Here is a 57671-nt window from a genome sequence, read left to right as displayed (position 1 = left end):
TTTTCCGTTTGTAATAATCGTCATTAGGAACCGTCAATAAGATGGCGCAATCAGGATTTACGCGTTGAATCATCCTTATAAACGCTTCGTAATAGTTTCGAAATTGCTCGGCATCAAATTCGCTTTTTGGCATATAACCATCGTTGGTACCAATGGAGATGATAAACAAGTCAGGTGTGTAAAGTTGCAGTTGTTTTTCAAAGTACGCAGCACGGTTAAAATAGGCAAAACTCCCACCGTTAACCCCAATGCTCGTATATTCTATGCCGTCGTCATCATTCATAAACTCCATGCCCATCAATGCAAATTCAGGATCTGTTATAGTGGAATCTTTTAATTGCAAACAAAAAGTAACTTCGTCTATTAATTTATTAAAACGAAACTCCCGATACATGTTATCGAGATTTAAAGTATCAGAGATGACGAGGTCAGGATTTAGGACCGTCAAGTTATAATCTGATTTCCAGGTATTATAGAATACTCTTAGTTTATTAAATTCGTAAGGCTGGTTGGTATAGTTCCTGTAGTTGGATTTTACATAAATAGTATCTGACTGCTCTCTGAAGGCTGCGGTAATACCAGATAATCCCCAAGCAATGCTGTCTTTTCTTACTGAAGAGCGGTAGCCTTGCCATTTTGATTTAGTGGCCTTTATTTGATAATTGGTCGGATTGTTGGTGTGTGCCAGATGATACGGAAACACAAAACCACGTTGGCCTTGAGAAACGGTATTAGTGTTTTGAAGATAGGTTCTAATTTTGTTGGAATAAATATCCGCTTGGATATGGGAGCCGCCGATATGAAAAATATGTAGCTTTTGTTTTTTACCTGTGTAAATGGAATCCATTTTAGCGAAAAACTGATGGAATGTTGGAGCGTTTTCCGCCATCTTAAACGTATTCTCTTCAAAATTAATCAGATGTCCAAATTTAGGTGTAAGACTGTCCAATACATAATGCTGTCCGAAAAACGTCGTGGTACATGCTATAAAAAGTGCTACTACTGTATATTTCATTTATGATCATTTAAATCTAAGTACAAAGCCAGAAAGAACAATTCTGATATAATTTTAGTGCCGGAAGGTGAAAAATGGGTGTAGTCATTTGCGGCCAAACCCTCATCAACCCAATGTTGCATGGCGTTTTTTCCTCCCATGGCATCGTACATACTCCAAAACGCGATGCCGTTTGTTGTACATATCTCTTTTAAGGTCTGGTTGAGATAAGGTAGTAAAGGATAGGTTTTCATCTGCCCATTTTCAGTAGTGGTCATGTCTGACGGCCCAATAAAAATAACATTGGCATTAGGGGTTTTACGTTTTACCCAGTTGATGTGGTTTTTTAAATATCCTGCGTATTCATTTACTTGTAACGAATCTTTAAGATAAGGTACGGAGTTGCCCCCATATTGAAAGATCAATACTTTTGGTTGTAACTGTTGTGCCATGCTTTGAAAATTGCCGCTATCAGTACCCGCGAAAACAGTTCCTGAAGACCCTCTCATAGCCACGTTATCTAATGATATTCCGCTTTTCCCATCTAAGGTAAGTCCGTAAAAATCTGGACTCATCTTACTCTCCAATTCTATTTTGAGATTGGAAGGCGTCGAGGAAAGCTCTATGCTGAACTTATGATAAGCCCCATCAACAATTAAATTCTCAGAGGAGATTAATGCACCGTCATTGTAAACCTTTACAGATGTAGGTGCCACAGTGTTGCCATAATGTAATCCAATACTGGTAAAGGTTCTTAAAAGACTATAGGATTTTGTTGGAATCCCAATGGTGATTGTGGCTTTTCTTGTTTTAAGTGAATCTAGGAGCAGACTATCCGCAAGGCTATATGCTTCTGTAAAGCGTGATAAAGAGGCATAAACGCCGTATTTTTTATGTGAAAACTTTTCTTGTGTGGGATCAAAATAAGCGTGTCGGATCCAGTTGTCAGAATGGGTAACATTGGCACTGATTTGCTCATATACTTGAACAATGGGAACAAATCCAGGTCCACTGCCACCGTAGAGGCTTTGCAACCGATTTCTCAGATATCCTGAAATTCTGTCGCCCTCCAATTGCGAATCGCCATAATGGATAATGCGGGAACGCCCGTTCGTTAAATTTTCCCTCAATTGGGTAATAAAATTCAATCGGTTGTCAGGATATAAAATGCGATGCACCTTTGAGGTGTCAATTTTTTTGAAATTGGGAATACTGGATTTTGTTTCGGTAGTGTTGTTGTCAAGGTCTTTTACCAGACCTTCAATATTGGTTACAATACTATCCAAACTCTTAATATTAGAGCGATCCTGCCCTTGGTTTTGAAGAAAACTCGTGTGTGTGGGGTACTTAATATTGATATTACCAATAAAAAAGCCCTCTTGAGTTTTACCATTATCGAGTATTTTGGAAGAACTTAGATACGTCACTCCAAATAATACCAATAAAGTAGCAACAATATATACTACTATTTTAAAAGGCGAATAGCTCATGAACTATAGTTAGGTAAACCTTGTTTTTTTTAAGCTTGAAATATAATATAAAAATAGTTACCAACTCATAGAACAACGGCATACACATTCAGCAAATAGTATTAAAAATAGCAGTTGCACTATTAACAATCCGAAAGATGTACGCCTACTGCTAACCCTCCTGTTGAGGTCTCTTTATACTTGGTATTCATATCCTTGGCAGTCTCCCACATGGTCTGAACAACTTTATCTAAAGGAACCTTAACGTTTTTCGGATCTGTATTTAATGCCAATTCTGCGGCATTGATAGCCTTTAAAGCCCCCATGGCGTTGCGTTCTATACACGGTATTTGGACCAGACCGCCAATAGGGTCGCAAGTCATTCCCAAATGATGCTCCATCGCAATCTCCGCAGCAATTAAAACCTGATCAGGAGACCCTCCTAAAAGTTCGCAAAGGGCGGCGGCGGCCATTGCAGAAGACACGCCAATTTCTGCCTGACAGCCACCCATAGCTGCTGAAATAGTGGCATTTTTTTTAAAAATACTGCCAATTTCTCCAGCCACTAAAAGAAATTTTTTGATGTGTTCAAAATCAGCCTCATGGTTTTCTATTACTAAATAGTACATTAATACAGATGGGATAACACCCGCACTTCCATTGGTAGGTGCTGTAACTACACGGCCTAAGGCAGCGTTGACTTCATTAACGCCAAGTGCAAAACAGCTGACCCACTTTAAAATTTGCCTAAATTTAACCTCTGTTTGTCTGATGGTTTCCAGCCATTCCTGCGGATTGCTATAAGGGAGATCACCTTTTAAGTTTTGGTGCATGTCATAGGCGCGACGTCTGACATTTAATCCACCAGGCAGATTACCTTCGGTATGACAGCCTGTGTACATACATTCCAACATCGTATCCCAAATCCGTTTGAGTTCAAAATCGATCGTCTCCATATCCCTGATCGATTTCTCATTTTCCAAAACCACACTTGAAATAGGTAAGTCTAATGCCTTGCAATAAGCGAGTAGTTCCGTTCCTAATCGAATAGGGTAAGGGAAGGTGTTTTCGAAAATTTTAACATTCTTTTTGGACACCTTTCGTTCTTCTTTAACCACAAATCCGCCGCCAATAGAATAAAAGGTCGAACTGGATTTCCTGCCGTCAATCATTGCTGTAAATTTCATACCATTGGCGTGAAAGGGCAAGAATTTTCTATTAAAGACAATGTCTGTTTTAGGATCAAATGCAATAGACATTTCATTGTTAAACAACAAAGTATGTGTGCTTTTAACGGTAGCAATGATGGCTTCAAGAGAGTCAATAGGAATTCTTTCAGGATCTGCACCATAAAGCCCTAATATAATGGCATAATCAGTAGCATGGCCTTTCCCGGTTAGCGATAAGGAACCATACAGATCTACGGTGATACTTTCAACCTTATCAAATTTATTGCTGTCCTTTAATTCTTTAATCCAGCGTTCAGCGGCACGCCAAGGCCCTAGGGTATGGGAACTTGATGGGCCAACGCCAATCTTTAACATATCAAATACAGAAATACACTCCATTGACGAAAACGATTTAGAGGTGCAAATATAGCCTCTTTTTATGTCAAAATAGAATTGATAAGAAGGAGAAATGAATTGTCAATTTATCTTATTGAGACTGTATAAATTAGGTGGATTTATTGTCAAAAAATGTTGAGATGAAGTGTTTGAAGAAACTACTATAAAGCATGAAAGAGAAGCAGTCCTACTTTATAACATGGAGGGTCATCTGAATTAAGGGTTTAGGCCTATGGTAAATTGACGGCAAACACAAGAAGTAAAAGGGATGTCATAAACATCTCTGAGAAAAATTATAGACGCTTCTCGAATCTATTTGAGTTCAAAATGTTCAATATTGTTAGCCTTCATGACGAGGTTGAGATCGGAAATGTCAACACCATCTACATTATCTGCAGGAATGACAACTACTCTAAAGGCTTTTTGTGTCCATTTAGCATCTAATGTATTCAAATTGGTGGTGCCTTCTAAAAAGAAACGCACATCAGTTTGGGTAAAAGCGAAGTTGTACACCAAAGTGCCGTCATCAAAATTTGCGCTTTGCGGTAATAAACGCCACACATCTGTTCCGTTATCAATTTCCCATAAAATATAAACTAGGGTAACGTCAGAAGGAAAAACTTCAAAGCCATAATCTTCTTTATGCGAAAAATTATTGGCAGCATTAAAATTGATATCAATTTCAAAGGCAGATGAGGTAATGATGCCGCCATCAGCCCCGTCAAGTCCTGGAGGTCCTGCTGGGCCTTGGTCGCCGGTGCAAGCAGTTAAGGTAAGTGCCAATACAAATAATAAGGTTGCGATCTTTTTCATGCGATTTCGTTTTAGGTTATTTGTAAAATTACAAATCGTATCGCTATATAGTGGTATAACGATGTCAAAATATTTTATATAAATGACACCTTGTCATATTTTATGTCATGGCACAATGATTGACATATACAAAGAGAAATAAAAAATTAATAATTCAACACAAAACATATATTATGAGTAAAATAATTGGAATCGATTTAGGTACAACCAACTCTTGCGTTTCGGTAATGGAAGGTAACGAGCCAGTTGTAATTCCTAATGCAGAAGGTAAAAGAACTACACCATCTGTCATTGCTTTCGTAGAAGGTGGTGAAATTAAAGTTGGTGATCCAGCAAAACGTCAAGCGGTAACAAACCCTACAAAAACGGTTTCTTCCATCAAACGTTTTATGGGTAACAAGTATTCTGAGTCTAAAAAAGAAGCAGAACGCGTACCGTATAAAGTGGTAAAAGGAGACAATGACACGCCAAGAGTAGATATTGACGGTCGTTTATACACACCACAAGAATTATCAGCAATGATTCTTCAAAAAATGAAGAAAACTGCTGAAGATTATTTAGGTCAAACAGTAACGGAAGCTGTTATTACAGTACCGGCTTACTTTAATGACTCACAACGTCAAGCTACAAAAGAAGCAGGAGAAATTGCCGGTTTAAAGGTGCGTCGTATCATTAACGAACCAACTGCAGCAGCTTTAGCTTACGGGTTGGATAAAAAAGGAGTAGACCAAAAAATTGTAGTTTTTGATTTTGGTGGTGGAACGCATGATGTCTCAATCCTTGAATTAGGTGATGGCGTTTTTGAAGTATTGTCAACAGAAGGAGATACCCATTTAGGTGGTGATGACGTAGATGAGAAAATCATCGATTGGTTGGCTGACGAATTTAAAAAGGAAGAAGATATTGATTTACGTCAAGATCCTATGGCGCTTCAACGTTTAAAAGAAGCCTCAGAGAAAGCAAAAATAGAATTGTCTTCTTCAGCACAAACTGAAATCAATTTACCTTATGTTACAGCTACAGCTAGCGGACCAAAACACTTGGTAAGAACGTTGAGTAGAGCTAAATTTGAGCAATTGATTGACGATTTGGTAAAACGTACCATTGAGCCATGTCAAAATGCAATGAAAGCTGCAGGTCTTTCAAAAGAAGATATTAATGAAGTTATCTTGGTTGGTGGATCAACGCGTATCCCAGCAGTACAGGAAGCCGTTGAGAAATTCTTTGGTAAAAAACCTAGCAAAGGTGTAAACGCTGATGAAGTTGTTGCAGTAGGTGCTGCAATCCAAGGTGGTGTGTTAACAGGAGATGTAAAAGATGTATTACTTCTTGATGTCACACCGTTATCTCTTGGTATTGAAACAATGGGGAATGTGATGACGAAGTTGATTGAGGCCAATACTACGATTCCTACTAAGAAATCTCAAGTATTCTCAACAGCGGCAGATAATCAGCCATCAGTAGAAATTCACGTATTACAAGGTGAGCGTGCTATGGCAGCCGATAACAAAACTATTGGACGTTTCCATTTAGATGGTATTCCACCAGCACAACGTGGAACACCTCAAATTGAAGTAACGTTTGATATTGATGCCAATGGTATCATTCACGTAACGGCTGGAGATAAAGCAACAGGAAAAACACAAGACATTCGTATCGAAGCGTCTTCTGGATTAACTGAAGAAGAAATCAAAAGAATGAGAGCTGATGCTGAAGCAAATGCTGAAGCTGATAAACTAGCGAAAGAAAAAGCAGACAAATTAAATGCTGCTGATGCAATGATTTTCCAAACAGAAAGTCAGTTGAAAGAATTTGGTGAAAAATTATCTGATGATAAGAAAAAGCCAATTGAAGATGCGCTTGAAGAATTAAAAACAGCTTTTGAATCTAAAGATATCGCTGTAATTGATCCAGCTCTTGAGAAAATCAATGAAGCATGGAAAGTTGCAAGTGAAGAAATGTACAAAGCGCAAGCAGATGCTCAGGGTGGTGCACAACCAGGTCCTGACGCGGGAGCTAACCAAAACGGACAGCCTAATGAAGGCAGTGATGTTGAGGACGTAGATTTTGAAGAAGTAAAATAAGCTAACAATTCATCCCGATAGATCATCGGAATGTGTTAATAGCTAATGCCAAGCTTAGCTTGGGATATCAATTAAAGAACGCAATCATGTATATGGTTGCGTTTTTTTGTTTTGTACGTCTATAAATTATAATCATTATTGTCCGATAAAGAATAAAGATCGCTGCGCTTATAGTCCCGATAGCTATCGGGAAAAGAACAGAGATTTGATTATAACTGACTGATAAACAATCGTTATTCTAAATCAAATTTGCCAAATCACTCTAAGTGAAATTGGTTTCAAAAAGCAAGGAACCATTTTTAATATCTCTTACCAGGTCTTACTTTAATGGGCTTTGTAAACTTTTTACTTGTTTTACCGGACGCTCATGAATTATAATGCAGCGTAATCACTTGATTTTAAAATATGACCTTCGCAAGTCACTTTTAAATTCAATTTTTCTTTACCTTTTTTAATTTGTAAATGATACGCTCTGTCAACACCTTTATTGTTGGCATACTTTACTCGGAACACCGTTTGGTCAAGTCTCCAACCCGGATATTTGCTTGAAAGTGATACTCTCACTTTTTCCGGCAATCGAACATTTTTAAATTTCTCTACAGATTTTAGGAGTACACCATCTTTGTCATAAATAGTAATGATTTTACCAATATTATTGGAGAACATAACGGTATAAGAGTTAAATTTTTTCCCAGATATTTCAGATACGGAGATGTCGTATTTGGCAACTACGGTTTCTAAATCTCTTACTTCTTTTGCTGCATATGGATCATAAACAGCATCATAATAACTGGTATTCTTAATTGGAGAGATGAGGACCTCTTTCAATTTTACGCGCGATATAGAAGTTTCAGTACTCTGAGACTGAACTAGGTTGGTAAGACCTAAAATAACTACACCGATTAACATTTTTTTCATGATTTCTATGTATTTAATTGTTGATATTATCTAGGATGCAAACCACAAACACTCCGTGAATTAAGCTTATTTTTAGGGGAAGATGGGTGGGTGATAATTTTGGAGTGCCAGTAATAAAACACCTCTAAAATTAATGGAAAATCAAAACTGACCGTGCTACTTTTGTAGCATTAAATGCATATTTAACACTAAATTTTAAAGGTATTTGTTCTTATAAGAGGGGATTAAAGTTGAGAGCATTTAGTTGAAATAGAATACGTTTGGCTTTTAGTTGCCTCACACTGCGTGAATGGCGTGTACATCTATTTAATTGGGGACCACTAGCGCTAAAGGGCAACAATAAAACGCAACCTTTTAATAAGATTACGTTTTTTTTTAAAGATTAATTATGAACTTTAATTCTCAGCTGTCTTATGAATTTAAAACAAAACTTTCGTATTTAATTTTTAAATTAGTGAAACTCAATTTTTAAAAGTTGCGAAGCAATGAATTAAAAATTGTTAGTTGAACTAATCCCGCTTTTTAGCGGGATCCTTGGGTTTTATTCCCCGACGCTCTGCGTCGAAATAAAAAAGGAACTTCTACTTGATACCTCGTGCCCTTGGGTCGAGGTTGTTCATTTTTACTACTGATTTTAGTAGTTCATCATTTTTATCATATCTAGTAATAATTTTACCCACATGATTAAGAACATAAATATATAAGAGTCAAATCTCCCGTACAATTCAGAGGTAGAGATGTCATATTTGGTATCAATAGTGTCCCAGTTTCTTATTCCTTTTGCTGCGTATGAATGATGAACAGCATCATAATAACTTATGTGTTTAATTGGAGACACTATGACTTCTTTTAAATTTACGTGTGCTATATAAGGCGCAAGGCTCTGAGAATTCACTAGGATGGTAAGGCCTAAAAGAGCTATACCTATTAATAGTGTTTTCATAATTTCCAGGTTTTGAAAGTGACGTATGGCCTTTGGTATTTAGCCTTTTTTTGGATTTAAAATAACCCCTTTACAATCAATTTTCAAGTTCATTTTTTTGTTGTCTTTTATTAACTGCACTTCGTACACCCTTTTGACATCCTTGTTCATATTGTATTTTACACGGTATTCAGTAGTGTTAAGTTTCCAATCTGGGTAGCTGTCTCGAAGCGCAATTCTTACCGTTTCAGGTAATCGAATGCCTTCAAATTTTTCATAAGAATTTAACAACTCTCCGTCAGCGTTAAATGACGCCAAAATATTTCCATAAGCACATTCAAATAACACATCATAATTCATATGGTTTTTTGAATATACGGTTGCACTTGTAATGTCGTATTTACCAACTTCTGATTCTAACATTTTGGCTTGAGTGGGTGCATTTGGTTCATATACTGCATCCATGTAACTAGGGTTTTTAAAAGGAGATACTACTACCTCGTTTAATGCCACTTGGTCTACCTGTGAGGTAAAACTTTGGGAGTTCATTAGGCTGGTCAGACCTAGAAAAAGACCAATCATAATTGCTTTCATAATATATTTATTTAAAAGCAGGTAGTTTAAAATGAGAAAGAATCTCAGCGCAACTCATAGATTAACGCTCATTAGTCAACAGTTCAATGCAAAATTGGGGCATTATAATGTTGGAGCCTTGACACATAAAATGCGACGTAGCTTACTAAATTTAAAATTGGCTATGATGATTCTTAATAGGGAATATATTATAATTTGGAATGCGTGGGGAAGAATATTGGGGTAAAGGTAAGGGAATCTTGAAGAGAGTTTTGCTACTAGAATAGCATTCCGTTTTTTTTAACTTTTTTTTAACCCTAGGTATAGGGATCTTTTGTATGACTTTGTTTTTGCAACAATGGAAGATTGAGTATTTCAATATGTTTACGACTAACGTCTATAATGCCCTGTTTTTTTAATCGTTGGATGTGCCGATTAAATACTGCCCTTGATGTGCCAATCAATTGTGCCAATTCATCGTGAGTCAAATTATCAATATCTTCAATTTTACAGGTTTTTACATTATAGTATTTCAATAATAAATTTGCCAATCGTGCAGTAATCGTATTTGTGCCGATATCCAAAATTTGGGATTCGAGTAATTTAAATTTTTGGATGGTATATTTAAAAAAGGCACTTAAGGTATCCGGATTGTTTTTTAGCCATGTTCTCATAATATCCGTGGAGATTACCAAAAGTTCCAAATCTTCCAATATTTCATAACACACATCATGTTGTACGGTATTAATGAGTGTAAAAACGTCGAAGACGTCATTTTCAGAAAGTATAAATAATGTAAAATGCTTATCCGATTGGTTGAGATTATAGACTTTAATTTTGCCTTTAATGATAAAGTGAAATTTGTAGAAATTATTTTCTTTATCAATAGTATGCTCGCCTTTCAGAAGATGTTTCAAAGTGCAATCAGCTACCAACCTTGAAATGGACTGTTTGGTAGTAGTTTCAAAAATTGAATTGCTTCTTAAGAGGTGCGTATAGAAATCAGAATTATTTTGGTCTGCCGCCATCTTAAATAGTTGTGTAAGCGGCCCATAGTATGAGGGGTGGTTTTTTTTAAACGCTATTAAAATTACGTTTTTAATGTGAATAAAAAGCATGTTTATAGTTTAATTTGAAATACTATGCATGCATAATAATTCTTATATTTGTAAAAACTGATCGTATTACAATGCCAAAACTCAACCAACTTCTCAACCTCAAATATCCTATCATTCAAGCACCAATGTTTCTGGTTTCCAATACCGCCATGGTTATTGAAGCTATGAAAGGCGGTATTGCGGGATGTATTCCTGCATTAAATTATAGAACCTTGCCAGAGCTAAAAACGGCTATTCATGAGTTGCAATCGGCAAAGGTAGAAGCCCGACTGCCGGACGGGCAGGGCGGTGCTTTTGGGTTCAATTTGATTGTGAATAAATCGAACATCAAATACAGAGAGCAGTTGCGGGTGCTGTGTGAAGAAGGGTGTGATTTTATAATTACGTCTTTAGGAAGTCCTGAAGACACCATTAATGAAGCGCACAAAGTAGGCATTAAAGTGTTTTGCGACGTGACTGATCTAAAATTCGCCCAAAAAGTGGAAGCCTTAGGGGCTGACGCTATTATTGCGGTCAATAATGAAGCAGGTGGACATCGTGGTGAAATTTCTCCAAAGGATTTGATTGAACTCTTAAAAAGCAATTGTAACATTCCGGTTATTTCGGCAGGAGGTGTGGGTACTAAAGAAGATTTAGACAACATGTTGCGTTATGGTGCTGATGGGGTTTCCATAGGCAGTCCGTTTATCGCATCAGTGGAAGCGGGTGTAACAGACGCGTATAAACAGGCCTGCGTAGACTATGGTGCAAAAGATATTGTGATGACGCAACGTATTTCGGGTACACCCTGTACGGTCATCAATACGCCCTATGTTCAGAGAATAGGAACCAAAGAATCTTGGATAGAATCTATGCTCAACAAAAATAAAAAGCTCAAAAAATGGATAAAAATGATGCGGTTCTCAATTGGTATGAAAGCTACGGAAAAAGCTGCTACAGAAGCCACATATAAAACCGTTTGGGTTGCAGGGCCAAGTATTGAACATACAACAGGAATTCTTCCCGTTAAAGAAATTATTCAAAATTTGACAGTTTAAACAATTGGGATTGGGTTAATGTTTTAAGCAAATGATGGCGTAAAATCGTCTAATTTTGGCTTTTTCTAAATATGATCTTATGCGCTTAACTTCTTCTGAACCTTTTTGGCTGGTTAAAAATGGTATCATTCATTCTTACCCTTCGTTAGATCGAAATATTGAAACGGATATTGTCATTATAGGTGCTGGCATAACTGGCAGTTTAATTGCACACCAATGTATAGCCGATGGTTATAAAACCGTCATTATAGATAAACGTGAAGTATGCCACGGCAGTACATCCGCAACAACTTCAATGTTGCAATACGAGATTGATAAACCCTTATATGAGCTGATTAATTTAATTGGTGAAGAAGGCGCAGTACTTAGCTATAAGGCCTGTTTTGATTCTATAGATCAACTTCAATCCCTTTCAAAATCTATAAAATCGACTTGCGGATTTACAAAAAAAGAATCCCTATACTTTGCGTCTCGAAAAAAAGATGTTGCTTGGTTGAAAAAAGAGTTCGAAGCACGCCAAAAACACGGCTTTCCTGTAAAGTGGTTAGACGGGGCTGCCATTAAGAACGCGTATCAGCTTGAAAGCGCCCACGGAGGCATTCTTTCAGACCAAGGCGGGAGCATAGATGCATTTCAAATGGCACATGATTTGTTGCACTATAACCATAAAAAAGGTTTACAAATTTTCGATAAAACCGATGTGGTTGATATAAAGTATCGCAGTAAAGATGTGGTCATCCACACTGAATTTGACAATACTATAAAAGCGAAAAAGGTGATTTTTTGTAATGGTTTTGAAAGCACTGAAATTATTCCAGAAAAAATTGTTAACCTCTTATCTACTTATGCCGTTGTGGGCGAACAAAATGAAGATGATCAATCCCACATTGAAAACACCTTGTTCTGGAATACGGCCGATCCCTACAATTATATGAGAACTACTGATGATAAGCGCTTGTTGATTGGTGGAGAAGATGAAGATTTTGTAAATGCTGATAAACGAGATGCGCTCCTTAAAAAGAAGTCGGCCAAGTTGGAAAAAGTTGTAGAAAAAATCCTTCCAAAATATAATTTTAGAGTCGATTTTGGCTGGGCCGGAACGTTTGGAGAAACCAAAGATGGGCTGCCGTATATTGGCAAACACCCTGAGTTTAAAAACGCCTATTTTGTATTAGGGTTTGGTGGCAACGGCATTACTTTTTCGGCTATAGGGATGGATATGGTGTCTGCAATGCTTAAAGACCAACCTCATGAACTTTCAGAATATTTTAAATTTGGAAGGTAATGTGTGTCTTAATAATGTGCGGAGTATAGAAATTTAAAGGCGTTTGTTGACTAATCAATAATTAAATCCAACAACAATTCCTTTTTTACTTCATGTCCGCCTACAAAGGGAATGATGCGCAGATTGCAATGTCCAAACAATTCAAAAGCTCTATTTTTTTCTGAGACCAGACGGTCTTCATCGAGATACTCATCAGAGTTTCCATAAATCAAGGAAACTTTTGTGTTGGGATTAAGAAATTGAAAATCGCCAGCCACCAATTCTTTGGGGATGCCTCCTGACATCATCACAATTTGAGCGCATACCAGCTGTCTTTTGGCAATGTATCGTAAGGCAACAGATACGCCTTGTGAATATCCTAAAACAATTAAATTTACATTGTTGGGAATCTCTTCCGCTTCAAAGACAGCATCAAAATACCGCAAGACATTTTCTGTTTCTTTAAGCGTATTCTCTTTGGTTAACCAACTTGCTCCCACATGTCTGAATTTTGGAGGTGTGTAATATTTACTTTGTGCCTGTGGGGCAACAATGTAGTTTTCCTCCGGATTTAAATCGCTAAAATACTTTAAAAAATACCGACTCAAGTAGCCCATACCGTGGCACACAAACCAAATGGTCTTGGTGTTCTCAGACAATTGATTTAAAGTGGAGTAGGTGTTTGTGGTTTGATAGGAGATGTCTTTTTCGTTCGAATTCATCATACTTATGGATATAGAGGGTAAAGGTAATGAGATATTAATGACATCTCCATAATTCTGGATTCCAAAAAAGACAGTGAGCCAGCCCTCAAAAACTGTTCTCATCAGATATTGTTTTGTACCTTTACTTTTGGTTTAAAAAACACAGCACATCTATGCAATTAACTAAAGAAGACCTATTGGCCAAGGCAAATGCGGCCAGTAAAAACACCCTAATGGAAACGCTTAATATTGAAATGATTGACTATGGTCCCGATTTTTTAGTCGCTAAAATGCCAGTCAATACGCGCGTTTATCAACCAGATGGAGTGCTCCATGGTGGTGCCACAGCTGCTCTAGCGGAAAGCGTTGGAAGTTTTGCATCCCATATTTTCTTAGATACGGAACATCTGTTTGTGCGCGGACTTGAAATTACGGCCAACCATTTAAAATCTGTAAAAGACGGCCATGTGTATGCCAAAGCAACCTTTCTTCATAAAGGCCGTACCACACAACTTTTGGATATCAGAATTACGGACGACCATGATAATTTAGTGTCCATCTGTAGGTTATCTACCATCACCTTACCTAAAAACAAGTAGCATGCTATCGGATTATTTTTTTGAGCAACTCCAAGTACAATTTGACCATCAATTGCCTTTTGTTGCCTTTAAAAAACCAGATACAACAGTAATAAAAGGACTACTTCAAGAGGATGATCAATTGCATTATAGCTTGGACTTTACCGAAAGTGGATTTGTCTTTGCACCTTTTGATTCTGAAAACGACACCTTTTTACTGCCATTTGAAAACGCTTCCATAATTACGCATGATTTTGTAAAAGGCAACAGCAATGGGCCCTCCAATCATATAGATCATTCTAAGAATGAACAAAAGGAATTTCATATCGATCTCGTTCAAAAAGGTATAGAGGCCATTAACCAAGGCAGTTTTAAAAAGGTGGTGCTTTCCCGATGTGAAGCCGTAGAAACTTCTGATACCAACCCTATCAATTTATTTAAAAGGTTGTTGGACACCTACCCAACAGCTTTTGTATATTGTTGGTACCATCCAAAAGTGGGATTGTGGTTGGGGGCGACTCCGGAAACCTTATTAAGCATTCGTGGGAATCGTCTTAAAACCATGGCTCTTGCAGGTACACAAGCTTTTGAAGGTGCGACCGATGTGGTTTGGAAAGAAAAAGAGCGAGAAGAACAGCAAATTGTTACTGATTTTATTATAGAAAATCTGCGTGAGTCAGTGGGCAGGTCTCAGTATTCAGTTGGCAGTCTTCAGTCTTCAGTTGCAAGCGTTCATTCTAGTGATTTAAAGATAGAAGTGTCAGAACAACATACCGTAAGGGCTGGGAATTTGTTGCACTTAAAAACTGACATCGAACTCCAATTAACATCAGGAACTAAAGCTTTAAAGCCCATTTTGGACGCTTTACATCCAACACCTGCGGTTTGTGGATTTCCAAAACACAGGGCCAAAAATTTCATTATAGAACATGAGGGCTATCCGCGAGAATTTTATGCTGGATTTTTAGGCGAATTAAATCTGAAGGAATCCCGGACCAGAAATACCAACAGGCGCAACGTTGAAAACAATGCATACGGGGTGTCAAAAACGGTTTCTAATCTCTATGTCAATTTACGCTGTATGCAAATCAAAAACGACACCGTTCAAATTTACGTTGGTGGTGGCATTACTAAAGATTCTGATGCTGAATTGGAATGGGAAGAAACGGTTCATAAATCTCAAATTATAAAGCGGGTGCTTATTTAGTCACAATTATAGTTTTGAGCAATTCAGACCGCAATAATACTTTACGGCATTCTGTCATGAAACACCCTACTAGTACTTGTTTTCACTTCAAATCATTATTTTTTCAGTCCAAATAACGGTATTTAGCTGACCTAATTTTGTATTTTTGTTACAAGATTAGCTATGAATGAAATATCCTAAAATTCCCCTTGCACAAACCGTTATTCAGCTTTGTAAAGCAAAAAATATCAAACATATTGTTATTTCCCCTGGAAGTAGAAACGCACCGCTGACCATCGGCTTTACCAATGATCCGTTTTTTAAATGCTACAGTATTGTAGATGAGCGTTGTGCCGCTTTTTTTGCTTTAGGAATTGCCCAACAAATTAAATTGCCCGTGTTGGTAGCCTGTACCTCCGGGAGTGCATTGCTCAACTATTATCCGGCGGTGGCTGAAGCGTTTTACAGTGAGATTCCGTTAATTGTTTTATCGGCAGACCGACCTAAACATCTGCAAAATATTGGGGACGGACAGACCATTAATCAGAAACATGTGTTTGAGAACCATATTCTGCATTCGGCCAATTTAAAGTTGGACCTAAAAGACGAACTCAACATTCCTGTTACAGAAGACATTCCTATTTTTAAGAATATTGAGGACAAGTTGGAACGCTTATTAGGGTTGCAAAAAGATATTCAGAAACATAACGAGCAAGAGTTAAACGATGCCCTCAACAAAGCGGTCATTAAAAAAGGACCAGTACACATTAACGTGCCTTTTGATGAACCTTTATATGACATGGTTGATGCTTTAAAGGTGGCACCAAAAAACATTCCGATAGAGGTTGAGGAGCCAAAAATGGATACTTATATCTTGGATCAATGTTTAAACGATTGGCGAAAAGCGAAGCGAAAAATGATATTGGTAGGAGAATTTGCCCCTAACAAAATAGAGCAAAAGTGGTTAAATTTATTGGCTAAAGATGAGAGTGTGATTGTGCTGACAGAAACCACTTCTAATTTAGATCATGGCTCATTTATCACGAGTATTGATAAGTTGATTGCCCCATTGAAAAAAGATGATTTCTTAAAATTACAACCTGAAATTCTCATCACATTTGGCGGGATGATCGTTTCTAAAAAGATCAAAGCATTTTTAAGGGAATACCAACCTAAAGAACATTGGCATATCAGTGAAACCAGAGCCTACGATACCTTTTTCTGCCTGACCCAACATATTAAGGAAACACCCAATTACTTTTTTAGTGAGTTTTTGCCAAAAGCAAAACAAGTAAAAACTTCCTATAAGAATTATTGGACAGGAATTAAATTGGACCGCGCTAAAAAGCATTTGAGTTATGTAGAAAATCTTCCATTTTCTGATTTTAAAGCCTTCGACATCCTCATTAAAAATTTACCAAATGATACCATATTGCAGGTGGGCAACAGTTCAGCCATCAGGTATGCGCAATTGTTCGACATTCATAAATCTATAGAAGTTTTTTGTAACAGAGGCACCAGTGGTATTGACGGTAGCACGGCTACCGCCATAGGTTGTGCAGTGGCGCATAAACGTCAGACCAATTTTATAACCGGCGATTTAAGCTTCTTCTATGACAGTAATGCCCTTTGGAACAATTATATTCCTGCGTCTTTTAGAATTATTATTATTAATAATGGCGGCGGCGGTATTTTTAGAATTCTGCCAGGGCATAAGGACACTGAAAATTTTGATACGTTCTTTGAAACCAAACACGCCTTGACCGCACAGCATTTGGCAGAAATGTACAATTTCAAATATAAAAGGGTGTCTAGTCAAACTGATTTAACCAATGCGCTGAATTCGTTTTTCAAAGAAAGCAACCAACCAAAGATTTTGGAAATTAATACTGTGGGTCAGCCTAATGACGATATATTGCTTAATTACTTCAAACATGTGAAGTAGCGAATTATTTTAATATTCCTGTGGAAGTATCTCAAATTTTGTTATCTTGAAGCTTGATAAATAATTAACTATAAAATATGAGAAATGAGCAAAAGAGATGAATTAATCACAAAATACGCGGCAGATTTAAAAGAAAAATGCGGTGTAAATGCTGATATGGATTTATTGACCAAAGTAGTTATTGGTTGTGGTCCTTCAATTTACAATGCAGATGCTGCAACCGTTTCCGGTTCTGACGCTGCTGAATTGGCAACGGTAAAAAACAACTTTTTGATCAAAAAACTAGGATTGAAAGATGGAGAAGAGTTAGATAAAGGCATCGATTCAGTTATTGAAACCTATGGTAAATCCAATAGAAATAAATACAGAGCAGTAGTGTATTATTTATTGACAAAGCACTTTAAAAAGGAAGCGGTATACAAATAAGACTATAACACATAAATTCAAGAAGCGATACCTCTGTAACCCCAGAACTGTATCGCTTTTTTTTATTGGATAAACACTAATATTCTTACCTTTGCACCATGATACATATTGGAGAGTTCAACACCCTAGAAATACTACGCGAAGCCGAGCAAGGCCTATATATTGCAGACAATGAAGGCAATGAAGTCTTGCTGCCCAATAGATATGTTCCTGAAACCTTTCAAATTTGGGAAAAAATTGAAGTATTTGTGTATTTAGACAATGAGGAACGTCTTGTTGCCGTAACAGATCGTCCATATATAATACGTGGCGAATTTGCCATGTTGCGCTGTAATCAAGTTACCAATCATGGTGCGTTTTTAGATTGGGGCATGGTTAAGGAGTTATTTTGTCCGTTTAAAGAACAAGCTTTTAAAATGAAAGCTGGTGGTTGGTATTTGGTGCATTGTTATTTGGATGAAAAAACGGGCCGTTTGGCAGCATCCAGTAAAACCAATCATTTTCTTGATAATAAAGAACTGACTGTAACCCAATTTGAAGAGGTTGATGTTATTATTTCTCATCCTTCAGAAATTGGTATGAACGTTATTGTCAATAATAAACATGCAGGATTGATCTTTCAAGATGATATTTATAAGGAATTGAGTGTTGGCGACCGTATGAAAGGTGTCGTTAAGAAAATAAGACCTGACAATAAATTGGATATCACCCTAGAGCAGATTGGTTATAGAAAAATAGAACCAAATGCAGATGCAATTATGTATGAGTTGGAAGACAATGGGGGGTATCTCAACTTAACAGATAAATCAAACCCTGAGGATATTAAAACGGTTTTACAAATGAGTAAAAAAACCTTTAAAAAAGCCATCGGTACTTTATATAAACAACGGTTAATAGAAATTAAGGAAGACGGGATCTATCTTATTTAATCCGTATAAAAACACACTATATGAGTCAAATTAAGTGGGAAACTGTAAAGGAATACCAAGATATCACCTATAAAAAATGTAACGGCGTTGCCCGAATAGCGTTTAACCGACCTGAGGTTAGAAATGCATTTAGACCAAAAACCACTAGCGAATTATACGATGCGCTTTACAATGCCAATGAAGATGTAAATATTGGCGTGGTACTATTATCTGCTGAAGGTCCCTCATCTAAAGACGGTGTGTATTCATTTTGCAGTGGTGGCGATCAAAAAGCCAGAGGCCACCAAGGTTATGTAGGCGAAGATGGCTACCACAGATTAAATATCTTGGAAGTCCAACGTTTGATCAGATTTATGCCAAAAGCAGTAATCGCGGTAGTTCCGGGATGGGCAGTTGGCGGTGGACACAGTTTGCATGTAGTGTGCGATTTGACCTTGGCAAGTAAAGAACATGCTATTTTTAAACAAACCGATGCTGATGTAACCAGTTTTGACGGTGGCTACGGGTCTGCATATTTGGCGAAAATGGTGGGTCAGAAAAAAGCACGGGAAATCTTTTTCTTAGGAAGAAATTATTCCGCACAAGACGCTTTTGAAATGGGGATGGTGAACGCAGTCATTCCACATGCTGAGTTAGAAGATACCGCTTATGAGTGGGCCCAGGAAATATTGGCAAAATCACCTACCTCCATAAAAATGTTAAAATTTGCTATGAACATGACCGATGATGGCATGGTTGGGCAGCAGGTTTTTGCAGGAGAAGCAACGCGTTTGGCCTATATGACCGATGAAGCCACTGAAGGACGTAATGCCTTTTTGGAAAAACGGAAACCTAACTTCGAGAAAAAATGGATTCCTTAATCCAATCAGAACTTTAGAATGAACAACATTAAACCTTGGTTATCGGCGTTCAGGTTACGGACGCTGCCATTATCTGTTTCTGGAATTATCTTAGGAGGATGTTTTGCGGCCTACAATGGTTTTTTCGATGCTCTTGTATTCGCCCTAGCGTTATTGGTTACGGTTGCTTTACAAGTTCTATCCAATTTAGCCAATGATTATGGCGATGGCGTGAAAGGAACAGATAATGAAAATCGGGTCGGGCCAATGCGCGCTATTCAAAGTGGCAAAATCACCCCAACGCAAATGTTTAAAGGGCTAAAAGTCAATGTTCTCATTGTAATTTTATTGACCGTATTGCTCATTTATTTCGCTTTTGGTCAGGGTTATTTTTTTTATTCTTTGTTCTTTTTTGTGTTGGGAGGCCTTTCAGTTTATGCGGCACTTAAATATACCATGGGCGAATCGGCTTATGGTTACCGCGGCTTAGGCGATATTTTTGTATTTGTGTTCTTCGGACTCGTCAGTGTTGTGGGCAGTTATTTCCTTTTTGCGAAACAATTGGATCATATTGTAGCACTACCATCTATAGCAGTAGGCTTGTTGAGTGTTGGTGTTCTTAACCTGAATAATATTAGAGATATTGAATCTGATACCCTCTCTAATAAAATCACAATGGCGGTAAAATTAGGGAAAGAAAAAACAAAACAATATCATTTGTTTTTAGTGATATCTGCTATGGTCCTAGGGATCGTCTTTGCGATGTTATACTATACCTCACTTTGGAATTTGATCTTTTTGTTATCTTATATCCCACTAACCATTCATATTATCAAAATCAGTAAAGCAGAACAGTCTTCTGATTTTGATTCCCAATTGAAAGTGCTGGCTTTGTCAACGTTCCTCTTTTCCTTATTGTTGGGTGTGGGCTATCTTTTATGACCATCAAAATAATTAAACGTACATTTTGTAGTAATTCTTCCCATTTTAGTGGTGTTCAAATAGGGTACACCAAAATATTTTGAATATATTTAAGTCGTTCAAAAATTAATACGTCAAAATTTCCAATCACATGAAAATCACATATTACGGTCACGCAAGCTTAGGTATAGAAGTTAATGAGGTTAACATCTTGGTTGATCCTTTTATTTCTGCTAACGAAAAAGCCTCAGATATTGATATCAATACCTTAAAAGCAGATTATATTCTGCTGACACATGCACATCAAGATCATATTTTAGATGTGGAAGCCATTGCCAAACGTACAAATGCAATGATTGTATCTAATTTTGAAATCGCCAGTCATTTTGAAGAACTGGGTTTTGAAGTGCACCCGATGAATCATGGAGGATCCTGGGATTTTGAATTTGGCAATGTCAAATACGTGAACGCTATCCATACGTCGTCTTTTCCTGATGGTAAATACGGCGGACAACCGGGCGGTTTCGTAATTGAAGGTGAACATAAAAATATCTATATTGCTGGAGATACCGCGTTGACTATGGATATGAAACTGATCCCTATGTACGTGAAGCTTGACTTGGCAATTTTACCAATTGGCGATAATTTCACCATGGGTATTGAGGATGCCATTATTGCCAGTGATTTTATTCAATGCGACAAAATTATGGGCTATCATTATGACACTTTTGGGTATATAGAAATTGACCACGAAGAAGCGAAGCGCAAGTTTTTTGACAAGAACAAAGATTTGATGTTGCTGGAAATTGGTGAGAATATTGAATTGTGATATTATACTTTTGGATCAATCAACTAACGGTGCTATCTATGTAAACCCTAGTATAGCGTTGCTTTAATCATTGAAAGACTGAAAACGTCTCACACTGAAATGGTCAAAATAAAGACATATCATACGATTATTACAGGTGTTTTCTCAGTCTTTATTTAATCGTAAAAGATTCCTCGAGGCTCTGCCTCGGGGTTTCCGTTGATCCCGATAATTATCGGGAGTCATTCCCGTGAAAACGGGAATCTAAATACAGAATTTTGGTTTTTGACCTTTTTCAGGTCTAAATGAAACCGGCGAAATACCTCTATGGCTCTGCCTCGAGGATAGTTGGTTTCAAAAAATTCTTTATTAGCGTTAATCTCATTTTTTCTGTGGTGCGCCATCCAATATATTCCGAAAACATGGTCTTCGTGACCGAACGTTTAGTCCGATTTTTAAACCGAAAAACCAGATAATAATCAATTTGCGACGTAAGAGCCAATTAAAAGACCTTTATCCTTAAAAAAACTGAACTAGTATTAAACAATTAGCTAAAAAAACCGCCAACGCCGAAAGAAATAAGAAAGCTGTTCTTTTTCCGCCCAAAATTTCGGATAATACTGAAATTGAGACCTTTAAATGCATCGCAGATATATTACAATAATTTTATTATCCAACTACCACAATAATTCTTTACTTTTGCGTTTTAGTGTTATATTAGTATTATAGAAGAACAATGGAGTACAAAAAACAGATTGGTAAAAATATAGTAGCATTGTTGCTCTTTGTAGCTTTAATGCTTCCTACTGCCATTCAGTTTCTTCATATTTTTGAAGGGCACGAACATATTTCTTGCACAGATCAGGTCACCCACCTTCATAACTCCGATGTTAAATGTGAGATAGGCCATTATTACTTGGTATCTTTCAACTACGATATCGCTGAATACCCTGAATTATTTCTATCAGCAATTCCTTTAAAGGTTGAAGCCGACTTTGCTTCCTTACAATTCCATTCCTTTAAAATAACCAATACCCAGTTACGCGCACCCCCTGTATTTTCTTAATAAACAACAAATATTTATTTAAATGTTAATTAAGAATTTCTATGCGGAACTATGCGTTTTTGATACTGCTATTCAGTAGTATTTCATCTATTTCACAAAATTGTGACAACACACTTTCTGGCACGGTAACAGACCTTCACGACGGCTCATTGCTTATAGGGGCAACTCTCATAGTTGCTGGTACTGAACAAGCTGTGCAGACAGATTTTGATGGAAAATTTATCATTCCAAACTTATGTAATGGTACCTATTCCATTCAGGTGTCGCATCCCTATTGTTTGACTAAAGGGTTTACCGTTAAAATATCTGGCAATACCACCAAATCCTTTAAACTGGAGCATCACTTAGAAGAACTCAACCAAATTACGGTTGAAGGAAAAGCCTACAGCATCAAGTCCAAAACAATCCTTGAAAACACTATTTCAAAAGAAGAATTGGAGCGTTTCAGTAGTGGTTCACTTGGGGATGCCCTAAATAGTTTGAGTGGTGTTTCTTCCCTAAATACTGGAAACACGGTTATAAAACCGCTCATTAATGGTCTTCACAGCAGTCGGGTAGTCATTATAAATAATGGTGTTCGGATGGAAGACCAAGAATGGGGAGCCGAACATGCCCCAAGCATCGATATTAATTCTGTAGGCAACCTTACCTTAATAAAAGGGGCGGGGGCGTTGCAGTACAGTGGCGATGCCGTTGGTGGTGTAATTGTCGTGGAAGCTTCAAAAGTTCCTGTAAAAGATAGCCTCTACGGCAAAACCCAATTTGCAGCGGCAAGCAATGGGCGCGGTTCTTCCCTGACATCGCAATTGACCAAAAGTAATCAAAACGGTTGGTATGCATCTGTTCAGGGAACATTAAAACGCTTTGGCGATTTTGAAGCACCAGATTATGTTTTGAGCAACACCGGCATTTTTGAACGCAACGCTTCTTTAAATGTGGGGCTAAATCGGTTCGACTATGGTATCGAGGCATATTATTCACTCTTTAAAAATGAAATCGGAATATTGAGGGCTTCACACGTGGGCGGTGCGCAAGACCAAATTCGAGCAATAAATAGCGATAGGCCTTTAATCATTGACGATTTTACATATCAAATCAATGCCCCAAGACAAAATGTAACCCATCATTTAGCTCGGATAAAAGGTTTTAAACGATTTGAAAACTTAGGAAAATTGAGCCTACAATATGATTTCCAAAGAAACAATCGCCTTGAATTTGATATTAGGCGTGGTGCGAATAAAGATAACGCCTCAGTAGATTTGCAATTGGACACCCATACACTGTTATTGGATTTGGACTCCCATTTAACAGATATAATAACCCTGAAAACTGGTGTCACGGCAAAATATCAAAACAACTTTGCCGATCCGACAACTGGCGTGCGCAGATTGATACCCGATTATGACAAATACGACTTGGGAATCTACGCCGTAGCAGATTACCGATTGAACGATCAATGGCTTTTTGAAGTAGGAGGGCGTATTGATTATACCTCTATGGACGTTTTTAAATTTTACCGTACTTCTTTTTGGGAAGCACGTAATTATGACAACCTGTTTCCAGAAATAGTGGTCCAGGTACTGGACAATCAGGTTTTGACCAATCCGCAACTTAATTTTTATAACGGTTCAGGAACACTGGGAGCGACCTACTCTTTTGGCGCGGATTATAAATTATTTGTCAACTATTCAATTGCTTCACGAGCGCCAAATCCTTCAGAACTTTTTAGTGAAGGCTTGCACCATTCCGCTTCCCGAATTGAGCTGGGTGATTTAAGCTTTAATTCAGAAATTGGACATAAGGCATCGCTAACATTTCAACGGGATAATGATATCTTCAGTTTCTCAATAAATCCCTATGTCAACACAATTTCAGACTTTATCGTTATTGAGCCTACTGAAATTCAGCAAACGGTACGGGGCAATTTTCAAGTTTGGGAATACCGTCAAACCAATGCACAATTGCTGGGGGTAGATGTGGACGCGTCCTATGCTTTTGCTGAAAATTTAAAATTTACCCATCAGTTTTCTTTGGTAAAGGGGTATGACCGCACCAGGGATGAGCCCTTGATTAGTTTGCCCCCCGTAAATACCCAAAATGAAATCGTTTATCAGAATCCACAATTTAAGAATATCCGCTTGTCATTGCAGAGCGAATATAACTTTAGACAAAATGAATATCCCAATAATAATTTTGAAGTATTCATTCCAGAAACACAAACAATGGAAGTCGTGGACCTAAGCACCCCAACAGATGCGTACCATTTGTTCAATTTTAACTCAAGTATCGATTTTAGGGCCACTGAGAAAGCAATCCTTACAGTAGGTTTTAAAATTACCAACCTATTGAATACTTCCTATCGAAATTACCTGAACCGTCTGCGGTATTATGCAGACGATTTAGGCAGAAACTTTTTATTAAACTTTAAAATCAATTATTAATTTTTAAAATCAAATCAAAATGAAAAAAGTAAAATTTTTAAGTACAGTAGTATTAGCAACCCTTTTATTTACGGCATGTTCCAAAGATGACGATAATCCGGAACCGGTTAATGAAGAAGAAGTTCTTACTACAATGACGGTCACCTTAACCCCACAGGCAGGCGGAACGCCAATAATGCTTCAAACAAAGGATTTGGATGGCGACGGACCTAACGCACCAGAGGTTACGGTATCTGGAAACCTTACGGTAGGAGCAATTTACAATGGCGTCATTGTGCTGCTCAATGAAACGGTAAGCCCACCAGAAAACATTACCGAAGAAGTGGAAGAAGAAGCGAAAGACCATCAATTTTTCTATACCATAGGGAGCGGACTTGATGTAACCACAGAACCTAGTAATTTTGATGGCGACGGAAATCCGCTCGGAACGGAATTTACGTTAACCGCGACTACGGCCAGTTCTGGAACACTTACGTTTACGCTACGTCATTTGCCTACAAAACCAAATACAGGTCTTGGTGATGCAGGTGGAGAGACGGATATTGCAGCTACATTTAACGTAACGGTACAATAAATTTGAATTGATCATATTTTTTTTGCCCAAAGGAATGCCCTTTACACGATTTCTGTAAGGGGCATTTTTATTTGTTGCTCCTGTACACTAAGGAAGTTGAAATTTCACTATTTTTCAAAGCCTATTATATGCTTTGAAAAATTGACCTATGGGACTAAGTGGAGAGAATTTGATTTAGCGCGAAAACTGAGCTAAAGAATGGAAAGAAAGAAATTTTAAAAATTAGGGAAGATTTCTTTTTTAGACTGAACCAGGGCGAGTTTATAATTGATGTGGCTATATAGGATAGGAAGCTGCAATTCAAATTTGGCAACATTCCAAGAAAGTCACCACAAGCATCGAAGCAATTTATCAAACGGATTATGAAGTAAATTTGGAGATGATTGATGATGAACCACGGGCGGTTTTAGAGAAGCGGATTTTGTTAAGCGCTCAATATTATAGCTTTATCCGCATTAAATTATCTGGATATTATTTATATTTAGTGCATAGTTTAAGGATGGATTGCTGCCCAAAAAAATGTTAACTATAAAACCTGAACTGAGAAAGACACCCTTCATTTTAGCACATTTGGTTTTACCCGTTGCACAATACCCATGTTTTAACAACCAAAACAGATAAAATGTCCATCGCAATAACAATGAATTCCAATATTAAAGTAAAAGACGAGGCTAAAGAACAAAACTCCATAAAAATTGAACCTTTCAGAAAAGAGGTGCGAACCACTTCCCCGCACAAACACAACAAGTATTTAGAAATAATATATCTGACCCAAGGTAGCGGGCATCATATAATTGACGACCGGAAATTTACAATCAACGTACCTGTTGTTTTTATCGTACGCACCGAACAAGTACATTGTTGGGAGATTACGTCAGAGCCTGACGGCTTTGTTGCCATCATTAAAAAAGAATTTGCAATGACCTGTCTGGACAATGAAATCAAACAGCTTATCGCAAATATCAGCTCATATAGCTGCCTCTTTCCAAAAGATACTACCAGTGTATCACAATTGTTTCAACTGCTTTCAGAAGAATACAAAACAGTCCATTCAAATAAAACAATAGTCATTGAAGGCTTATTAAAGGCCTTATTGGCAAAAATGCTACAAGAATCAGGCTTTGAAAGCCCATTTACACCAACAGCCCAAACTTGGTATCAACAATTGAGATACCTGCTTGCCCAAGAAAAAAATCTCATTAATAAAGTTTCGCATTATGCCGATATTTTGAATACTTCTCCCCAAAACCTCAATGCAAGTTGCCGTAAAGAAAATAATCAATCGGCTGCCGAAGTGATTTCGGAATATACGATCAACGAAGCAAAACGGTTGTTGCTCTACACGACCTTGAACATTTCGGAAATATCTTTTAAACTTAACTTTAGCGACAATTCCCACTTCACAAAATACTTTAAGAAATATACCGGAAATACACCTACGGCATTTCGGGATCAGTCAAACTAAACACCATTATTTTTTCAAATAGACCATAGTTTCATAGTTATGTTGTATAATTTTACAACATAAAATAGCCGATTATTAAGGGACAAAAATAGAAAAAAAACCATTGAGAACGGATGTGAACGAAGACTCAAATGTGCAAAATCTGAAGAACACTTTTTAACGGTGGCGCTTCCAGATATGGAAAAAGTAATTAAAAACAGAGATTCAATCGTATTCCATAAAGAGTTCAAAATCCTAACAAACAGTTGTAGCAGTTGCCACGCAACACAAAAAGAGCCATATTTTACCATGAAGAAACCACTATATTGACAATCACCAATTAGAAAATAATGATAGAATTTATCACTATATAAAATATTTGATTTTATTTGATAAAAAAAATCCTTAAGATGTTCCAAAAAATTATCACTTCCGACAATTCCAAAACCACCATTATCATTCGCTTACTGGTCGGTGCCGTTTTCCTTTCAGAAGGCATTCAAAAATTTTTATTTCCTGCCCTTCGGGGTGCGGGACGATTTGAAAAAATTGGACTTCCATCACCAGAATTTCTCGGTGCATTTGTCGGTACGGTTGAGATTGTTTGTGGTACATTTATTTTACTTGGCTTACTAACAAGATTGGCGAGTATTCCAACACTCATTATTATGTTGGTTGCCATTGCAACTACAAAATTAGAAATATTGGACGCTGACGGATTTTGGGCAATGATGCATGCTGGTCGAACTGATTGGGCGATGTTTTTGGGTAGTTTATTTTTACTTGTTGAAGGGGCCGGAAACTGGTCTATTGATAAACTGTTGAGCAACAATAGACGCTCCTGTTAACAATCATTCAAGAAATACTTTTAGCATCAACACATTAGATTTCAATAAAAAAAAATTAAATGAAAACGTCTTTTTTTACAGCTCTTGCCTCCTTGTTAATGACCATATCCTTGGCTCAACAAGCTCGCATACCCGCGTCCTATAGCAATTTAGCTTATGATGCCAACGGAACATTATATTTTGAAAGCGACGGGCAAAAATATTTTGCAGAAAAAGTTAGTGCTCCCTATACCATAAAACAGTTTTTAGGCAGCGCAAGAGGAACAGAAACAGGTTGACACTTTGTTGATTGGAAAGAAAAGGCTATGTAAACATAGGCTATCGATTGGCTGATGAAAAAGGAATGTTGCTATTTGATGGTATTATTGCCTTACAGGGAGAAGGCCCATTTAAAGTAGTACCCTCCATTTGTGATGCGACAAAAGACCCTATATTAGCAACAACACCTGTTGACAAAGGCATGATTGAAAGACGAAATGAATACTTAAATATTTTGATTAATGATAGTAAAAAAGTAGTGGGCATTCTTACTGATGACGAGCATAATAACAATTGGCTCAAGCTACCCCCCCAAATAGCTATTTATCCAGAAAATTATGTACATAAAAAACTGAATGTTTCTCGTTCAATTTTTCAAATTAACAATGGCGCTGCTGGAGATCCGTACTACGGCCAGGAAATTCTTTCGTGGAGCAAGCATACCCAATCCTTCAGTGTTGAAAATACCCTATGTCTTTTTTATGTTGACGCAGACAACATTACAATGAAAGTTTATAATCCGGATATTTTAAACCTAATAGATGAAATGAAATTGCGATAAAACAATGCAAGAAAAAAATAGATTAAAAGAGCTAGCCTTACTGTTTTTGAAGTTGGGAAGCATTGCTTTTGGCGGTCCTGCCGCACATATCGCAATGATGGAGGATGAAATTGTCAAAAAAAGAAAGTGGATGACCCAAGAACACTTTCTCGACCTTGTTGGTGCTACCAATTTAATTCCAGGTCCGAATTCGACTGAAATGACTATGCATTGCGGACACGAACGTGCAGGTTGGAAAGGTCTGTTTGTTGCTGGATTTTGCTTCATTTTTCCTGCGGTCGTCATCACTTCTGTTTTTGCCTGGCTCTATCAACAATATGGTCAGTTACCAGAAGTAGAGCCTTTTATCTATGGCATTAAGCCAGCAGTTATTGCAATAATCATTATGGCAGCTTTCCGACTTGGTAAAAAGGCAGTAAAAAATAAGGAACTTGCTATTTTGGGCATTATTACTTTAGTGGCTTGCTTATTAGGAGTTAACGAAATAATAGCTCTTTTTGGATGCGGTTTGCTTGGGTTCGCTATCTATTTTTTAAAAAAAAATGCTGGCAGTTTACATAGTTTTATCCCACTTATCCTTTTTCAGGTTGCCGACCCTTCAAAGATAGAAATTCTTAAAATATTCTTAATTTTTTTAAAAGTTGGCGCAATACTTTATGGCAGTGGCTATGTTTTGTTTGCATTTCTTGACTCAGAATTAGTTGCAAACGGATGGTTGACCAGACAGGCACTGATTGACGCAGTTGCTATTGGACAAATAACGCCAGGACCAGTGTTATCCACTGCAACTTTTATAGGTTGGCAAATGAACGGAATTGCGGGAGCAATTGCTGCAACTCTTGGTATTTTTATTCCGTCGTTCCTTTTCGTATTAATATTAAATCCGTTGATACCGAAAATGCGGAAATCAAAAATTATAGGTGCCGTTTTAGATGCGGTAAATGTCGCTTCGGTTGCATTGATAATTGCCGTTTGTGTAGAAATGGTAAAGGATACTTTAACAGATTGGCGAACAATTTTAATAGTTATTGCAAGTTTGATTATGGTTTTTATTTTCAAAAAAATGAATAGTGCCTTTGTCGTTTTGGGCGGAGCAATTGGGGGATATATATTGACATTAATGTAAAAAGATTAGGAAATCAAATTTAAGTCCAGTTAACTCTGACCTTAGACCCATGGAGCAATTTTGCAAAATTTTGAGACCTTATTATTTCCTAATAAAAAACACTATTGTTGTCCGATTAAAATGCCATCCATCTTCTAAGAATATAGACTGATAAAGGTTTTTCAAAGTTTTGGGCGTTTATGTCCACATTTTTTATTATCTAGTTAGGGGTTAAAACCCTTCAATTCCATTGTCGTTATTTTAGTTTCTATAAAGTTTTAATAGCATTTTTGTCATTTCGAAAGAGCGAGGAACGAGCAACAAGAAATCTTATCATAATGAGATTCCTCTTCGTGCCTCATTCGGAATGACAAACTATTCTTAAAAAAGAATTTCATTCTTTTGTTCAAAATTTTGGACTTCCAGTCCACAGTGGTTTATCTTCTTTGAAGATGTTAACAAACACTATAATTCCTGATAATTATAAATCTTAATGCCTATGTTTTTAGGGCTTAACGGTTGAAATCTTGGTTCTAACAGCGAAGCGGTCTTGATTCTTCCTCAAGAGCCACTGATTTCATCTGGTAAAAATTCGCTAAATCAAAGGGCAGCAGCGCAACCTGTTCTGGGTTTTTGCATTGGCTTTTAACGGCTTCAAGCGCGTTTTCACGTCGAGAGGATAGGATGAGTTGGCAGTTTTCTTGTGACAGCGCTATGGACAAGGCTTTTCCAATGCCGCTCGAAGCTCCCGTAATCCAAATAACTTTAGTGTTGAAATTCATGGGGGGAAATTGAAGATGAAGTTGAAGATGAAGATGAAATTGAAGTTAATGATGAAATTGAAATTGACACTAATGAACTGAAATAAATTGTACTTATTAAACCGTCACAACTCATTTCCAACTGCCGACTGACTACTGCCAACTGCCGACTGACTCCTACCAACTGACTCCTGCCACTCATTCCGCAAATCAGTACTGGACTTACCCGTTCCGTCATGTTTCCATCCAGGAGGTTTGACTATGTATTTGATACGATCACCTAATGATTTTTTTCCAGAAAACACATCTCTGCCCATGGCAACCCATTCGTGAAAGGCCACTGTTATGGGATTATGGGTGTTGATATTGGTTACCAATCCGTACACTACCTTTTCCTCTTTAAGCTCTGGCTGAAATGTTCCGAAAAGTTTATCCCAGATAATAAAAATTCCAGCATGGTTTCTATCGAGATAGAGCGGATTGCTACCGTGATGAACTCGGTGGTGCGATGGTGTGTTCATAATGGCTTCAAACCATTTGGGCATTTTATCAATCGCTTCGGTGTGAATCCAAAATTGATAAAGTAAACTCACCGACATTTGTAATAGAATCATTCCCGGATGAAAACCAATCAACGGCAACCACAACCAAAATATAAAGGTGTAAAATCCGCCAGACCAAGTTTGACGTAAAGCGGTGCTTAAATTATAGTGCTGTGAAGAGTGGTGCACCACATGTGATGCCCAAAATAAACGGTTTTGATGAGAGATGCGATGGAACCAATAGTAAGCAAAATCGTCAGCAAACAATAGCAGTATAAAACTCCACCACGCAAATGGAATAGTGAAAATTCTGAAATTGTCATAAATCATCATAAACGCTACCAATACCATGCCCTTGCTGATAAATCCCAACAACACATTCCCTAAGCCCATGGTAATTGAGGTAACCGCATCTTTTGTTTCATACGATTTCTTGTTCTCTTTAATGCTACCGTAGAGCTCTAACCCAATCGAAATAACGAAAAAAGGAATGGCATAAAGAATGATATTTGGAAATTCAGGCATGTTCATGTAGATGTTCTAAACCAGTGTTGTTTTTTTAGAGTTTACCTAAAGTACGATGTTTTTTGTTAATGAAAACAAATGATAGGAATACCGCCCTTCCATTTCTTAAAAATACAACATTTTTTGACTATTTTTGACCAGATTATGACGGCAACCTACCAAACATACACCCTCAATTTTAAACAACCTAGTGGCACCTCTCGTGGTGTCTTAAAAACTAAGGATACTTGGTTCGTTATCATTGAATCTAACGGTAAAAAAGGCGTTGGGGAATGTGGCATGTTTAGAGGCTTGTCTATTGACGACCGTCCTGATTTTGGATCCGTTCTAAGTTGGACCTGTAAGAATATTTTTTTAGGCAAAGAAGTGCTGATTTCTAAACTGAAAGCGTTTCCGAGCATTCAATTTGGACTTGAAATGGCGTTTCTAGATTTAGAATCCAAAACATCTTTTGAATTATTTCCGTCTAAATTTACCGAAGGTGAAGCAGCTATTCCCATCAATGGATTGATCTGGATGGGGACGGAAGCTTTTATGAAGGAGCAGATCAAATCTAAAATTGACGCTGGATTTAATTGCATCAAACTAAAAATTGGGGCTATCGATTTTCAAGCTGAATTAGAGCTTCTGAAATCGATCAGGACTCATTTTTCGGCAACTGATATCGAACTGCGTGTGGATGCCAACGGTGCATTTACTCCAAATGATGCTTTAGAAAAACTAAAACGATTATCAGACTACCAGTTGCATTCCATAGAGCAGCCTATAAAACAGGGGCAAGTGGAGGAGATGGCTAAACTCTGCGACATAACCCCGTTGGACATCGCCTTAGATGAAGAACTGATTGGGGTTTTGGACCTTTCAGATAAACAGCACTTATTAGAAACTATAAACCCACAATACATTATTTTGAAACCAACGTTGGTGGGCGGTTTTCAAGGCAGTACCGAATGGATTGAAGCTGCCCATGCCAACAGTATTGGCTATTGGATAACTAGCGCGCTAGAGAGCAATGTAGGATTGAATGCTATTGCCCAATGGACCTATACTTTAGAAAATAACCGCCCTCAAGGCCTTGGAACTGGAAGTTTGTTTACAAATAATATTGCCAGTCCGTTAGTGGTAGAACATGGTGGATTGCACTACGATAAAAGAATTAATTGGAATTTTAATTTATAAATAGATATGTATATAGCTCAGGCGTTTAAAGGATTACATGATTGGTGGCGTTATATAATTGGTATAATTATAGCACTGGTAGGATTGGTCATATTTTCAATTCCGCATGCATTGGGTGTGTTTCTCAAAACCATGCGAGGCGGTTCTATTGACCAGTCTAAAATGGGTGATACAGCGTATTTAATGGGGTTGTTTGAACCTAATTTAAATCTTGTATTTATTCTGCTTCCTTTTGTTGGTGGCTTGCTGTTTTTACTTGGTGCCGTAAAGTGGCTGCATAAACAGTCGTTTACATCGCTTACCACAGCCCGACCAAAAATAGATTGGAAACGTTTTTGGGTCATCTTTTTCTTTTGGGGAATTTTATCCTCCAGTTTAGTGCTGATAGATTACTATATGTCCCCTGAAGATTATGTCTTTAATTTTAATCTGCAACCATTTTTGATCCTCTGTGTTATCGCTATTATTTTGGTGCCATTACAGACCAGTTTTGAGGAGTATTTGTTTAGAGGTTATATCATGCAAGGGCTTGGTGTGGTTACACGGTATAAAGTGGTGCCATTAATCTTTACCTCTATAGTTTTCGGATTGTTGCATATGGCAAACCCTGAAGTAGACAAGCTTGGTCCCATAATTATGGTGTATTATATAGGTACAGGATTATTTTTAGGAATTATGACTTTGATGGATGACGGGTTAGAGTTAGCTTTAGGTTTTCATGCTGCCAACAATTTATTTACCGCCTTATTGGTTACTGCAGACTGGACCGCATTCCAAACGCATTCCGTTTTAAAAGACATTTCTGACCCGCAAACTGCTGGAGTAACAGTTATTATTGTGCCAGTATTTATCATGTTTCCTATCATCCTATTTATCTTGTCAAAAATGTATAATTGGACCGATTGGAAAGGCAAGTTATTTGGTAAGGTGGTAGAACCAAATCATAAATTTAAAGTACAAGAGGAAATTGATACTATTGGTATTGAATAAGTGCTAATTTTTTTCCTTAAGGCACCTTGGTTAACCAAGAAACTTCTACCTTGGGTCTCTAATAACGTTTAGATAATTATACTGTAAAAACATAAAAAATGACGCCAACATTTGATAAAATTCATTTAAAATTTAAGTTAAACGGGAACTCCTACAATGTTGAAGACCTTAATGAAGTGGCTTATAGCTTAGTAAAGGAAGGAGCACCCTATGAAAAAGTAATGGGCGATTTCCTAATGGATTGGTTAGATGCTAAAGATTATATTAATGTAAGGACTTCTGGCTCTACTGGAAAACCAAAGTTGATGAAGGTCAGCAAGCAGGCTATGGTCAATTCAGCAATTGCCACCGGTAACTATTTTAATATGGAACCCGGACAAAAAGCGCTACTTTGTTTGCCTACCCATTATATTGCCGGCAAAATGATGTTGGTAAGAGCCATGGTGTTAGGTTTGGAACTCGATTTTGTAGATCCAACCTCGCAACCTGTCTTTGATTATGGGCAGACTTATGATTTTTGTGCCATGATTCCACTGCAATTAAAAAATACCGTGGATTATATTTACAATATCAAAACCTTGATTATTGGAGGTGCCACCATCTCACAACCCTTAGAAGATGCTATTCAAGGTTTAGAAACTAAAATTTTTGCTACTTACGGCATGACGGAAACTGTAAGTCATGTGGCGGTAAAAGCCATGAATGGAGAACATAGGATGAAGTATTTTACGGTATTCCCTGATGTTAGTATTTCTCAAGACGGTAGAGGTTGCTTGGTTATTGATGCCCCTAAAGTAGCTTTAGAACAGCTGGTGACTACTGATGTGGTTAACATACATTCTCCTACAGAATTTGAACTGATTGGACGTGCTGATAACATCATCAATTCTGGTGGTGTTAAATTATTCCCAGAACAGATTGAAGCCAAGCTTGCCGGTAAAATTAAAGAGCGTTTTATTATTGCTTCTCAACTGGATGTAGATTTAGGTGAAAAACTAATTCTTGTTGTGGAAAGCGATAAAAACACAGTTGACAACTCAGCTTTTGCTGATTTGGATAAGTTTGAAGTGCCTAAGGACATTTATAATATCCCAAAATTTAAAGAAACCGCTACCGGAAAAATTCAGCGTAAGGACACTCTTAAATTATTAGGAAAGAACATTCACTAAAATATACCATCAGTCATAAAGGCTGTTGAGAAACTTAATTAGAAAAGGAGTGGAAGCCATTGGGTTTTTGCTCCTTTTTTATTTCCAATACCAGGTGATTTTTTAATTGACCCCAAAAAATGTGCAGTGGTCATCAAGACGTTCTAATCTTCTTTTTTGTAAGTATTGAGAATGTAAATGCTGCTGCAAATCCAATAACTGAGAAAGCAGCCATTCCTAAAAACACATGTTGATGCCCTAGTTCACCAGGCGAATTGTCTAAAAGCAATCCTATTAAAGGACCCGCAAAAATGTCAGGGGTGTACCCTACCACAGAAATAAATCCGATAGCTGTTCCCGTAATGGCCAATGGTAAAGTTGCCTCTTCCATAATTGCAAAATAAAGAACACGCGTAGCATATACTCCAATGGCCATGAATATTATAGAAATGACAAAGAGACCAATAGTGTTGTCCGAAATAATTCCTGAGGCAAAAAGCAAACTGCTGAGCAACATGATAACAAAGCCAATAATAATCCATAAGGAAGCCCGTGTTCTATCTGCCAGAAACCCAATGGTAATGCCGGTTACAGGCCGTGCATAAAGGAGATATGTACCAATCTCGGCAGATTTGATGGCGTCAAATTTTAACACATCCTTGGCGTACAAACTAAAGATATCAGTGATTTTATAGCCAACATAAGCACACAAAATAATAAGCATCATCAGCCAAACCGATGGATATTTCAAAACAGCTTTAAAATTTTCGAGCGTATATACTTTACTTTGTTGGGTTATTGTTTCGGCGCTATCAGATAATGGCTTAAGGAAATAAAACACCAGAATTCCGATTAACACAACCACTCCGGAAGAGATCCAAACCACATATTTAAAGGCGTCTTGCCGTTCTAACAGCGATGCAGCTGAAACATCAACGGTGAGCATATAGGAAAAAACCAACACGCCTAGAGAGCCAAAACTCGCCGCTACGAGGCCTCTACCACCATCTAAAAATCCGAAGGCAAGTCCTTGTTTGTTTTGTCCGCCCCAAACTCTTGTGGCTTTAATCATAGGTGCCCAAAACAAAAAAATGGTGGTAAACCCATAATAGCCAAACAATATTTTTAATGCTGTATAAGAGGGGAAGGTCGCCATATAAAAACCACCTAATGCGGTCATAAACAGTGCAACGGCCATTAAGGTTCTTGGCGCATATTTATCTGCTAACGACCCACCAAAAAAGTAGGAGAGCAAGGCTACCACCCCATAAACTGAAAAACAACTACCTAACTCAAAGTTATTGATCTTAAAAACCTCTAAAAATGTAGGTCTGAAAATTCGTGCCAAGACAAAGGGAAGCACAAAAATTGCTTCCCCTGCCAAAATTAACAATAGGATGATATATATAGACTGTTTTGGTTTTGTAGCGTCCATTACACCTGCAGCACCCCCATATTGAATTTCTTCTCAATAGGAGCGTGGTTAGCCGCCTCAATACCCATACTGATCCAAGTTCTCGTATCTAACGGATCGATAATACCGTCGGTCCAAATGCGTGCTGCTGCATAATAGGGCGACACTTGATCATCATAACGGTCTTTGATTTTTTTAAAAAGTTCGTCTTCCTGTTCTTTGGTGATGGTTTTCCCTTTCTTTTTGAGAGAAGCGGTTTCAATTTGAAGGAGTACTTTTGCGGCACTATTCCCGCTCATAACCGCTAACTCAGCACTTGGCCATGCGACGATCAAGCGAGGGTCATAGGCTTTTCCACACATCGCATAGTTTCCAGCCCCGTAACTGTTGCCGATTATAATGGTGAATTTTGGCACTACAGAGTTGCTCACTGCATTTACCATTTTAGCGCCATCTTTAATAATGCCACCGTGTTCACTTTTACTGCCAACCATAAATCCGGTCACATCCTGTAAAAAGACTAAGGGGATTTTTTTCTGATTACAATTGGCTATAAAGCGGGTTGATTTATCGGCGGAATCGTTATAAATCACGCCACCAAATTGCATTTCGCCTTTTGCGGTTTTCACCAATTGTCGCTGATTGGCAACAATTCCAACCGCCCAGCCGTCAATTCTTGCATACGCGGTAATGATGGTTTGTCCGTAGCCAGCTTTATATTCATCATATTCCGAATTATCCACCAAACGTTTGATAATCTCATACATATCATACTGTTCCGCGCGACTTTTTGGAATAATGCCATAAATATCTTCTGGATTTTCCTTTGGTTTTACGGCTTTTGCACGATTGTATCCAGCTTTGTCATAATCGCCAATTTTATCTATAATATTTTTGATGGTATCCAAGGCATCCTTGTCATCTTTCGCTTTATAATCTGTAACGCCAGAGATTTCGCAGTGTGTGGTAGCACCTCCTAAAGTTTCGTTGTCAATCGTTTCACCAATCGCCGCCTTTACTAAATAACTTCCAGCAAGAAAAATGCTTCCAGTTTTATCGACTATCAGTGCTTCATCACTCATAATCGGTAAATAGGCGCCACCAGCAACACAACTTCCCATTACCGCAGCAATTTGAGTAATCCCCATACTGCTCATAATGGCATTGTTTCTAAAAATACGTCCAAAATGTTCTTTGTCCGGAAAAATTTCATCTTGCATTGGGAGGTAAACTCCTGCAGAATCCACTAAATATATTATTGGCAATCTATTTTCTATCGCAATTTCCTGGGCTCTTAAATTCTTTTTTGCGGTAATTGGAAACCAAGCGCCCGCCTTAACTGTAGCATCATTGGCCACCACCATACACTGTTTGCCTCTCACATACCCTATTTTTATGACCACACCTCCAGAAGGACAGCCACCATGTTCTTCATACATGCCTTCACCTGCAAAAGCGGCAATTTCAATAGATTTTGCTTTAGGATCTAATAGGTAATTGATGCGCTCACGTGCCGTCATTTTGCCTTTAGCGTGATGTTTATCGATTCCTTTTTGTCCGCCACCCAATTTTACTTGGGCAAGGCGTTGACGTAAAGCAGAAAGCAAAAGTTTATTGTGATCTTCGTTTTTATTGAAGTTAAGGTCCATTACAAATGTTTTAGTTGACGCTAAAATACGAACTTTAAAAGTTATACAAAAGAAGGACATTGGGATATGACGATTTATTTTTAGAATAATTTACCTTGGGATTATATTCCTAGGAATATAATTTATTTTAAACTATATTTGTCCACTAAAATTATAACACCGTTTATGAAGACCAATAAAATTATGTATTACATAGCAACAGGATTATTAACCGTATTGCTCCTTTTTTCGGCTGGGATGTATTTTTTTAATTACGACGAAGTATCCCAAATGTTCACAAGTTTCGGGTATCCAACCTACCTTATCTATCCATACGCTGTGATGAAACTTCTAGGTTTGATTGCACTTTGGAATTTAAGTTTTAATGTGCTAAAGGAATGGGCTTATGCCGGTTACTTTTTTGCTTTTATCCTGGCATTTTTTGCCCATTACATGATTGGCGATGTAGAACAAATGGCTGCTTTAATTGCGCTAGTTTTATTAGTGGTTTCTTATATTTACAACAAAAAAATAACACAATAGTATGAAGCACATAATAGCATTTGCAGGAAGTAACAGCTCAAAGTCCATCAACAAGCAGCTGTCAACCTATGCGGCCAGTTTAGTAGAAGATGTCAAATCCACAATTTTAGATTTAAATGATTTTGAGTTACCGGTGTTTGGGGTTGATTTAGAAAAAAAAGAGGGCATTCCTGAAAACGCTCAGAAATTGCTAAACCATATAAAAAACTCAGATGGCATTATTTTATCCCTTGCTGAACATAATGGAGCCTATGCAACAGTATTTAAAAACATCTTTGACTGGATGTCCCGTGCAGAACAAAAAACATTTATGGGCAAACCGATGTTGTTGATGGCAGCTTCGCCAGGAGGAAGAGGTGGAGCCTCTGTTTTGGCTATGGCGAAAGACCGCTTTCCTAGACATAACGCAAAAATTGTTGCAACGTTTTCTTTGCCTAATTTTTATGAAAATTTCGCAGATGGAGAACTTATTAACGCCAGTTTGAATACAGAGTTGGAAACTGCCACGACGGCATTTCAGCAAGCGCTTTTAACTATGGCAACAGAACCTTCCGAAGACAGGAAATAAGGCATCTTGTCTATCTTAATTACACTAAACCAGAAGTCGCATCGCTGATTGGGCATTTGACCAAAAAAACAACAATACTACTCAATGTGCGTATGCTAAGGTGGTATTTAAAAGGAAGAATACTCAGGTATGCTGTTCTAAAATCAAAAACTTTAAAATAAATTTTAGCCACTGAAAAATGGGAAATCTATCAAAAGACATCAATTCTAAATTTGCCAATGTCAAAATTAAGGCAATGATTAATGTGCTTTACACCGCCAATTGGATTACAAGTTTTCAGAATGAGTTCTTTAAACCACACGGAATTTCGCCACAACAATTCAATATCCTTAAAATTTTAAATGGTGCCAATGAGCCGTTAAAAGTGCAGACTATTAAAGAACGGATGATTGACCGCTCCCCAAATGCCACTCGTTTAATGGATAAGTTACATGCCAAAGACTATATTAAACGATTGCCATCTTCTGCTGACCGACGCGTCGTGTTTATTGAAATTACTGAAAAAGGCAAGACATTGTTAAGTTCTATTTCGGCCGATTTTAATGATGATTTGGTTAAAAACCTCACCGAAGGGGACGCGCAGCTCTTAAGCGATTTATTGGATAAGATGCGTTAACATCCTTAGTTATTATTGGATAAAAGTTCAATTTTTAAAGGCGTGATTCTAACAGAAGCGAAAGTATAGTGTTGATCTAGGAGTTCTCCATGGCGATAGCACGGACCTTTTTAGATTGATTTTTCTTCAACATCATTATTCCCAAGGCAATCAAAACGCCAGTCCCCGCCATGGCCGCACCAACCCAATCGGCTGATGTATAACCGTAGCCCATGGCTATAGGTAATCCTGCAAAATAAGCGCCGGAAGCATTCCCAATATTAAACGCACTCTGATTTAACGAAGATCCGAGCGTTTCCGATCCTTTTGAGGCTTTAATAATCAGCATTTGAATAGGGGTAGAAATTGAAAACGTTACAATTCCTATAATAAACGTCATCACCAATACCATGGTTTTGTCTGATGCCAAATAAGCATTAATTGATAAAGAAATTGACATTAAAACAAGAACGAGCATTACGGTCTTTAAGGGCGAGAACTTTTCAGTAAGTTTGGCACCAACAAAATTACCAATTACCATTCCTAATCCCGCCAAAACCATCGCATAAGCCACAACATTTTCAGCATGTCCTGCCACTTCCGTTATTAATGGTGAGATATAACTGTACCATGCAAAAAATCCGCCGGTTCCAATAGTAGTCAATAATATGATCAGCCAAAGTTCTAACCGCTTAAAGATTTTAAAATCGCTTAAAAATTTAGTCTCAGAAGATTTTTGCAATACTGGCATCCAAAATTTAACGCCTAAAACAGCGGCCACACCTACAACGCCAACTAACAAGAACGAGATGCTCCAGTCAAAATTCTTGCCCAAGTAAGTCCCTAGTGGGACGCCTAAAAGATTGGCAAAGGTCAGTCCGCTAAACATAATGGCAATACCCTTTGCTTCTTTTCCTTTTTTCGAGAGTTTTCCAGCAACCACGGCGCCAATTCCAAAAAATGCACCATGTGGTAAACCTGATAAAAAGCGCAAGACCATAAAGGAGTTATATCCTGTTGCAAATGCAGATAGGGTATTAAACACCGTAAACCACAACATCAGCACCAATAATACCTTATGGGCAGGCCATTTGCTACCCAAACCAGTAAGTAGGGGAGCGCCAACTACAACGCCTAAAGCATAGGCCGAAATAAAATGTCCAGCCTCAGGGATCGTAATTTGAAATGCATTGGCCACATCAGGCAAAATTCCCATGATGACAAATTCTGTCAATCCAATACCAAACCCTCCAATGGCCAATGATAATAAGGCTTTATTCATTTGTTTCTAAATTATAGGCTAAAAAATAAAACGGCAAAATTAAGGACTAACTTACCATTGGGAGCAGTATTTCTGTAAATAATAAGTTAAATTGAGGGTTCTTAAAAATTGCGGTTGATTACTATTGATTTTATAATACATGCCGCCAAAATTTGATGGAATGATAATTTGCAGCCTAAAGAGAATTTCAAATCAGTGGAACAGGTAATTAGCTCAACTGGATTATAAAAATCCTTTTAAAAACCCACTTTAACAGCGTTTTTATGTTAAAATAATCGATATTTGTAATTCCCTAAAAAATGAAGATTTATGTCAATGAATAAAAATACGGTGTTGGCTTGGGCCACAACAATCATGATTATAGTTGGAGTTGCATTAATCGCTCTTGGCGCATTTAGATATGATGACGTAGCTGGGTACGGATTTGCATCTGTAGGTATTGGCTTCTTCGCCATCGCCTGGGTGTTCAACGCACTTAAAGGACGGGTATAACGGTTAAAGGTTTATAAGTTTCAGTCCATACCAAGCATTTAGCCTCATTGTAAGTCTGAATCACATAATTATATATTAACAATTAACTTATTTTAGAAATGAGCGACGACAAAAAAATAATTTTCTCGATGCGAGGTCTTACAAAGACTTTTAAAGGTGCTGATACACCTGTGTTGAAAAATATTCACTTGAGTTTCTTCTATGGAGCTAAAATTGGAATTTTAGGCCTTAACGGTTCAGGAAAATCCACACTTTTAAAAATTATTGCAGGACAGGATAAAAACTACCAAGGAGACGTGACGTTTCTTCAAGATTATTCAGTGGGGTTTTTAGAGCAAGAACCGCAATTGGATGATGATAAAACGGTGATGGAAGTGGTGCGTGAAGGTGCTGCTGAAACGGTGGCCATCCTTGATGAATACAATAAGATCAACGATATGTTTGGTTTGGAAGAAGTGTATTCTGATACCGACAAGATGGAAAAGCTGATGAACCGTCAAGCAGAGTTACAGGATAAAATTGACGCTTCTGATGCTTGGGAATTAGATACAAAATTAGAAATTGCCATGGATGCGCTAAGAACTCCAGATGGCGATAAAAAAATTGGTGTGCTTTCCGGTGGGGAGCGTCGCCGTGTCGCTTTATGTAGATTATTATTGCAAGAACCAGATGTGTTGTTATTGGATGAGCCTACCAACCACTTGGATGCGGAGTCTGTGCACTGGTTAGAGCACCATTTATCACAATATAAAGGAACTATTATTGCCGTAACACACGATAGATACTTCTTGGATAATGTGGCTGGTTGGATTTTAGAGCTCGATAGAGGTGAAGGGATTCCGTGGAAAGGAAATTACTCGTCTTGGTTAGAACAAAAATCGACCCGAATGGCTCAAGAAAGCAAAACCGCTTCCAAACGTCAAAAAACGTTGGAACGTGAGTTGGATTGGGTGCGTCAAGGAGCAAAAGGTCGTCAGACCAAACAAAAAGCGCGTTTGAACAACTACGATAAATTGATGAGTCAAGATCAAAAACAACTTGACGAAAAATTAGAGATCTACATCCCTAATGGTCCGCGTTTGGGAACAAATGTTATTGAAGCTGTTGGCGTGAGTAAAGGATTTGATGATAAACTGCTTTATGAAGATTTAAATTTCAACTTGCCTCAAGCGGGGATTGTTGGTGTAATTGGTCCGAATGGTGCAGGTAAAACGACCATTTTCAAAATGATCATGGGTGAGGAAACTCCAGATAAAGGTGAGTTTAAGGTGGGTGACACTGCAAAAATTGCGTATGTAGATCAAAAACACTCTAACATTGATCCAGAAAAATCAATTTGGCAAAACTTTAGTGATGAACAGGAGTTGGTCATGATGGGAGGTAAACAAGTCAATTCTAGAGCGTATTTAAGCCGATTTAATTTCTCAGGAAGTGAACAAAACAAGAAAGTAAAACTGCTTTCTGGTGGTGAGCGTAACCGGTTGCACTTAGCCATGACACTAAGGGAAGAAGGTAACGTGTTGCTCTTAGATGAGCCAACTAATGATTTAGATGTCAATACATTAAGAGCGTTGGAGGAAGGTCTTGAAAACTTCGCCGGTTGTGCGGTAGTAATTAGTCACGACAGATGGTTTTTAGACAGAATTTGTACGCATATCCTAGCATTTGAAGGAGACTCACAAGTCTATTTCTTCGAAGGAAGTTTTAGTGAATATGAAGAAAATAAGAAAAAACGATTGGGTGGCGATTTGACCCCGAAACGAATTAAGTACAAAAAATTAGTTCGCTAATTTGCTAATTAAAAGAGTGTGTCTCAATACTTATACAACCTATCCGAGAGTTGAGTATTTGAAAACCATTCTCGGACAGCTATCCGAGAGAAAAACATAAAAAAAGCCGTTTCAATTAGTTTTGAGACGGCTTGTTCTTTTATGTTTTATTATCTAAGTATTCAAAATTAGTGTTATTTATAGAGCTTACTTGTTGTCATATAAATGACCGTCAGTAAAATCTTTATACCCCTCATCTACCTCGGCTTTAAAAGCATCACTCTCCGTTAAGCGTTTGTTTTCTGCTTTTAATTTATACATTTTAATGACGGCTAAGGCAATAAAGAATAAAAATACGGCAGCAGTAATAAGTAAAACAAACGTAAGTTGTTCTGTACTTACCAGCAAGAGCATATTAATATTGTAATGATTAGCAATCATGAGTTGAGATTTGGAACTCAAATATACACTTTTAATTTATTTCATAACTGTTTCATAATAAAAAAGTTATGAAATTTAAAAATTCTCAATTTGTAATGTTTGTCGATAAACCGTTACGGATACCACTCTAATTGAACAACTTCAATGTCCGAATTTTCCTTATTTATAAGCGTTTTAAATTGGTTCACATCACTCATGCCCTCCGTGCCTCTAAAATGATAGGGATATACTTTTTTGGGTTTAAAATCAAGCACGGCACTTGCGGCACTTTCAACAGTCATCGTGTACGGTAAGTTCATACAGACAAAAGCCATATCAATATTTTTAAGTTGTCTCATTTCAGGGATGTCTTCAGTATCACCAGAAATATAGATTCTTTGGCCACCCAAGTTCAGCACATAGCCGTTGCCTCTACCTTTTTCATGAAACTTTAATGCGTCCTTTCTTAAGTTGTACATCGGAATGGCTTCTATAGAATAGGCATCAAAGTCTTTGGTGTCGCCATTGTTCATAACCACTAATTCTTTCACCTTTAGTTCGGGTAATTTATCCTTTACAGCTTGTGGTACCACAAGAATGGTAGAGTCTAAAGTCATCGCTTGTAAGGTTTTTACATCCAAATGATCGCCGTGAATGTCTGTAATGAGAATATAACCGGGCTTTTCTTGTTCAGCAAATGCCTCAGCACCTCCTACGGGATCTACATAAATCACAACATCTCTATGAGTCAAAATCATCGTAGCATGCTCGATAGGAATAACAGCTATAGAATCTGGAGCTGTTGTTTTATGCAGGTCATTGGCCGTTTCTGATACCATTTCTACAACTTTTTCAGTGCTGTCTTTACAGCTGACCATTAGTAAGATCCCAAGGGTTGCAATAGCGAGTACTCCTTTCATTTTATACGTTTTTGTTTGCTTAAAGATACTGACTTTCAAACATATTACAGAAGGGTGTAACAATTTTGTAAAAATCACTACCAATAATTTAAGGAGTAATAATCTTCAAACCGATATTTTTTAACGAAATTGTACTCACTAAAAATATGTCCAACGCACTAAAAAAATTACCATATGTCTGATGATTTTGATTTATTAGAAACCAATTCCAACGAAAAAACAGGAAAAGTAGATGTCAATTGGGGGAAAGCAATTGACACCATGAAATCTAAATTGGCTCAAGAAGATGATCCGCAATCGCGCCAAAAAATTCTCAATGCCACATTGGATGATGTGGTCCATATGGCAGAAAAGGACAGAACAACTTTGTTGGATGCTATTAAAGATTTGACCGATTATCAAGATGAAGTTGGGATCATATTTGAAAAATTCTCTTCGCTGAATCCCGATGAGCAACGTGTTATTGACGAAGCTCAAAAAGCCTTGGAACGTGCCCGAATTGAATTGGAAGATGCGCGCAATAAGCCAGACACCTGGTGGAATAACCTATGGGGACGTAAGAGCAGAATTAAAAAAGAGGAGCAAGAATTTAAGGAAGCTGAAAAAATAAGGGCAGGAGCAGATAATAAAGCAAAAGCCTTGTTTCAGGAGCGTATTGAAAGTGCTGATGTACAAACCCTCTTAAGCGAACTGTCGTTTAAAAGTCAAGCAGCAGTTTCTCGCTTAAAAAACCGAGAAGTTGAAATCAAAGAAGTTGAAGATAAACTTCAAGTGGCTATTGTTGAAGCTACCAAAAATCATACGCGAGCTTTAGAAAAGAAGAAAGAGGTAGAAGGAAAGCTCGATGAGAATTATGCGCTTTTAAGACAAGCACGTCAGGAGTTAGAGGAAATTGTAGACAAGCAATCGGCTAATTATGCACAAGCTGTTGGTAAAGTGACCACGCTAGAGCAAAAAATTGAAGAATTGGAAGGCCTCAAAAATGCGTACACCACTTTGGCGGCGAGTAAGGACAGTTTTGTACACAAACATAATCTGACCATTAAAGTCTTAACCTCTTTACGCAGCAATTTACAAACCCACCGTGCCAAATTAAAAAGTGATACGGAAGAACGATTGAAGTATTATGACGGGTATGTGGTTGCATTAAAAGCGCGTACAGACCAGGAATTTGCAGCTATTTTAGAACATTTGGGAGTGAAGACTGATGAGCATATTGGCGAAACTTTAGCCTCAATGCATACTGCAAGTGCCAAAGCGCGTCAGGAAATGATGGAAAACATTCCAGTGCACGAAAAAGTGATGCAAGGCGTGTACAGCAGTTATGCTGAAGCTTTACAGGAAATTCGTGCTAAAGACAGTGACATCCAGAAGAATTTTGCAGAGCGTTATGGCATTGACATGAAAGAGATTTTTGAAGATTACTATAAGGCAGATGCCACCAAACCTTCAGAAACTCCTGAGGCTGCCAAACCAACTCCAAAACCTGAGAACACAGGTGACGAACTGTTATCTTAAGAGGATATCAATCTATCTGCTTAAAAGTTCAGATGTTTTAATTTGGGCGTTCCCACGCAAAAAAGCGTGGTCAGGTTTTCCGCTGTATCTTTTTTCTGAAAAAGAAAAAAGGATGCCGCTGCAACCCTTAACGCAAATACAGATTCAAAACAAGGTTTAGGTGCTCATTGATAAGTCTTCTATAATCATTTTAACTATATAAAAGTGTCCATTAATCACATTGTAACACCATTAGATTCTGCCTACCTCGATTCCAAGTCGCAGTATGTGTTCTATCATAAAATGGTCGATTTTGCTTTAAAGGAATTAATTGTAACTGCGCAATACAATCAATTATGTACCACACAAGAAATTATTTTTTTTAAACAATATGCTGATTTGCTCTTGTATTCTATTGAAGCCATGCGTGTCAAATACATGTATGATGAAGAGGAGCATATGAAAGTAGATTTAACTGAATCTGGTTTTCCTAATTATTTGGAGTTCCGTTATCTGTTTAACGACTTGTCTTTAAAAGAGAATTACGTCAATAAACTTAAAGATGTCAGTGAACTGCAAGAAGAGTTTTTGGATACTCTTTTAAGAAAGAAAGGACCTGTTAGTAGGACTAAGTTGTTTCAAGCGGCTTCCATTGTGTATTACACGTCTGTTGAACAAAAATTTATTTTCAATCGGTTTGTTCAAGGTAAAATAATAAAAGCACCGGAAGGTGCAGTAGGTGAGTTCATGACCAGCTGGAGTTTCTTTGATGTGGGTTGCAACCGACCTTTTGTATGCTATATGTATTTCGATTTTGAAGGCCATACCATAGACGCCAGTAAAGAAATGATTTATGAGGTGCTTAAAACCACTGCCGATAGAGATATGAATTTGGATGTTATGGCTTACGGAATTGACAGGAAGTTAAAAGATGTCAAACCAAAACACATCAAACGTATCGATTTAGGGCCTTTCCATAACGTTTTTGCCAAAGATGAAAACCTGATCACGCATACTATTCTAGAAAGTATCGCAGCAAAAGATGTTCCCTTGGAATCCTATGCCTTATCTCTGAAAATTGATGACGTGACTTCCGGAAGTGAATTTACAGAAGGCGGTTATTTCTCAAAACAAACCTTACAAAAATGGAATCAACCCGTCAATAAGAGTTATGTTTTGGCCCCGCATCGTATCATTCAATTATTGTATAGCAAAAGACCGGAAATTATGAATGGATTGGCAAAGCCACCTATTCAGATTGCGGATTTGCAGATAAGTAAACTATAAAAATTCCTTCCCTAAAAAGGGAAGGTGGATTAAATTCCAGTTAAGGAATTTAAGACGGAAGGGTTGAATAACCACCTCGTCTTCAGTTTTTACCAAAACTGAATCCACTCCTCCTTTAAAAGGAGGAGAATTAGTAATGAACGTTAAAGTATAAACTCGCATTATAATAGAATATGCAACAAAACTCAACATTCCCAATAAAACAGAACGAACTCGATATGCTTCGCGATGAAGCAGCATCGTACCTTAAAAGTATCCAATGGGAGCAAGGGCAACGCGCCAAAAACAAAGATAAGGATGCTAAAGAGGAATCGATTCTCCTGTATCTTTCTCGAGCTAACAACGGTTCTAATGTAGCAGAAACAACGGCTGTTTCCAAAACTATTTTAGAGCTTAAAAAACGTTTGTTGCCAGATTCTATTGCAATTCCTGTGTTGCTCAATCAAACCTTATACGCTGTTCAGGAAGGTTTGACGCTGGGCGTGTGGATTAAAGATAGTTATTATGATGCGTCAGGATTGTCCAGCTTAAATGAGCGCAAAGCGTCCTTGGACAGTATGGGTAAACGGGAATACGAAAGCAAAATGCACACGGCAACTGCGTTCATGTTGTTTTCAGTCGCTTATCATATTTTACACAACCTAAAACCGTATGCTTCTGACGATTTAAGCGTTATGAAACAAAAGTTCGCGGGTATTCCTGAGATTTCCTTATTGTCGCCCTTAAAAGGTGTGGCGTGTATCTTATTTTATTATGACAAGTATTTAGGGCATCCAGATATCATTAAAAGTGATAAAGATGTAGCCGATTTTACAGTCGTGTTTTTTGAAGCGTTGATCGACGAAATCCAAATGCGGAAATCAACTTTGGAACATCAGGAAACCATTTTGGACAGAACCTATAAGTTGGAACATTCTGAATTTGCGATTTCTGGCTGGACCAATGTGTTTGCAGGAGCCGCCAAAAGTGTCGCGTTTAATAAAATTCAGTTTGAGCAGATTGTTGGAAATAAAGATGCCAAGCATTTCGCCCGCCGATTGACTGAGCGTATGTTGAGTTACGATTTTACGGCAAAAAAGAATCCGTTTCAGGAGTTGGGCGGGTTTATGCCAGTTTTTATGGGCTATGGAATTCCGGGAACAGGAAAAAGTATGCTCATCGCAGCCATCGCGACACGATTAAAAGAATATTGTGACCATTTGGAGCTGCCATTTCTATTCCATCCCATGCCAGATACCTTAATTTCGACATTTCAAGGTGGTTCTGCTGAAAAGATGGTGGAATGGATGAAACCGATGCAAGATCCTACAAAACTGATTTTTGCACCTATTGATGACGCAGAGAACAACTTGCAGGAGCGTACAGCACAAGGTGTGTCGGCTGGTGTAAAAGAAGTGATTGGCGTGTTTTTAAGATATACCGAAGGGGCCTATGCCGTAAATTATGGAAATAGTGCCATCGGATTATTTACCAATTTACCAGAAATGTTGGATAAGGCGGTGATTTCCCGTGTTCAAGGCCGATTTAAAATTGATGGCGCACAGACGGAACACGACTTTTTAGATCAGGATCATTTATGGTGGCGTAAGTTACAAAACACGATGCCTGGTTTTGTAAACATGAAAAATCCGGAGCAGTATCAGTATCTCCAAGATCAAGGTTTGGCAAAAAACATGGGAGAGATTCTGAAATCTGTCGGTAAACCTTCAGAAGAGCGTGTCCATGCAGTTTATGACCAAGTGGAAAGCCAATTCCAAACCAATGAACATCAGTTTTATGCCAATTTATATAAGGAAATGCAGCGTGTGTTTCCATTCTTTTCGTCGAGGGACGTTCGGAATATCCAATCGGCCATTTCATTGCGTCTAACCGATTTTGATTTGGAAGCCTCGTGGTTTGATAATCCAGAAGTTTATTTTAAACAAGATTATAATACCAAATTTAATATGCTCCAAGAATTGATGCGTGCCAATATGAAAGGTCTCGATTTTTCTGAAATAAGACGTCAGGAAGTGGTGCGGTATTTAGACAACGTAGCAACAATTGCAGATACTGATTTCAAACGCCAAGTGGAATCTAGAGTCAACGACCTCAACATCGAATTGACAGCACGTCGCAAATTTGATAGTTAAAAACAAAACCTAATCAGACAAAATTTATAGAATGTTAGACAACATAAAAAATATTCATATTAAAACACTTTCTAAAGCTTGGGCAACCTTGTCAGAAATCAATTATGATTATCAATTTAAAAACGGCTCATGGAAGCGTGTCTCTCGTGAAAGTTATGATCGTGGCCATGGCACCGGAATTTTATTGTACAATCCGGAAAAAGGTACAGTTATTTTAACACGACAATTTCGGATGCCTATTTACCAAACAAAAAAAGAAGATGGTATGTCTATTGAAGTCTGTGCTGGCGCTATTGATGATAAGGATTCGCCAGAATCTACAATAATAAGAGAGGTGGAAGAGGAAGTTGGTTACAGAATACAGGAAGTTAAAAAGGTGATGGAAGCATATACATCTCCCGGGGCTTTAACTGAAAAAATGTATTTATTTGTGGCACCGTATTCCGCCGACATGAAAGTCAATGGAGGAGGAGGAATTGCAAGTGAACACGAAGAAATTGAAGTGATGGAGCTACCCTTCTCTAAAGCTTTAAAAATGATTGAATCGACAGAAATTCAAGATGCAAAAACCATTATGTTGTTGCAGTATGCACATATACATAGTTTGCTTGGAAAAAAGAATGGAGAATAGAGAGAAGAGAATAGAGAAACGAAACTCAACAGGAAAAATAATTACATTGAAATTTTTTAATGGAAAAATTAAAAGCAGCACATTTATATAGAGATGAACTCATTCCCATCAGCGGGAAATTGGTTGAGCGTTACAATCAGTGCCTTAAAATATTAGGGTTTACGGAAACAAAGCTCACTAATTTTTCTATCGATGGAATTGGTTGGAGCCCTGAAATTGCTGAAGAGAAGCAGGAAATCCATTATTTGAATAACGGTGAAGCCAATCCGAATGCTATTATCATTACCCCGTTGCAAAAAGGAAAGCCGGTCTATGTGCCGTTTCATACATTCGATCGGGAAATGATGCAGCATGTGTTTAGAACTCATGGCGATAAAATTAATGATATTACTAGAGATTGCGCCATTTGTGTGCACTTTGATCAGCACATTGATGCGTTTTATGAGCCTTTGGATGTCTTAAAATATGGAGATATTTCCATTACGTTCAAGCTGATTAATAATTTGGATAAAGTCCAAATGCAGCAATTTGAATTAATTGATAAATTCAAACAGGGTCATAATTTTATTGATGAAGGCTTGCATCAACAATTATTGGACTCTGCTCAAACTTATGGCGATTTAAGGCATCGCAATCTAGAGCTTCCAGAATTATATTTTACTACAGATTCCTTTTACACTAAAGCTTTTGGAGGTGTTTTTGTATTGCGCGATTTTATTACACCAATCGTGGTTTTTCAAGATGAAAAGTGGCATAAGGAAGCGATTATGGATACAACTTATGATGTGTTGATCTATCATATTTCACAACCAGAATTGATGGATAAATTGCGCGATCACCTAATTGTTGCATATGATTTAGATGCCGTTGTAAAAACTCCACGTTATGACCGGATCAAAAAATTTATGTTAGCTAAGTATTTAAAAAACACACCACATCCTATCATAGATATTTTGGAAGACAATGTGTTATTTAAGGGATATTTGAACAAATTGTCAATCGAAGATCGGAAAAAAGTAATGGGTGTTGAACTGTATCTGGATAAGATGGAAATTAGTAATCAGCATAAACTGGCAGATATTGTTGATGTTGAACTTTTTGAAGGAATAAATGAACCTCATTCATCATTACACGTGAAGCATCAGGATTTAATCTGGAAATTGTTAGTTAATATCGCGCCATTGGATGTCCTTTTTCTGTATTGGTATGATAAGGAGTTGTTTTATAAAAACTATGAGACTTGGGAGAATTCATTGAAAGATTGGGTTATTGCGACGATTCGTAACAATATTTAAGTTTTATAGACTAATTTTATGGGAGTGGGAAGGTTTATATTTTGGAAATTAACCACCTCGTCTTCAGTTTCTTTACTGAAACTGAATCCACTCCTCCTTAAAAAGGAGGAGAAGCTTTAATTATTTATGAATTTATAAGCTTATTATAAAGTAACAATCACAAAAATTCCTTCCCTTAATAAGGGAAGGTGGATTTAGGCTCAGGAAAGAGCCTAAAGACGGAAGGGTTGTAGTATTATTAACCTATTAAGCATTAAAAACACAACATAATGACACTAGAAATCATCGTTTTCATAGGTTCAATTTTATTCGGAATCTTGCTGTATTGGCGAGAATCAACAGGCAACGGACTGTATCGTTTTTTAAATAAGTTGATGTATTCCAAAAACCTACAGATGTCGCCCGATGATCCAAAGGGATTCTTATACCAACAAAAATTCCTGTTGCGCTTGGTATTCATTACCATGATTTTTTTGATAGGAATAGTAGTCGCACGTTTTTTAATTCCGATAGATATTGCTACCATTTCAGTCTTTGCTTCTAGTATTGTAGGGACGCTTATAGGTACGTATATTGGCGGATTTGTGCTAAAATCTGAAAAAGTAATCGACGCGCATAGTAATACCGTTGAAGAAAAATTTGATAAAGCCATCGATCAAGGGCGTGATTTTATACAGGATATTACCACTAGAGAGCCAAAAGTAGTAGAAGAAGCAAAAAAAGAAATAGAGGAAGATCCTAATTTACCAAAAAAGAGCGCAAGAGAGCGATTGAAGGATAAAGGGTTGATGTAGATAGGTGTGAGGTATGAGGACTGAGGTTTGAGTTTGATATTTTAATTAAGTTTATTAAAAGAACAGTGTAATTATGATAAAGAATTATTGGAATAGAGGGAGTAGACAAAAATCAATCACCATTATTGCCGCCTTGGTTTTGGTGCTATTACTGTTTTTTCTTCGGGATGATTACCAGCCATTTCTATTATGGATGAGGAAATATATTTTCGTGATTCTCGTGATAAGCTTGGTGTTGTTCTTCGGATTGCGAAGCTTTAGGAACTCAGCCAGCGTGGGACGACGCATCGGAATTTTAGCTTTGTTGATTTTGTTCTTTGGACTGTTATATATAATTGGCGGGCATTTTAAAATGTACGATTATGTAAAAACCTACAATGTATTTAACAACTTAAATAAAGTTCAAATTAATGAATTGCCGCTTACCCAAAATGAACGCATTCAACCGTTGCGTAATATTTATTCAATGGCCAACGAATCGGTTGGAGAGACTAAAGATGTGTCCTTACCCCATTTGGTAAGAGTAGATGGTGAAAACAAATGGACCATGGCTATCCAGCCTTCCGAGAAATATACCATGCAGCAAATCAGTGAGAATACAGAGGAAGTCTTTGCTGTATCCAGTACATCACCATTTCCTCGATTCTCCAATGAGAACCGTATTCCAGTAACGTTTTCTATTGGCGAATCTTTAAAATTTAGCAGAAACACCTATAACGCAGTGGTGCAGCGTTTCAATATTTGGCAACTCTTCAATATGGAGCCGGGCGATACCTTTTATATGAAAAATGATTCCGGAAAATGGGTGGAAGTCGTGAGCTTAATTAAGTGGAAAGGTTTCTTTTTCCCTTATCCAACTTTTGGTGGTGTGATGATTATAGATAGTGGCGAGCACGATTTTAACGACTATATGGAGCGGGTTTTAATTGGAAAAGGCACGTATGTCAGCCCCGATAATATGAAAAATTATCCATTTTTAACCAGACAAAACACGCTATCTGAAAAAGTATCCAGATTACAAGCGGAGTCCTTAAAATTCTTAGGCGGATTTACGGATCCGTTACCATGGAAAATGGAAACCGCTGTAAAAATTCCAGATTTGCCAGAAGATCAGAATCAGCAGCCTTTTGTTACCGATTTTGATTTTTCGTCGGTGGATGCTAAGGCCTATAGCGGATTGTACCATTGGTTCGGATTAGAGCCTATCGGAGACGAGCGCACCAGTTTGACCTATAGTGTATTTGTGCCTGCAGACGGCACGAATAAATTGTTTTATTATGATCATGCTGCTAAGAAACAAGGTTATGCTGGCGTTTCTGCAATGCCGTTAAAAATAATTGAGTCTCGCAAGGAATATGATTGGTCTGTTAATAAGCCAGTAGAATTCAGACCTTATATAAAAGATATTGCTGGCCGCAGACGGATGTTTTTCTTAGGAACGGTGTCTGCGGTAAAAGATGGCTCAGAAAAATTTGATGGGTCAGCAACCCCAGATTTGGCATTGATTGACAGTGAGTATCGCGATGTGATTTGGATTGATGTTAAACGTCCAAGTACATGGGATAAAATGATATATGATCAACTGAATGAAGCATGGAGAGCTAGCGAAGGTATTGGCTACTTTTATGAAGATGAGAAACAAACCTCAGATTTGGATTTGATGCAAATGGAAATGGATTCTATTAGAGCGATTCCTAAAGTCAATGAAAATGCTCAAGAAATTGAAAAGTTACAGCGTAAAATTGACTCATTGAATTCGGTTGGGAATTAATTTAAGACTTCTCATTCTTACAACCATTCGTCATTCGGATTGGACTTTACCATTCCGACTCAATATTGTCATTCCGATTGGACTTTGTCATTCCGACGTCAGGAGGAATCCCATAACAGTTTTCATCGAATGTAGTTGGATAATGTGATGTCTCATTGCATTCGACATGACAAAAATGTATGAATGTCATTCCTTTTCAACATTGTCATTCCGACGTTAGGAGGAATCCCATAGCAGTTCTCATCGAACGCATTTGGGTTATGTGATGTCTCATTGCATTCGACATGACAAACCAATGATTCGTCATTCCGTATCAATTTTGTCATTCCGACTATAGGAGGGATCCCATAACAGTTGTGAGCGAATGTACATGGGTTATGTGATGTCTCATTTCATTCGACATGACAAACCAATGATTCGTCATTCCGTATCAATTTTGTCATTCCGACTATAGGAGGAACCCCATAACCGTTGCGACACTATGGAATAACAATTATGTGATGTCTCATTACATTCGACATGACAATCCATGATTCGTCCTTCCGTCTCAATGCTGTCATTCCGACGTTAGGAGGAACCCCATAACAGTTGTCAACGAATGTATTTGGGTTATGGGATGTCTCATTGCATTCGGCATGACAAACTATGTCTCTGTCATTCCGACTGAATGTTGTGATTCCGACGTCAGGAGGAATCCCATAGCCGTTGTCATCGAATGTACTTGGATAATGTGATGTCTCATTGCATTCGACATGACAAAAATGTATGAATATCATTCCTTCTCGACTTTGTCATTTTTGTCATTCCGACGTCTGGAGTAATCCATAAAATCAATAAAGAGTTGACCTTCGTAAAGAGATTCTTCAAAATTTAATTCTTAATGCTCATTCAATCTGAGAAGCATTTTAATATCACTACGTTTATATATGCAATTGGGTTCCAAAGAAACTTCCACAAAACCGTACTTCTTATAAATGTAAATAGCGTTCTCAAGTTTAGTACTGGAATAGAGGATAAGTGACGTGACACTATTTGATTTCGCGAAAACAATGCAATGCTGCATTAGCAATTGTCCTATTTTAAAGCCTCTATGTTTTGGGGAGACTGCCATTTTGGTAAGTTCGAAAACCTGAGGATCTTTGGTTGGCATCAAGGCTACGGTGCCAACAATTTCATGATTGAGTTTTGCGAAAAACACGTGTCCACCTTTGTCAATGATATAAAATTCTGGCTTAGTTAATACCTCGTCATCAAAAGGTTCAACAATAAAGAAGGTTTGAAGCCATTCCATATTGAGTGCGTAGAAATCTTTTGAATATTTCTTTTCAAAGGGAACAATTTCAGTCATTATAATCATTGTTGTCCGATTAAAATCTTATACAATTTGATTTTGCTAACAGCAGCAAGCTGTCAGGGAAATTTAAAAATATATCACCTTGCTAAAGCCCTAAAGGGCGTTTTAGTTTTTGAGCTTAAAAATGAAAATCAGATGGGCTTAATTTTCAAATGTTTGCGAATCAAGTCTTATGTCTTATGTCTTTCAGCGCAGCGGTCTTAAGTCTTTGTCGGACACTAATGCATTATAATAAAGTGGTATAGCCTATTAAGAAGGCAGTCAATAACGAGAAAAGCATGGTCAAGATGGCTAAACTCTTACTTTCGGTTTTTTTGGAAATACCCCTAAAAATAACAATCACAGGAATGAAGGTACCTATGCTAAAAATAGGGACTGTTATCATTTCCATAATGGCTCTTAGGCCAGTATTACTATAGTCTTTATCAAACATTATTGTCATTAATAATAGATATAACAGCACCATAATACTTCCAATAAATAACCATAAATCGATACTATATTGTCTATTTAGTTTCATAGATAGATTGATTTGCTCTTATAAAATCGGTTATAAGATAGGTAATCAGCTTTCCCACAATTACTTCGGTGTCAGGCGTTGGTGCGGCTTCACAAATATGTAAATAGGCAGCGTTTTCTTGATTTCCAAAATAGGTCACAAAAGCCCTTGCTTTTTTAACGCTAAAACCACTTGGTGTGATGGCGCTACTAGGAATGTATTTAATGGCATCACAATCTACTTCAACACCAAAAGCCTTTTCTGTAACGTGCTTTGCCGCGCGCTCTAATTCTGATTTAAACTTTTTATCTTTCCTTATAGTGATCGCTTCGAACGTATTATACTTTAAAGCTTTAAATTTATCCAAGGTTTTGAAAATTAGATTTGAGGTGTAGTTTTCGTGCAAACCGAAAATAAAATAGTTTTTTAAAAACCCCTCGGCGTAAGCATAACTAAACCCATTGCCGCTATGTCTGCCTTCCTCTTTTCTAAAATCAGAATGGGCATCAAAATTAACAACGTTAATTGGTTTTTTGAGTGCTAAAGATGTACCCTTTATATTTCCATAGGCGTTGTTGTGACCACCACCAACAATAATTGGTTTTTTACCGGCGCTGACAATGGCGTGTACCAAATCCGTCACATGACGGTCAACTTTTTCAGTCAATTTTCTGGCTTTCTCAATATTCTTATCAGAACTATCGAGCTGATCAATTTTGCCCATCTCTTTTGAAAAATCCAAATGTCCTAATACCAAAACTTTGCTAGCCTTGGTGTGGACGTTGCTTTGGATATTTAATAAGACCTTTAAAGTGGCATCCCAAGCTTTTGCCGTACCTCGATTGCCGTAGTTGGCAAAAACCCCTATATCTTCTGGAATACCAAATATAACGTAGGCAACGTCTAAAGTTCTTAAAGATTCGTATATATTGGTAGTGTTGGAAAGTAATTTAATATGTTCTCCAAACTTGGATTCATTTGGTCTTTTTTTTAAGAACTTATCTAAATCGTTTATTTTAAATAGAACAAGTTTGTTCATTGTGGAGTTTAATTTTAAATTTGAAGTATTAAAAATACATTAATATTTATTTCTATCGTTAAAAACATAGTAAAACCAGTGTAATTAAAGTATCAATAACTAAAAACAAAACTTATGGAAAGTTCAAGTAGTACCAATAGTAACAAAAATACCGGATTAAAAATTGCTTTAGGCATCTTATTGGCCTTGTTTATTGGAACAGGGTTTTATACGTCCAAATTATACAATGAGAAAAAAGAAAATGAAGCGACCTTGACCAAGGAGAAACAATTGGTCATGACAGATTTGAATAATATGGCAAAACAATATGATATTGCCATAGGTGAGAACAAGGTGGCAAACCAAGATTTAGTGGACGCCAGAAATAGAATTCAGGGATTAATGGATTCTTTAAAAATTTCTCAAAACAGTGTTAACAGCCTCTGGAGTTATAAAAAGAAATATTTGTCATTACAGGAGGAAATGAATGTCCTTTTAACTGAAAATGATAAGTTGAAGATTGAAAACTCTCTATTGGCGACCTCTTTAGATAGTACCAATGTTAAGTTGGCTGAACGTAATATGTTTACCGATTCTTTGTTGGTTCAAAATACGGAGTTAGCTACTGTGGTTGAAAATGCCGCGGTTTTACAGACTGTAGGTTTAAAGGCATTTGGCGTCATTGAAAGAAGCTCAGGAAAATTAATTCCTACGGAAAGAGCGCGTCGTAGTGATAAAATCAGAATTTGTTATACGGTTGCAAAAAACACCTTAGTTGGTGCAGGCGATAAAGAATTGTATGTACAAGTATTGGATCCGAAGGATAATGTTTTAGGTGCCAATGAACAAATTCAATTTGGTGAAACTGTTTTAAATTACAGTATCGTTAGTAAATTTAATTACGAAAATAGAAACTTAAACATCTGTGAGTTTGTTTCTCCAAGAGGCGAATTTGCTGAAGGGCGTTACACAGTGAATGTGTTCAATAAAAAAGAATTAATTTCTAGTACTGAATTCACCTTAGAATAGTCACTATTATAATTATAAGAAAACCCGAAAGTCATTTGATTTTCGGGTTTTTTTATGAAATTTAAGGTTTAAAATCGGGATATACAGGGTTTTCTATGACCTCTCTTTTTTTAAGATTTTCCCTCTGACGATTACCGTATCAATTAGATTATCACCAAAAGCATAAGGAAGATTGTTATAACTCGGAATTTCTTTGG

Annotated in this window: 55 protein-coding genes (2 of these 55 cut by a window edge); 35 read left to right on the top strand and 20 right to left on the bottom strand. The window is 37.5% G+C overall.

From position 1 onward, the window contains the following. The 4 genes from JEM65_RS04715 to JEM65_RS04700 all read right to left on the bottom strand — a co-directional run. A protein-coding gene (locus tag JEM65_RS04715) for a GDSL-type esterase/lipase family protein (protein WP_199597544.1) crosses the window boundary here: on the bottom strand, positions 1-1015 show its 5' portion. Its footprint begins 281 nt before the window's first position; 1015 of the gene's 1296 nt are visible here — the first part of the coding sequence; it begins with the start codon at positions 1013-1015; its stop codon lies beyond the left edge, outside the window. Then, positions 1012-2484 (bottom strand): GDSL-type esterase/lipase family protein, encoded by a 1473-nt coding sequence (locus tag JEM65_RS04710; protein ID WP_199597543.1) that lies wholly within the window; start codon positions 2482-2484, stop codon positions 1012-1014. Before JEM65_RS04710 ends, JEM65_RS04715 begins: the two co-directional genes overlap by 4 nt. A 122-nt stretch (positions 2485-2606) precedes the next feature. Beyond that, entirely contained in the window at positions 2607-4031 is a 1425-nt protein-coding gene (locus JEM65_RS04705) for an L-serine ammonia-lyase (RefSeq protein ID WP_199597542.1), read from the bottom strand. A gap of 309 nt (positions 4032-4340) precedes the next feature. Continuing rightward, on the bottom strand, positions 4341-4841 hold the full coding sequence (locus tag JEM65_RS04700; protein WP_199597541.1) for a hypothetical protein: 501 nt from the start codon (positions 4839-4841) through the stop codon (positions 4341-4343). A gap of 173 nt (positions 4842-5014) precedes the next feature. On the opposite strand from JEM65_RS04700, the gene dnaK reads away from it, so the two are divergent. Further along, positions 5015-6925 carry a molecular chaperone DnaK gene (dnaK, locus tag JEM65_RS04695; RefSeq protein WP_199597540.1) on the top strand — a complete coding sequence of 637 codons (1911 nt, stop codon included), beginning with the start codon at positions 5015-5017 and terminating at the stop codon, positions 6923-6925. Positions 6926-7297: 372 nt separating this feature from the next. Here dnaK and JEM65_RS04690 read toward each other — a convergent pair whose 3' ends face one another. From JEM65_RS04690 to JEM65_RS04675, 4 genes are all read right to left on the bottom strand, one after another. Next, entirely contained in the window at positions 7298-7843 is a 546-nt protein-coding gene (locus tag JEM65_RS04690; protein WP_199597539.1) for a hypothetical protein, read from the bottom strand. Between the two features lie 634 nt (positions 7844-8477). Then, positions 8478-8786, bottom strand: a complete 309-nt coding sequence (locus tag JEM65_RS04685; protein ID WP_199597538.1) for a hypothetical protein — start codon at positions 8784-8786, stop codon at positions 8478-8480. 39 nt (positions 8787-8825) lie between these two features. Further along, complete coding sequence (locus JEM65_RS04680; RefSeq protein ID WP_199597537.1) at positions 8826-9359, bottom strand: hypothetical protein; 534 nt, start codon at positions 9357-9359, stop codon at positions 8826-8828. A 296-nt stretch (positions 9360-9655) separates the two neighbouring features. Then, the gene (locus JEM65_RS04675) at positions 9656-10456 is read right to left on the bottom strand and encodes a Crp/Fnr family transcriptional regulator (protein ID WP_199597536.1); all 801 of its coding nucleotides are present in this window, start codon (positions 10454-10456) and stop codon (positions 9656-9658) included. A 71-nt stretch (positions 10457-10527) separates the two neighbouring features. Between JEM65_RS04675 and JEM65_RS04670 the strand changes: the two genes are divergently transcribed. Then, positions 10528-11493: an NAD(P)H-dependent flavin oxidoreductase gene (locus JEM65_RS04670; protein WP_199597535.1), complete on the top strand. Its 966-nt coding sequence runs from the start codon at positions 10528-10530 to the stop codon at positions 11491-11493. A gap of 55 nt (positions 11494-11548) precedes the next feature. After that, positions 11549-12778, top strand: coding sequence for an NAD(P)/FAD-dependent oxidoreductase (locus JEM65_RS04665; protein ID WP_233530524.1), 1230 nt, complete (start codon positions 11549-11551; stop codon positions 12776-12778). 50 nt (positions 12779-12828) lie between these two features. Here the strand turns inward: JEM65_RS04665 and JEM65_RS04660 are convergent, their stop codons facing one another. After that, positions 12829-13584: an alpha/beta hydrolase gene (locus JEM65_RS04660; protein WP_306465076.1), complete on the bottom strand. Its 756-nt coding sequence runs from the start codon at positions 13582-13584 to the stop codon at positions 12829-12831. A 50-nt stretch (positions 13585-13634) separates the two neighbouring features. Here JEM65_RS04660 and JEM65_RS04655 point away from each other — a divergent pair, with 50 nt between their 5' ends. From JEM65_RS04655 to chrA, 16 genes are all read left to right on the top strand, one after another. Next, positions 13635-14060 carry a PaaI family thioesterase gene (locus tag JEM65_RS04655; protein WP_199597534.1) on the top strand — a complete coding sequence of 142 codons (426 nt, stop codon included), beginning with the start codon at positions 13635-13637 and terminating at the stop codon, positions 14058-14060. 1 nt (position 14061) lies between these two features. After that, positions 14062-15246, top strand: coding sequence for a chorismate-binding protein (locus tag JEM65_RS04650; RefSeq protein ID WP_199597533.1), 1185 nt, complete (start codon positions 14062-14064; stop codon positions 15244-15246). A 166-nt stretch (positions 15247-15412) separates the two neighbouring features. Further along, entirely contained in the window at positions 15413-17170 is a 1758-nt protein-coding gene (gene menD / locus JEM65_RS04645) for a 2-succinyl-5-enolpyruvyl-6-hydroxy-3-cyclohexene-1-carboxylate synthase (protein WP_199597532.1), read from the top strand. Positions 17171-17254: 84 nt separating this feature from the next. After that, positions 17255-17596: a DUF2853 family protein gene (locus JEM65_RS04640; RefSeq protein WP_199597531.1), complete on the top strand. Its 342-nt coding sequence runs from the start codon at positions 17255-17257 to the stop codon at positions 17594-17596. A gap of 98 nt (positions 17597-17694) precedes the next feature. Next, positions 17695-18525: a CvfB family protein gene (locus JEM65_RS04635; protein ID WP_199597530.1), complete on the top strand. Its 831-nt coding sequence runs from the start codon at positions 17695-17697 to the stop codon at positions 18523-18525. Positions 18526-18545: 20 nt separating this feature from the next. Beyond that, complete coding sequence (locus JEM65_RS04630; protein WP_199597529.1) at positions 18546-19385, top strand: 1,4-dihydroxy-2-naphthoyl-CoA synthase; 840 nt, start codon at positions 18546-18548, stop codon at positions 19383-19385. An 18-nt stretch (positions 19386-19403) separates the two neighbouring features. After that, entirely contained in the window at positions 19404-20306 is a 903-nt protein-coding gene (gene menA / locus JEM65_RS04625) for a 1,4-dihydroxy-2-naphthoate octaprenyltransferase (RefSeq protein ID WP_199597528.1), read from the top strand. Between the two features lie 130 nt (positions 20307-20436). Next, on the top strand, positions 20437-21114 hold the full coding sequence (locus tag JEM65_RS04620; protein WP_199597527.1) for a metal-dependent hydrolase: 678 nt from the start codon (positions 20437-20439) through the stop codon (positions 21112-21114). Between the two features lie 715 nt (positions 21115-21829). Next, positions 21830-22159 (top strand): hypothetical protein, encoded by a 330-nt coding sequence (locus JEM65_RS04615; protein ID WP_199597526.1) that lies wholly within the window; start codon positions 21830-21832, stop codon positions 22157-22159. Positions 22160-22200: 41 nt separating this feature from the next. Then, complete coding sequence (locus tag JEM65_RS04610; protein WP_199597525.1) at positions 22201-24600, top strand: TonB-dependent receptor; 2400 nt, start codon at positions 22201-22203, stop codon at positions 24598-24600. A gap of 19 nt (positions 24601-24619) precedes the next feature. Continuing rightward, positions 24620-25174: a type 1 periplasmic binding fold superfamily protein gene (locus JEM65_RS04605; RefSeq protein WP_199597524.1), complete on the top strand. Its 555-nt coding sequence runs from the start codon at positions 24620-24622 to the stop codon at positions 25172-25174. Between the two features lie 622 nt (positions 25175-25796). Then, positions 25797-26639 carry an AraC family transcriptional regulator gene (locus JEM65_RS04600; RefSeq protein WP_233530523.1) on the top strand — a complete coding sequence of 281 codons (843 nt, stop codon included), beginning with the start codon at positions 25797-25799 and terminating at the stop codon, positions 26637-26639. A gap of 389 nt (positions 26640-27028) precedes the next feature. Continuing rightward, the gene (locus tag JEM65_RS04595) at positions 27029-27466 is read left to right on the top strand and encodes a DoxX family protein (protein WP_199597523.1); all 438 of its coding nucleotides are present in this window, start codon (positions 27029-27031) and stop codon (positions 27464-27466) included. A 59-nt stretch (positions 27467-27525) separates the two neighbouring features. Continuing rightward, positions 27526-27744 (top strand): hypothetical protein, encoded by a 219-nt coding sequence (locus JEM65_RS04590; RefSeq protein ID WP_199597522.1) that lies wholly within the window; start codon positions 27526-27528, stop codon positions 27742-27744. Between the two features lie 11 nt (positions 27745-27755). After that, a complete protein-coding gene (locus JEM65_RS04585; protein WP_199597521.1) occupies positions 27756-28286 on the top strand; it encodes a hypothetical protein in 531 nt (176 codons plus the stop codon). A gap of 4 nt (positions 28287-28290) precedes the next feature. Beyond that, positions 28291-29412, top strand: a complete 1122-nt coding sequence (chrA, locus tag JEM65_RS04580) for a chromate efflux transporter (RefSeq protein ID WP_199597520.1) — start codon at positions 28291-28293, stop codon at positions 29410-29412. Between the two features lie 512 nt (positions 29413-29924). Here the strand turns inward: chrA and JEM65_RS04575 are convergent. Further along, positions 29925-30173, bottom strand: a complete 249-nt coding sequence (locus JEM65_RS04575; RefSeq protein ID WP_199597519.1) for an SDR family NAD(P)-dependent oxidoreductase — start codon at positions 30171-30173, stop codon at positions 29925-29927. Positions 30174-30277: 104 nt separating this feature from the next. Continuing rightward, complete coding sequence (locus JEM65_RS04570) at positions 30278-31225, bottom strand: sterol desaturase family protein (RefSeq protein WP_233530522.1); 948 nt, start codon at positions 31223-31225, stop codon at positions 30278-30280. A 138-nt stretch (positions 31226-31363) separates the two neighbouring features. On the opposite strand from JEM65_RS04570, the gene JEM65_RS04565 reads away from it, so the two are divergent. The 3 genes from JEM65_RS04565 to JEM65_RS04555 all read left to right on the top strand — a co-directional run bounded on the left by JEM65_RS04565 (position 31364) and on the right by JEM65_RS04555 (position 34557). Beyond that, positions 31364-32398, top strand: coding sequence for an o-succinylbenzoate synthase (locus JEM65_RS04565; protein WP_199597754.1), 1035 nt, complete (start codon positions 31364-31366; stop codon positions 32396-32398). 6 nt (positions 32399-32404) lie between these two features. After that, complete coding sequence (locus JEM65_RS04560; protein ID WP_199597518.1) at positions 32405-33388, top strand: CPBP family intramembrane glutamic endopeptidase; 984 nt, start codon at positions 32405-32407, stop codon at positions 33386-33388. A 98-nt stretch (positions 33389-33486) separates the two neighbouring features. Beyond that, positions 33487-34557 carry an AMP-binding protein gene (locus JEM65_RS04555; RefSeq protein WP_199597517.1) on the top strand — a complete coding sequence of 357 codons (1071 nt, stop codon included), beginning with the start codon at positions 33487-33489 and terminating at the stop codon, positions 34555-34557. A 133-nt stretch (positions 34558-34690) separates the two neighbouring features. On the opposite strand, the gene JEM65_RS04550 is transcribed toward JEM65_RS04555, so the two are convergent. Then, positions 34691-35971 (bottom strand): MFS transporter, encoded by a 1281-nt coding sequence (locus tag JEM65_RS04550; RefSeq protein WP_199597516.1) that lies wholly within the window; start codon positions 35969-35971, stop codon positions 34691-34693. Next, positions 35971-37599 (bottom strand): acyl-CoA carboxylase subunit beta, encoded by a 1629-nt coding sequence (locus JEM65_RS04545; protein ID WP_199597515.1) that lies wholly within the window; start codon positions 37597-37599, stop codon positions 35971-35973. The genes JEM65_RS04550 and JEM65_RS04545 overlap by 1 nt, the downstream gene beginning before the upstream one ends. A 165-nt stretch (positions 37600-37764) precedes the next feature. On the opposite strand from JEM65_RS04545, the gene JEM65_RS04540 reads away from it, so the two are divergent. The 3 genes from JEM65_RS04540 to JEM65_RS04530 all read left to right on the top strand — a co-directional run bounded on the left by JEM65_RS04540 (position 37765) and on the right by JEM65_RS04530 (position 39305). Continuing rightward, positions 37765-38121, top strand: coding sequence for a DoxX family protein (locus JEM65_RS04540; RefSeq protein ID WP_199597514.1), 357 nt, complete (start codon positions 37765-37767; stop codon positions 38119-38121). A gap of 1 nt (position 38122) precedes the next feature. Beyond that, positions 38123-38689, top strand: a complete 567-nt coding sequence (locus JEM65_RS04535; RefSeq protein WP_199597513.1) for an NADPH-dependent FMN reductase — start codon at positions 38123-38125, stop codon at positions 38687-38689. A gap of 178 nt (positions 38690-38867) precedes the next feature. Beyond that, positions 38868-39305, top strand: coding sequence for a MarR family winged helix-turn-helix transcriptional regulator (locus JEM65_RS04530; protein ID WP_199597512.1), 438 nt, complete (start codon positions 38868-38870; stop codon positions 39303-39305). A 76-nt stretch (positions 39306-39381) separates the two neighbouring features. Here the strand turns inward: JEM65_RS04530 and JEM65_RS04525 are convergent, their stop codons facing one another. Then, positions 39382-40566 carry an MFS transporter gene (locus tag JEM65_RS04525; RefSeq protein ID WP_199597511.1) on the bottom strand — a complete coding sequence of 395 codons (1185 nt, stop codon included), beginning with the start codon at positions 40564-40566 and terminating at the stop codon, positions 39382-39384. 309 nt (positions 40567-40875) lie between these two features. Here JEM65_RS04525 and JEM65_RS04520 point away from each other — a divergent pair, with 309 nt between their 5' ends. Both JEM65_RS04520 and ettA read left to right on the top strand, forming a co-directional pair. After that, positions 40876-41058 carry a CAL67264 family membrane protein gene (locus tag JEM65_RS04520; RefSeq protein ID WP_066435655.1) on the top strand — a complete coding sequence of 61 codons (183 nt, stop codon included), beginning with the start codon at positions 40876-40878 and terminating at the stop codon, positions 41056-41058. A 98-nt stretch (positions 41059-41156) separates the two neighbouring features. Then, positions 41157-42848, top strand: coding sequence for an energy-dependent translational throttle protein EttA (gene ettA / locus JEM65_RS04515; protein WP_199597510.1), 1692 nt, complete (start codon positions 41157-41159; stop codon positions 42846-42848). 186 nt (positions 42849-43034) lie between these two features. Here the strand turns inward: ettA and JEM65_RS04510 are convergent, their stop codons facing one another. Further along, complete coding sequence (locus JEM65_RS04510; RefSeq protein ID WP_199597509.1) at positions 43035-43268, bottom strand: hypothetical protein; 234 nt, start codon at positions 43266-43268, stop codon at positions 43035-43037. Between the two features lie 113 nt (positions 43269-43381). Then, on the bottom strand, positions 43382-44167 hold the full coding sequence (locus tag JEM65_RS04505; protein WP_199597508.1) for an MBL fold metallo-hydrolase: 786 nt from the start codon (positions 44165-44167) through the stop codon (positions 43382-43384). A gap of 174 nt (positions 44168-44341) precedes the next feature. On the opposite strand from JEM65_RS04505, the gene JEM65_RS04500 reads away from it, so the two are divergent. The 7 genes from JEM65_RS04500 to JEM65_RS04470 all read left to right on the top strand — a co-directional run bounded on the left by JEM65_RS04500 (position 44342) and on the right by JEM65_RS04470 (position 53574). Beyond that, positions 44342-45685: a microtubule-binding protein gene (locus tag JEM65_RS04500; protein WP_199597507.1), complete on the top strand. Its 1344-nt coding sequence runs from the start codon at positions 44342-44344 to the stop codon at positions 45683-45685. Positions 45686-45889: 204 nt separating this feature from the next. Then, complete coding sequence (locus JEM65_RS04495; protein ID WP_199597506.1) at positions 45890-46951, top strand: hypothetical protein; 1062 nt, start codon at positions 45890-45892, stop codon at positions 46949-46951. Positions 46952-47124: 173 nt separating this feature from the next. Further along, entirely contained in the window at positions 47125-49083 is a 1959-nt protein-coding gene (locus JEM65_RS04490; RefSeq protein ID WP_199597505.1) for an AAA family ATPase, read from the top strand. Between the two features lie 31 nt (positions 49084-49114). After that, entirely contained in the window at positions 49115-49714 is a 600-nt protein-coding gene (locus JEM65_RS04485) for an NUDIX domain-containing protein (RefSeq protein WP_199597503.1), read from the top strand. Between the two features lie 59 nt (positions 49715-49773). Beyond that, a complete protein-coding gene (locus JEM65_RS04480) occupies positions 49774-51009 on the top strand; it encodes a DUF6638 family protein (RefSeq protein WP_199597501.1) in 1236 nt (411 codons plus the stop codon). Between the two features lie 269 nt (positions 51010-51278). After that, positions 51279-51803, top strand: a complete 525-nt coding sequence (locus JEM65_RS04475; protein WP_199597499.1) for a hypothetical protein — start codon at positions 51279-51281, stop codon at positions 51801-51803. A gap of 73 nt (positions 51804-51876) precedes the next feature. Then, the gene (locus JEM65_RS04470; RefSeq protein ID WP_199597498.1) at positions 51877-53574 is read left to right on the top strand and encodes a hypothetical protein; all 1698 of its coding nucleotides are present in this window, start codon (positions 51877-51879) and stop codon (positions 53572-53574) included. 877 nt (positions 53575-54451) lie between these two features. On the opposite strand, the gene JEM65_RS04465 is transcribed toward JEM65_RS04470, so the two are convergent. The 3 genes from JEM65_RS04465 to JEM65_RS04455 all read right to left on the bottom strand — a co-directional run bounded on the left by JEM65_RS04465 (position 54452) and on the right by JEM65_RS04455 (position 56466). Continuing rightward, positions 54452-54931, bottom strand: coding sequence for a GNAT family N-acetyltransferase (locus tag JEM65_RS04465; RefSeq protein ID WP_199597496.1), 480 nt, complete (start codon positions 54929-54931; stop codon positions 54452-54454). Between the two features lie 223 nt (positions 54932-55154). Continuing rightward, positions 55155-55448 carry a hypothetical protein gene (locus JEM65_RS04460; RefSeq protein WP_199597494.1) on the bottom strand — a complete coding sequence of 98 codons (294 nt, stop codon included), beginning with the start codon at positions 55446-55448 and terminating at the stop codon, positions 55155-55157. Then, a complete protein-coding gene (locus JEM65_RS04455) occupies positions 55435-56466 on the bottom strand; it encodes a formimidoylglutamase (RefSeq protein ID WP_199597492.1) in 1032 nt (343 codons plus the stop codon). The genes JEM65_RS04460 and JEM65_RS04455 overlap by 14 nt, the downstream gene beginning before the upstream one ends. 114 nt (positions 56467-56580) lie before the next feature. Here JEM65_RS04455 and JEM65_RS04450 point away from each other — a divergent pair, with 114 nt between their 5' ends. Continuing rightward, positions 56581-57474 (top strand): chromosome partitioning protein ParA, encoded by an 894-nt coding sequence (locus JEM65_RS04450; protein ID WP_199597490.1) that lies wholly within the window; start codon positions 56581-56583, stop codon positions 57472-57474. Positions 57475-57567: 93 nt separating this feature from the next. On the opposite strand, the gene hutI is transcribed toward JEM65_RS04450, so the two are convergent. Next, on the bottom strand, positions 57568-57671 hold the final stretch of the coding sequence (gene hutI / locus JEM65_RS04445; protein ID WP_199597488.1) for an imidazolonepropionase. It continues 1147 nt past the right edge of the window; the window shows 104 of its 1251 coding nt (coding positions 1148-1251); its start codon lies beyond the right edge, outside the window; it ends in the stop codon at positions 57568-57570.

The organism is Gelidibacter salicanalis (assembly GCF_016469035.1).
In the GTDB taxonomy this organism is placed as follows: domain Bacteria; phylum Bacteroidota; class Bacteroidia; order Flavobacteriales; family Flavobacteriaceae; genus Gelidibacter; species Gelidibacter salicanalis_A.
Note: the sequence above shows the minus strand (reverse complement) of the source record. Positions and strands in the feature narration are given on the sequence as shown.

Excerpts from the sequence above, each read along its gene's own strand:
- JEM65_RS04655 (WP_199597534.1), top strand. The coding sequence starts at position 13,635 with ATGCAATTAACTAAAGAAGACCTATTGGCCAAGGCAAATGCGGCCAGT.
- menA (WP_199597528.1), top strand. The coding sequence starts at position 19,404 with ATGAACAACATTAAACCTTGGTTATCGGCGTTCAGGTTACGGACGCTG.
- JEM65_RS04555 (WP_199597517.1), top strand. The coding sequence starts at position 33,487 with ATGACGCCAACATTTGATAAAATTCATTTAAAATTTAAGTTAAACGGG.
- JEM65_RS04685 (WP_199597538.1), bottom strand. The coding sequence starts at position 8,786 with ATGAAAACACTATTAATAGGTATAGCTCTTTTAGGCCTTACCATCCTA.
- JEM65_RS04470 (WP_199597498.1), top strand. The coding sequence starts at position 51,877 with ATGATAAAGAATTATTGGAATAGAGGGAGTAGACAAAAATCAATCACC.
- dnaK (WP_199597540.1), top strand. The coding sequence starts at position 5,015 with ATGAGTAAAATAATTGGAATCGATTTAGGTACAACCAACTCTTGCGTT.
- JEM65_RS04700 (WP_199597541.1), bottom strand. The coding sequence starts at position 4,841 with ATGAAAAAGATCGCAACCTTATTATTTGTATTGGCACTTACCTTAACT.
- JEM65_RS04590 (WP_199597522.1), top strand. The coding sequence starts at position 27,526 with ATGAAAACGTCTTTTTTTACAGCTCTTGCCTCCTTGTTAATGACCATA.
- JEM65_RS04520 (WP_066435655.1), top strand. The coding sequence starts at position 40,876 with ATGTCAATGAATAAAAATACGGTGTTGGCTTGGGCCACAACAATCATG.
- menD (WP_199597532.1), top strand. The coding sequence starts at position 15,413 with ATGAAATATCCTAAAATTCCCCTTGCACAAACCGTTATTCAGCTTTGT.
- JEM65_RS04525 (WP_199597511.1), bottom strand. The coding sequence starts at position 40,566 with ATGAATAAAGCCTTATTATCATTGGCCATTGGAGGGTTTGGTATTGGA.
- JEM65_RS04485 (WP_199597503.1), top strand. The coding sequence starts at position 49,115 with ATGTTAGACAACATAAAAAATATTCATATTAAAACACTTTCTAAAGCT.
- JEM65_RS04505 (WP_199597508.1), bottom strand. The coding sequence starts at position 44,167 with ATGAAAGGAGTACTCGCTATTGCAACCCTTGGGATCTTACTAATGGTC.
- JEM65_RS04620 (WP_199597527.1), top strand. The coding sequence starts at position 20,437 with ATGAAAATCACATATTACGGTCACGCAAGCTTAGGTATAGAAGTTAAT.
- JEM65_RS04510 (WP_199597509.1), bottom strand. The coding sequence starts at position 43,268 with ATGATTGCTAATCATTACAATATTAATATGCTCTTGCTGGTAAGTACA.
- JEM65_RS04455 (WP_199597492.1), bottom strand. The coding sequence starts at position 56,466 with ATGAACAAACTTGTTCTATTTAAAATAAACGATTTAGATAAGTTCTTA.
- JEM65_RS04595 (WP_199597523.1), top strand. The coding sequence starts at position 27,029 with ATGTTCCAAAAAATTATCACTTCCGACAATTCCAAAACCACCATTATC.
- JEM65_RS04465 (WP_199597496.1), bottom strand. The coding sequence starts at position 54,931 with ATGATTATAATGACTGAAATTGTTCCCTTTGAAAAGAAATATTCAAAA.
- JEM65_RS04490 (WP_199597505.1), top strand. The coding sequence starts at position 47,125 with ATGCAACAAAACTCAACATTCCCAATAAAACAGAACGAACTCGATATG.
- JEM65_RS04460 (WP_199597494.1), bottom strand. The coding sequence starts at position 55,448 with ATGAAACTAAATAGACAATATAGTATCGATTTATGGTTATTTATTGGA.
- JEM65_RS04610 (WP_199597525.1), top strand. The coding sequence starts at position 22,201 with ATGCGGAACTATGCGTTTTTGATACTGCTATTCAGTAGTATTTCATCT.
- JEM65_RS04635 (WP_199597530.1), top strand. The coding sequence starts at position 17,695 with ATGATACATATTGGAGAGTTCAACACCCTAGAAATACTACGCGAAGCC.
- JEM65_RS04565 (WP_199597754.1), top strand. The coding sequence starts at position 31,364 with ATGACGGCAACCTACCAAACATACACCCTCAATTTTAAACAACCTAGT.
- JEM65_RS04550 (WP_199597516.1), bottom strand. The coding sequence starts at position 35,971 with ATGGACGCTACAAAACCAAAACAGTCTATATATATCATCCTATTGTTA.
- JEM65_RS04575 (WP_199597519.1), bottom strand. The coding sequence starts at position 30,173 with ATGAATTTCAACACTAAAGTTATTTGGATTACGGGAGCTTCGAGCGGC.
- JEM65_RS04475 (WP_199597499.1), top strand. The coding sequence starts at position 51,279 with ATGACACTAGAAATCATCGTTTTCATAGGTTCAATTTTATTCGGAATC.
- chrA (WP_199597520.1), top strand. The coding sequence starts at position 28,291 with ATGCAAGAAAAAAATAGATTAAAAGAGCTAGCCTTACTGTTTTTGAAG.
- JEM65_RS04545 (WP_199597515.1), bottom strand. The coding sequence starts at position 37,599 with ATGGACCTTAACTTCAATAAAAACGAAGATCACAATAAACTTTTGCTT.
- JEM65_RS04500 (WP_199597507.1), top strand. The coding sequence starts at position 44,342 with ATGTCTGATGATTTTGATTTATTAGAAACCAATTCCAACGAAAAAACA.
- JEM65_RS04710 (WP_199597543.1), bottom strand. The coding sequence starts at position 2,484 with ATGAGCTATTCGCCTTTTAAAATAGTAGTATATATTGTTGCTACTTTA.
- JEM65_RS04640 (WP_199597531.1), top strand. The coding sequence starts at position 17,255 with ATGAGCAAAAGAGATGAATTAATCACAAAATACGCGGCAGATTTAAAA.
- JEM65_RS04680 (WP_199597537.1), bottom strand. The coding sequence starts at position 9,359 with ATGAAAGCAATTATGATTGGTCTTTTTCTAGGTCTGACCAGCCTAATG.
- JEM65_RS04630 (WP_199597529.1), top strand. The coding sequence starts at position 18,546 with ATGAGTCAAATTAAGTGGGAAACTGTAAAGGAATACCAAGATATCACC.
- JEM65_RS04450 (WP_199597490.1), top strand. The coding sequence starts at position 56,581 with ATGGAAAGTTCAAGTAGTACCAATAGTAACAAAAATACCGGATTAAAA.
- JEM65_RS04650 (WP_199597533.1), top strand. The coding sequence starts at position 14,062 with ATGCTATCGGATTATTTTTTTGAGCAACTCCAAGTACAATTTGACCAT.
- JEM65_RS04605 (WP_199597524.1), top strand. The coding sequence starts at position 24,620 with ATGAAAAAAGTAAAATTTTTAAGTACAGTAGTATTAGCAACCCTTTTA.
- JEM65_RS04705 (WP_199597542.1), bottom strand. The coding sequence starts at position 4,031 with ATGGAGTGTATTTCTGTATTTGATATGTTAAAGATTGGCGTTGGCCCA.
- ettA (WP_199597510.1), top strand. The coding sequence starts at position 41,157 with ATGAGCGACGACAAAAAAATAATTTTCTCGATGCGAGGTCTTACAAAG.
- JEM65_RS04570 (WP_233530522.1), bottom strand. The coding sequence starts at position 31,225 with ATGAACATGCCTGAATTTCCAAATATCATTCTTTATGCCATTCCTTTT.
- JEM65_RS04480 (WP_199597501.1), top strand. The coding sequence starts at position 49,774 with ATGGAAAAATTAAAAGCAGCACATTTATATAGAGATGAACTCATTCCC.
- JEM65_RS04600 (WP_233530523.1), top strand. The coding sequence starts at position 25,797 with ATGTCCATCGCAATAACAATGAATTCCAATATTAAAGTAAAAGACGAG.
- JEM65_RS04560 (WP_199597518.1), top strand. The coding sequence starts at position 32,405 with ATGTATATAGCTCAGGCGTTTAAAGGATTACATGATTGGTGGCGTTAT.
- JEM65_RS04670 (WP_199597535.1), top strand. The coding sequence starts at position 10,528 with ATGCCAAAACTCAACCAACTTCTCAACCTCAAATATCCTATCATTCAA.
- JEM65_RS04675 (WP_199597536.1), bottom strand. The coding sequence starts at position 10,456 with ATGCTTTTTATTCACATTAAAAACGTAATTTTAATAGCGTTTAAAAAA.
- JEM65_RS04540 (WP_199597514.1), top strand. The coding sequence starts at position 37,765 with ATGAAGACCAATAAAATTATGTATTACATAGCAACAGGATTATTAACC.
- JEM65_RS04615 (WP_199597526.1), top strand. The coding sequence starts at position 21,830 with ATGGAGTACAAAAAACAGATTGGTAAAAATATAGTAGCATTGTTGCTC.
- JEM65_RS04660 (WP_306465076.1), bottom strand. The coding sequence starts at position 13,584 with ATGAGAACAGTTTTTGAGGGCTGGCTCACTGTCTTTTTTGGAATCCAG.
- JEM65_RS04690 (WP_199597539.1), bottom strand. The coding sequence starts at position 7,843 with ATGAAAAAAATGTTAATCGGTGTAGTTATTTTAGGTCTTACCAACCTA.
- JEM65_RS04530 (WP_199597512.1), top strand. The coding sequence starts at position 38,868 with ATGGGAAATCTATCAAAAGACATCAATTCTAAATTTGCCAATGTCAAA.
- JEM65_RS04535 (WP_199597513.1), top strand. The coding sequence starts at position 38,123 with ATGAAGCACATAATAGCATTTGCAGGAAGTAACAGCTCAAAGTCCATC.